The sequence below is a fragment of the Porphyromonas catoniae ATCC 51270 genome, from assembly GCF_000565015.1.
In the GTDB taxonomy this organism is placed as follows: domain Bacteria; phylum Bacteroidota; class Bacteroidia; order Bacteroidales; family Porphyromonadaceae; genus Porphyromonas; species Porphyromonas catoniae.
This window is the reverse complement of sequence record NZ_JDFF01000019.1, coordinates 1-57,671: the sequence shown is the minus strand read 5'-3', so window position 1 is coordinate 57,671 and position 57,671 is coordinate 1. Positions and strand designations below refer to the sequence as shown.

The 57,671-nt window shown below is 51.4% G+C and carries 39 protein-coding genes, 3 tRNA genes, 1 rRNA gene, 1 pseudogene and 1 riboswitch (1 of these 45 running past the window's edge); of the genes and pseudogenes, 28 read left to right on the top strand and 16 right to left on the bottom strand.

Annotation, left to right across the window (positions count from 1 at the left end; all coding sequences use genetic code 11):
• The 4 genes from HMPREF0636_RS05260 to hpf all read left to right on the top strand — a co-directional run.
• Positions 1-854, top strand: the final stretch of a protein-coding gene (locus HMPREF0636_RS05260; RefSeq protein WP_044168979.1) for a DUF4465 domain-containing protein. It extends 5,680 nt beyond the left edge of the window; 854 of the gene's 6,534 nt are visible here — the last part of the coding sequence; its start codon lies beyond the left edge, outside the window; it ends in the stop codon at positions 852-854.
• Between the two features lie 448 nt (positions 855-1,302).
• Entirely contained in the window at positions 1,303-2,097 is a 795-nt protein-coding gene (locus HMPREF0636_RS05255) for a patatin-like phospholipase family protein (protein WP_044168978.1), read from the top strand.
• On the top strand, positions 2,084-3,763 hold the full coding sequence (locus tag HMPREF0636_RS05250) for an alpha-amylase family glycosyl hydrolase (protein WP_044168977.1): 1,680 nt from the start codon (positions 2,084-2,086) through the stop codon (positions 3,761-3,763). Before HMPREF0636_RS05255 ends, HMPREF0636_RS05250 begins: the two co-directional genes overlap by 14 nt.
• A gap of 530 nt (positions 3,764-4,293) precedes the next feature.
• Complete coding sequence (gene hpf / locus HMPREF0636_RS05245) at positions 4,294-4,581, top strand: ribosome hibernation-promoting factor, HPF/YfiA family (RefSeq protein ID WP_005468321.1); 288 nt, start codon at positions 4,294-4,296, stop codon at positions 4,579-4,581.
• Positions 4,582-4,669: 88 nt separating this feature from the next.
• On the opposite strand, the gene HMPREF0636_RS05240 is transcribed toward hpf, so the two are convergent.
• Both HMPREF0636_RS05240 and HMPREF0636_RS05235 read right to left on the bottom strand, forming a co-directional pair.
• The gene (locus tag HMPREF0636_RS05240; protein WP_044168976.1) at positions 4,670-6,169 is read right to left on the bottom strand and encodes a glutamine synthetase family protein; all 1,500 of its coding nucleotides are present in this window, start codon (positions 6,167-6,169) and stop codon (positions 4,670-4,672) included.
• Positions 6,170-6,221: 52 nt separating this feature from the next.
• Positions 6,222-6,563, bottom strand: coding sequence for a DUF4298 domain-containing protein (locus HMPREF0636_RS05235; protein ID WP_248616881.1), 342 nt, complete (start codon positions 6,561-6,563; stop codon positions 6,222-6,224).
• Positions 6,564-6,954: 391 nt separating this feature from the next.
• On the opposite strand from HMPREF0636_RS05235, the gene HMPREF0636_RS05230 reads away from it, so the two are divergent.
• Both HMPREF0636_RS05230 and HMPREF0636_RS05225 read left to right on the top strand, forming a co-directional pair.
• Entirely contained in the window at positions 6,955-7,581 is a 627-nt protein-coding gene (locus HMPREF0636_RS05230; RefSeq protein ID WP_044168974.1) for a hypothetical protein, read from the top strand.
• Between the two features lie 202 nt (positions 7,582-7,783).
• Positions 7,784-9,604 carry an LTA synthase family protein gene (locus HMPREF0636_RS05225; RefSeq protein WP_044168973.1) on the top strand — a complete coding sequence of 607 codons (1,821 nt, stop codon included), beginning with the start codon at positions 7,784-7,786 and terminating at the stop codon, positions 9,602-9,604.
• A 133-nt stretch (positions 9,605-9,737) separates the two neighbouring features.
• Here HMPREF0636_RS05225 and HMPREF0636_RS05220 read toward each other — a convergent pair whose 3' ends face one another.
• The 3 genes from HMPREF0636_RS05220 to HMPREF0636_RS05210 form a co-directional block, all read right to left on the bottom strand.
• Positions 9,738-10,682 (bottom strand): phosphoribosylaminoimidazolesuccinocarboxamide synthase, encoded by a 945-nt coding sequence (locus HMPREF0636_RS05220; protein WP_044168971.1) that lies wholly within the window; start codon positions 10,680-10,682, stop codon positions 9,738-9,740.
• A gap of 170 nt (positions 10,683-10,852) precedes the next feature.
• Positions 10,853-11,824: a PhoH family protein gene (locus tag HMPREF0636_RS05215; protein WP_044168970.1), complete on the bottom strand. Its 972-nt coding sequence runs from the start codon at positions 11,822-11,824 to the stop codon at positions 10,853-10,855.
• Positions 11,821-14,544, bottom strand: coding sequence for a 4-alpha-glucanotransferase (locus HMPREF0636_RS05210; RefSeq protein WP_052328761.1), 2,724 nt, complete (start codon positions 14,542-14,544; stop codon positions 11,821-11,823). The genes HMPREF0636_RS05215 and HMPREF0636_RS05210 overlap by 4 nt, the downstream gene beginning before the upstream one ends.
• 489 nt (positions 14,545-15,033) lie before the next feature.
• Between HMPREF0636_RS05210 and mnmA the strand changes: the two genes are divergently transcribed.
• From mnmA to HMPREF0636_RS05125, 16 genes are all read left to right on the top strand, one after another.
• Entirely contained in the window at positions 15,034-16,215 is a 1,182-nt protein-coding gene (gene mnmA / locus HMPREF0636_RS05205; RefSeq protein WP_248616880.1) for a tRNA 2-thiouridine(34) synthase MnmA, read from the top strand.
• A 101-nt stretch (positions 16,216-16,316) separates the two neighbouring features.
• Positions 16,317-16,555: riboswitch (cobalamin riboswitch) on the top strand.
• Between the two features lie 96 nt (positions 16,556-16,651).
• Positions 16,652-16,888, top strand: a complete 237-nt coding sequence (locus HMPREF0636_RS05200) for a hypothetical protein (protein WP_155807299.1) — start codon at positions 16,652-16,654, stop codon at positions 16,886-16,888.
• Between the two features lie 415 nt (positions 16,889-17,303).
• Entirely contained in the window at positions 17,304-18,110 is an 807-nt protein-coding gene (locus HMPREF0636_RS05195) for an outer membrane protein assembly factor BamD (RefSeq protein WP_044168987.1), read from the top strand.
• Between the two features lie 42 nt (positions 18,111-18,152).
• Positions 18,153-18,479 carry a DNA-directed RNA polymerase subunit omega gene (locus tag HMPREF0636_RS05190; protein WP_005468305.1) on the top strand — a complete coding sequence of 109 codons (327 nt, stop codon included), beginning with the start codon at positions 18,153-18,155 and terminating at the stop codon, positions 18,477-18,479.
• 26 nt (positions 18,480-18,505) lie between these two features.
• A complete protein-coding gene (locus tag HMPREF0636_RS05185; RefSeq protein WP_044168967.1) occupies positions 18,506-18,964 on the top strand; it encodes a DUF4293 domain-containing protein in 459 nt (152 codons plus the stop codon).
• A gap of 122 nt (positions 18,965-19,086) precedes the next feature.
• Positions 19,087-20,427: an adenylosuccinate lyase gene (gene purB, locus HMPREF0636_RS05180; protein WP_044168966.1), complete on the top strand. Its 1,341-nt coding sequence runs from the start codon at positions 19,087-19,089 to the stop codon at positions 20,425-20,427.
• A gap of 1,559 nt (positions 20,428-21,986) precedes the next feature.
• Positions 21,987-22,607: a hypothetical protein gene (locus tag HMPREF0636_RS05175; RefSeq protein ID WP_155807297.1), complete on the top strand. Its 621-nt coding sequence runs from the start codon at positions 21,987-21,989 to the stop codon at positions 22,605-22,607.
• Between the two features lie 29 nt (positions 22,608-22,636).
• Positions 22,637-23,341, top strand: a complete 705-nt coding sequence (locus HMPREF0636_RS05170; protein ID WP_081748409.1) for a hypothetical protein — start codon at positions 22,637-22,639, stop codon at positions 23,339-23,341.
• Between the two features lie 340 nt (positions 23,342-23,681).
• Entirely contained in the window at positions 23,682-25,475 is a 1,794-nt protein-coding gene (rpsA, locus tag HMPREF0636_RS05165) for a 30S ribosomal protein S1 (RefSeq protein WP_044168961.1), read from the top strand.
• A 379-nt stretch (positions 25,476-25,854) separates the two neighbouring features.
• Positions 25,855-25,932 (top strand) — tRNA-Val (locus HMPREF0636_RS05160).
• Between the two features lie 534 nt (positions 25,933-26,466).
• Complete coding sequence (locus HMPREF0636_RS05150) at positions 26,467-28,869, top strand: anaerobic ribonucleoside triphosphate reductase (protein ID WP_044168959.1); 2,403 nt, start codon at positions 26,467-26,469, stop codon at positions 28,867-28,869.
• 86 nt (positions 28,870-28,955) lie between these two features.
• Positions 28,956-29,462: an anaerobic ribonucleoside-triphosphate reductase activating protein gene (gene nrdG, locus HMPREF0636_RS05145; RefSeq protein ID WP_044168958.1), complete on the top strand. Its 507-nt coding sequence runs from the start codon at positions 28,956-28,958 to the stop codon at positions 29,460-29,462.
• A 39-nt stretch (positions 29,463-29,501) separates the two neighbouring features.
• Positions 29,502-30,800 (top strand): DNA recombination protein RmuC, encoded by a 1,299-nt coding sequence (rmuC, locus tag HMPREF0636_RS05140; RefSeq protein WP_044168957.1) that lies wholly within the window; start codon positions 29,502-29,504, stop codon positions 30,798-30,800.
• Positions 30,801-31,085: 285 nt separating this feature from the next.
• Positions 31,086-31,805 carry a (d)CMP kinase gene (gene cmk / locus HMPREF0636_RS05135; RefSeq protein WP_044168956.1) on the top strand — a complete coding sequence of 240 codons (720 nt, stop codon included), beginning with the start codon at positions 31,086-31,088 and terminating at the stop codon, positions 31,803-31,805.
• 39 nt (positions 31,806-31,844) lie between these two features.
• Complete coding sequence (locus tag HMPREF0636_RS05130) at positions 31,845-32,741, top strand: 4-hydroxy-3-methylbut-2-enyl diphosphate reductase (protein WP_005468292.1); 897 nt, start codon at positions 31,845-31,847, stop codon at positions 32,739-32,741.
• Entirely contained in the window at positions 32,738-33,388 is a 651-nt protein-coding gene (locus HMPREF0636_RS05125) for an O-methyltransferase (RefSeq protein ID WP_044168954.1), read from the top strand. The genes HMPREF0636_RS05130 and HMPREF0636_RS05125 overlap by 4 nt, the downstream gene beginning before the upstream one ends.
• A 120-nt stretch (positions 33,389-33,508) precedes the next feature.
• Here HMPREF0636_RS05125 and HMPREF0636_RS05120 read toward each other — a convergent pair whose 3' ends face one another.
• The 6 genes from HMPREF0636_RS05120 to HMPREF0636_RS05095 form a co-directional block, all read right to left on the bottom strand.
• The gene (locus tag HMPREF0636_RS05120) at positions 33,509-36,217 is read right to left on the bottom strand and encodes a transglutaminase-like domain-containing protein (RefSeq protein ID WP_248616879.1); all 2,709 of its coding nucleotides are present in this window, start codon (positions 36,215-36,217) and stop codon (positions 33,509-33,511) included.
• Positions 36,218-36,245: 28 nt separating this feature from the next.
• Positions 36,246-36,998, bottom strand: a complete 753-nt coding sequence (locus HMPREF0636_RS05115) for a copper homeostasis protein CutC (RefSeq protein ID WP_005468289.1) — start codon at positions 36,996-36,998, stop codon at positions 36,246-36,248.
• A gap of 8 nt (positions 36,999-37,006) precedes the next feature.
• Complete coding sequence (locus tag HMPREF0636_RS05110) at positions 37,007-38,335, bottom strand: alpha-L-fucosidase (protein WP_044168951.1); 1,329 nt, start codon at positions 38,333-38,335, stop codon at positions 37,007-37,009.
• Between the two features lie 368 nt (positions 38,336-38,703).
• A complete protein-coding gene (tpx, locus tag HMPREF0636_RS05105; protein WP_044168986.1) occupies positions 38,704-39,207 on the bottom strand; it encodes a thiol peroxidase in 504 nt (167 codons plus the stop codon).
• A gap of 137 nt (positions 39,208-39,344) precedes the next feature.
• Complete coding sequence (gene mfd / locus HMPREF0636_RS05100) at positions 39,345-42,686, bottom strand: transcription-repair coupling factor (RefSeq protein WP_044168950.1); 3,342 nt, start codon at positions 42,684-42,686, stop codon at positions 39,345-39,347.
• A 298-nt stretch (positions 42,687-42,984) separates the two neighbouring features.
• Positions 42,985-43,058: transfer RNA gene (locus tag HMPREF0636_RS05095), tRNA-Asn, on the bottom strand.
• Positions 43,059-43,663: 605 nt separating this feature from the next.
• Between HMPREF0636_RS05095 and HMPREF0636_RS05090 the strand changes: the two genes are divergently transcribed.
• The 5 genes from HMPREF0636_RS05090 (at position 43,664) to HMPREF0636_RS05070 (ending at position 49,263) form a co-directional block, all read left to right on the top strand.
• Positions 43,664-43,736, top strand: a tRNA-Lys gene (locus tag HMPREF0636_RS05090).
• A 218-nt stretch (positions 43,737-43,954) separates the two neighbouring features.
• Positions 43,955-44,764 (top strand): DUF4294 domain-containing protein, encoded by an 810-nt coding sequence (locus tag HMPREF0636_RS05085; protein ID WP_081748408.1) that lies wholly within the window; start codon positions 43,955-43,957, stop codon positions 44,762-44,764.
• Between the two features lie 79 nt (positions 44,765-44,843).
• Positions 44,844-46,976 carry a GDSL-type esterase/lipase family protein gene (locus tag HMPREF0636_RS05080; RefSeq protein ID WP_044168949.1) on the top strand — a complete coding sequence of 711 codons (2,133 nt, stop codon included), beginning with the start codon at positions 44,844-44,846 and terminating at the stop codon, positions 46,974-46,976.
• Positions 46,977-46,983: 7 nt separating this feature from the next.
• Positions 46,984-47,685 carry a hypothetical protein gene (locus HMPREF0636_RS05075; RefSeq protein ID WP_155807296.1) on the top strand — a complete coding sequence of 234 codons (702 nt, stop codon included), beginning with the start codon at positions 46,984-46,986 and terminating at the stop codon, positions 47,683-47,685.
• Positions 47,686-47,721: 36 nt separating this feature from the next.
• Positions 47,722-49,263, top strand: coding sequence for a YifB family Mg chelatase-like AAA ATPase (locus HMPREF0636_RS05070; protein WP_044168947.1), 1,542 nt, complete (start codon positions 47,722-47,724; stop codon positions 49,261-49,263).
• 148 nt (positions 49,264-49,411) lie between these two features.
• Here the strand turns inward: HMPREF0636_RS05070 and HMPREF0636_RS05065 are convergent, their stop codons facing one another.
• Together HMPREF0636_RS05065 and HMPREF0636_RS05060 are read right to left on the bottom strand one after the other, a co-directional pair.
• Entirely contained in the window at positions 49,412-50,203 is a 792-nt protein-coding gene (locus HMPREF0636_RS05065; RefSeq protein ID WP_044168946.1) for a UDP-2,3-diacylglucosamine diphosphatase, read from the bottom strand.
• A 261-nt stretch (positions 50,204-50,464) separates the two neighbouring features.
• Positions 50,465-50,788: a metal-sulfur cluster assembly factor gene (locus tag HMPREF0636_RS05060; protein ID WP_005468277.1), complete on the bottom strand. Its 324-nt coding sequence runs from the start codon at positions 50,786-50,788 to the stop codon at positions 50,465-50,467.
• Positions 50,789-51,175: 387 nt separating this feature from the next.
• On the opposite strand from HMPREF0636_RS05060, the gene HMPREF0636_RS05055 reads away from it, so the two are divergent.
• Positions 51,176-52,069, top strand: coding sequence for an alpha-1,2-fucosyltransferase (locus tag HMPREF0636_RS05055; protein ID WP_044168945.1), 894 nt, complete (start codon positions 51,176-51,178; stop codon positions 52,067-52,069).
• A 1,100-nt stretch (positions 52,070-53,169) separates the two neighbouring features.
• Here the strand turns inward: HMPREF0636_RS05055 and HMPREF0636_RS08580 are convergent.
• The 3 genes and pseudogenes from HMPREF0636_RS08580 to HMPREF0636_RS05040 all read right to left on the bottom strand — a co-directional run.
• Positions 53,170-53,544 (bottom strand): annotated as a pseudogene (locus tag HMPREF0636_RS08580) (FRG domain-containing protein); the annotation flags it as partial.
• A gap of 201 nt (positions 53,545-53,745) precedes the next feature.
• A 16S ribosomal RNA gene (locus HMPREF0636_RS05045) occupies positions 53,746-55,275 on the bottom strand.
• A gap of 598 nt (positions 55,276-55,873) precedes the next feature.
• On the bottom strand, positions 55,874-57,175 hold the full coding sequence (locus HMPREF0636_RS05040) for an acetyl-CoA hydrolase/transferase family protein (protein WP_044168943.1): 1,302 nt from the start codon (positions 57,173-57,175) through the stop codon (positions 55,874-55,876).
• Between the last annotated feature and the right edge of the window lie 496 nt (positions 57,176-57,671).

Below are 57,671 nucleotides of genomic sequence, written 5' to 3'. Positions count from 1 at the left end.
TCTCAGGGATGTACGTGACGAACACCGCATGGGTCAAGCATGTCACCGAGCATGGTACGGGGATGGGACCAGATGCGAATACCCCGTTCAAGAAGGGAGATTACTATAAGATCACTGCAGTGTCTAACGATGATGAGACGAAGAAGATTGACTTCTACCTCGTGGACTTCCGCAGTGATAATCCTGCTGACCATTACGTGATCGACTCTTGGCAGTGGCTTGACCTCTCTGCTTTGGGTGAAGTGTCTTCTATTCGCTTCAATGCGGCAGGGACACGGGCGAATCAGTTCGGCTCAACGATCCCATTCTACTTCGCTCTCGACAATGTGGGGGGCAAGGTGATGGAGGAGAAGAGTAGCAGCATCACTGTCCGCCCAGGCTCCACAGAGTCCTTTGACCTAGCGAAACTCTTTGCCTCTACGTCTCTACCGAAGAAGGCTGGAGCTACCACTACCTACACCCTTGTGGAAGCTCCAGAGGCTACATTAGCCACAGCGAGTGTGGTGGATGGGAAGCTACAAGTCGTCGGGAAGGTGAAGGGAGAAACAAACCTCCTAGTGAAGGCGACAGCTCGTGGTGCTTCGGTCTACCTGAGAGTCCCCCTAGCACTCGGCGAACCCCGACCCGTAGATCCTACGCTAAGCATCACCGACCTACGTGTCCTCCCCAACCCAGCCACTGAGTACATCACCCTCACGGCAGAGGGCAAGGTTGAGATCTATGCCCTCTCGGGGGCACTCATCTACCGCACTACGAACTATACCCGTGGTAGTCGCATCTCCATCAGCGACTATGCCCCAGGTGTGTACCTTGTGCGTGCGGGAGGCTCTACACAACGCTTCATCAAGAAGTAAACTAAGCTAGTCCCTCGGGCTACAGACAGGATGACCCTGCCGAAGTCCCCCAGCTCTGGGGGCTCTTCGGTGGGGTCTGCTGTTTTTCTTTTCCTTATCTATCTTTGCAGGTGAGGATGTCTCGTTGGGGATAGTGCTTGGTAGGTATCGGGGGAAACCCTTCAGAGGTATCCCCGTAACCTACCATGAGGTATCCTCGGTACCTCCTCGGAGGTTACGGGGATACCTCCCGAGGGTTTACGGGTGTACCTCTCTGGGGCTACCGGTAGTGGCGCTGCTCTGGCATTTGCGGTAGGTCGCGCGTGTCCATTAGTTCTCTTCGGGAGAGTCAGTGCGTGGGTGCCTACCTAGCTACTCCAGTAACCCTTAGGGGGCTAGCTACTCTGGTACTCCACCCTTTTACCTCTTGGCTCTTTCCCCTCTACATTCTTCTCTTACTACTCATACTATGTCAAAATATAAGATTGGGCTCGCTCTAAGTGGTGGCAGTATTAAGGGGTTCGCCCACCTCGGTGTCCTCAAGTGGCTTGAGGAGAATAACCTCCACCCAGAGATACTTGCTGGGACAAGTGCAGGTGCCCTCGTGGGGGCATTCTATGCCTGTGGTTATAGCATCGATGAGGTGCTTGAGCTTCTCTCCTCCAATGGCTTCCTGAAGATGACCACGCTCACGATGCGAGGTGGAGGACTCTTCAGTGCTACCAACTTCCATCGACACCTTAAACGAAATCTCCGCTACAAGAAGCTCGAAGACCTCCCTCTACCTCTACGTATCGTGGCTACAGACCTTGACCGAGGCGAGCAGCATGTCTTCACCGAGGGGAGGCTGGCGGATATCGTGCTAGCCTCGTGCAGTATCCCTATCCTCTTCACCCCTGTTGTGATCGATGGTGAGACGTATGTAGATGGGGGACTCTTCCGCAACTTCCCTGCAACTATCATCCGAGAGGATTGTGAGACCCTCATCGGGATGAACCTTGGGCCAGTCTCCGAGGAGAAGGTGCAACACTCTATGACTGCTATTGCTAACCGTGCTTGGGAGCTGGTTTTTCGTCAGAATACCGTCCCCGACAGAGAGGCGTGCGATTACCTCTTGGAGACGATGGAGGTGACGAAGTATAGTATGTTTGAGGTCAGTGCTGCCTCTGCTCTGGTTACGATAGGATATGAGCTGGCGAGCAAGGAATTAGCCTCTCTTGCCACTGGTAGCACGACACAAGGAGAAGCGAATGAAATCGGATAAGATCGTTATTTATTCTGTCCTCACACGTCTGTGGGGAAATAAGAGTAAGCATCCTCGTCCCTCGGGGACACTTGCAGAGAATGGCTCGGGGAAGTTCTCCTCGTTCACCAAGGAGGCCCTCGCCTACATCAGTAGCTTAGGCACTACCCATGTCTGGTACATAGGAGTGCTGGAGCATGCCACGAAGACCAATTACAGCTCCATCGGCATCCAGCCCGACCATCCCGATACGGTGAAGGGGGAGGCTGGATCACCCTATGCTGTGAAGGACTACTACGATATTGACCCCGACCTGGCGGAGGATCCAACGAGGAGGCAGGAGGAGTTTGATGCGCTCCTTCGGCGGACGCATGAGGCAGGTCTCAAGGTGCTTATGGACTTTGTGCCGAACCACGTCGCTCGATGCTACCACTCTGATGCCAAGCCTGAGGGTACCGAGGATCTGGGGGAAGGAGATGACAAGCACCTGAGCTTCTCTCCTGCAAATAACTTCTATTACCTTCCCGACTCTTCGCTCCTCCTCCCCCATCATACCCCTGATACTTCGCTCTATGTGGAGGTACCAGCTCGGGCTACGGGCAATGATTGCTTCACCAGCACACCCAGCGTAAACGACTGGTATGAGACGGTGAAGCTGAACTATGGGATTGACTACCTGCACGGAGGGACTGCCTACACAGATCCGATCCCAGATACATGGCTGAAGATGCGTGACATCCTCCGCTATTGGGCGGCACGTGGTGTGGATGGCTTCCGCTGTGATATGGCGGAGCTGGTCCCTGAGAGCTTCTGGAGCTGGTGTATTACCTCACTCAGAGAGGAGGGGTATGATCTGTTGTTCCTAGCCGAAGTGTACCAGCCTTACCGCTATGAGGCATACCTAGAGGCAGGGTTTGATTATCTCTATGACAAGGTGGGGGTATACGATAGACTGATCCAGATTGGACAGGGGAAGGTCTCTGCTACACCTGAGTTCACTTGGGTAAGGGATGCCGTAGGAGCGAGCCAAGGGAAGATGTGTTACTTCATGGAGAATCACGATGAACAGCGATTGGCTTCTCCCTTTGCTCTCGGCGATGCAATGAAGGGTGCTGTGCTCTCGGCTGTGGGGGCACTGAGTGGGACGAATCCCTTCCTCCTCTACTTCGCTCAGGAGCTGGGTGAAGAGGGGATGGCAGAGGAAGGCTTCAGTGGATGTGATGGTCGTACCTCGATCTTTGACTATTGGTCGCTGGAGAAGTTACAACGGCTGGAGGAAGGAGGTTACAGCACGAAATACCTTACACTTCACGAGCAAACCCTGCTGAGCCTCTACCGAACCACCGGGGAGTTGTGCCATCTACCAGTAATCCAGCATGGGGGATACTTTGGACTAAGCCCCGAGGCGGAGGGTAGAGCTGATCAAGTGCTGAGCTATGTGCGCTACTGGGGGAAGGAGCTGTTCCTCGTTGTGGCTAACCTTGCTGATGATGTGAGGGAGGTTGCATTGCCTCTCCCTGATAGCTTCTTCTCTACCTCTGGCCTAAGATCGGGGGAGGATGTGTATAAAGCTGTGGATAAGCTCACGGGGCAAGAGTTGGTTGTCAGCCTCACTCCCTGGGCTCCACTTCGCCTAGAGGTCCCCTCGGATGGGCTTCGCCTCCTACACCTCGTCCCCTTAGACTAGTAGAGAGGGAGGCTCCTTATACCCCTCTTTATACACAATGGACAATCCCCCTCATGCTCGCTCGGAGCATGAGGGAGATTGATTTCTCTCCCGGCGTTTGCTTCCTTTGGCGTCCTGCGTTTGATTGCTATTTCTTCCAGTACTTGGTTGTGCTTGCTCCTTGTGCTTCATCTCTTTTTCTACCTCTGTTCGCTGGCACCAGCTCCCTGCGTTTGGTTTTCCTCGTAAACCCTCCAGTCACCTATGATAGGTGGAGGTGTCCATCTATGATAGGTGGCGACCTTCACCTATCATAGGTGATTGGCGAGGTAGGCTGGATAGCTAAGCGAGAGGTGCCTCAGTAGTTGGATAGACGTAGCTTGGATAGCTGGAGGGGAGATACTCAGTAAAGAGGGAGCTTGCTTTGAAGAATCTTTTTCTCTAACTTTGAGGTGAGGGAAGTTAGCCCCTCGGGGCAACCTTCCTCCGACTACATTCTATGTGTCTCACCGCTTCCCCCAGCAAAGGAGAAGCATAAATAACAAGGAACTATGGACATCAGAATTCAGGCCCTGCATTTCGAAGCCACAGTACAGCTCAAGGAGTTTATCCATAAGAAGCTGGAGAAGCTCAATCGGTTCGCTGACGACATCCAGGGAGCAGAGGTTATCCTCAAGGTGACGAAACCCGAAGTATCTAACAACAAGGAAGCATCGATCAAACTCAAGGTAAGTGGCCCCGACTTCTACGTAGAGAAGATAGGCAACTCCTTCGAGGAAGCGATCGACCTTTGTATCGATGTCCTCAAACGCAAGCTAGAGAAGCATAAGGAGGCTTAGCCCCCGAGTTTCGGTGAAGTAGCAACGGAAAATCCCCCTCAGGACGACTTGGTCCTGAGGGGGATTTCCTTTGGCTAGCCTCGTGGGCTTAGCAGTAGAAGAAGCGATCAACGAGCTCTTTGAGGAAGACAGGGTCTGCCTGTGCCTTGTCTCGGAGGTCTCCGTCCTGATAGCTGCGTAGATGACGGATCATGCCATCGATGGTCAGCGGGTCAAAGACGCCGAGGGCCTCGTAGATAGCGCGATCCTTCTCTAGGCGATCGGCTGAGGCGATACAAGAGGCTGGTAGGCTGTCGAGGTGCGCAAGCTTGTCGGCGAATTCACTCTTATGTATGTTCATTGATACATAGGTCTTCTTAGCAAGCTCTAGTGCATCGGGGAGCTCGAAGCCATGGCGAGCTGCGGTGGTGATACCAGCTAGAAGCAGGTAGATATTCGCTGATCCGTCTGGAGCACGGAACTCGATGGTCTGCTTGCCTGTATATCGCTTGTTCTCTGGCTTTTCTAGGGGATTGACGATGCTGCACATATCGACCTTTGCGCTCCATCCTAGGGGCACACGTACGAGGGCTGAGCGGTTACGGTCACCCCAGCATACGGTGGTAGGTGCCTCCTGGTGTGGCACTAGTCGGAGGTAGGATGTGGGGTTGGTGTTCCCGAAGGCAGTGAGGGAAGAGGCAAGACTCATCATGCCAGCCACAGCCTTGTGTGCGATGTCGGTTAGGGAGCCGTCTGCGTGTACGTAGCAGTTATTTCCTTCCTTATCTACGATCTTGGTATGCACGTGCATGCCGCTACCTGCCTTACCCACGATGATCTTAGGAGCAAAGGTGACGTTGAGTCCCATACGCCAGCCGAGCTCGAAGAGGATCCACTTACCGAGCTGTAGGTCTTGTGCTGCACGCTCTACGGGGACGGGCAGGAATTCGATCTCGTTCTGCTCGTAGTTGTACTCCTCAGTACTAAAGTTACCCACCTCACCATGAGCGTACTTAATATGTCCGCCACACTCGGCGATCAGTCGGATAGCTTGTGTGCGGAACTCGATCTGCTTGCTGAAGGGAGACATCTCATGGTAGCCACGCTGATCGACCGCAGCATAGTTCTCTTCCTTGGGGCTGATGACGTAGTATTCGAGTTCGCCCATAGCGTGGAACTCCAGTCCACCTGTTACTTCACGGAAGGCCTTGGCTGCACGGTGAAGTATCTGGTCTGGGGCGGAGGAAAGGGGCTGACCATCCTTGTCCATGTACGCACAGAAGAAGCTAATCGTAGGCTCAGCTGTGAAGGGGTCCATGAAGGCCGATGAGAACTGAGGTACGACGTACAAGTCGGAGGAGCCTGCCTCCATGACTCCGGGGAAGAGGCTCGAGCCATCTACGCGTTCTCCTGAGGAGAGTACCTCGTCAAGGTATTCAAGGTCTTGGATAATGAAGTTGAGTTCCTTGAGGTGACCATCACCACCGGTGTAGCGGAAGTTCACGGCATGGATATCTTGATCCACGATATACTTGATGATGTCGGCCTTGGTGAAGGCTTCGGGCTGCTTCCCTATGGCCCGTGTGATAGGGTTTAGGATGTACTCCATAGTTCGTTGTGAATAGTTTGATTTGTATGTAGAGTTTGCTTGCGTAGGTTGGTCAGTCGGGGATAGGGGGCAGGGTGTTCGTTCGTGGTACGTCTCGCATGTGAGCCTCTATCTCGCGGGTCATCTGTAGGAGTCCGTGCAGCTGGGTCAGTACATCGAAGACTGCGTCCTCGCTGAGCACCCCGCAGAGTAAATCCTCTGGGGACTCATTGCGGTCACTGCTTTCCTTGTCAATGAACCAGTCGGTAGAGCTATAATAGGTGATGAGATCCTCGAGCTGAGGAGTGGCTTCTTGCATGGCAAAGAGTAGCTTTTCGCCCTCGTTGCCGAGTTCGATCCAGCGGTTTAGAGCTGATTCCATTAGGCGTACACGCTCGATGCGTTTTGCTTCCATATTCCTAACTAATCTAACCTTATAGCAAAAGTACATATTTAATATAAAGTATCTACTACCTCAGCGGAAAATTCTCGGCAGATTGTCTGATACCCCCTCTTTGACGTCCCCTTTTCTCTCTGTGTATTAGTGGTCTAACCCCTTTGTGGGCGCACCTTTTGAGGGTGCCCAATGGGATCTTTTTCCCTTGTGCAGGTTGTATTGTTTCCTTTTTAATCACCTATCATAGGTGGTTGGTGTCACCTATGATAGGTGAAGGTTGCCACCTATGATAGGTGATTGAGGAGGTTCCCCCAGTACCTATACGCCCTCTGTTGTATACAGTCTGTAAGCCCAAGTTCGCTACTTTTGTGCATGTAAACCAATACGAACACGAAATAATCAGGAAGTAATGAAACGACGAAGTCTTGTAAGCATCCTATGCTTGCTCCTAGCCCTCGTGGGACTCGGCTCTTGTAGCGAATCCACACTTAGCAAGGATATCCTTGGGGAGTGGGTGGGCGACCCTAAGATCTTGAAGGACCTAGAATGGATGGGAGGAGGGCAAGCTAAGGTTTATGCCTTTGACTGGAAGTTTGATAACGGGAGTCGAGGATTGATCAAGGTTGGGAAAACGCTCACTATGCGGGAGGAGGAAGAGGAGGTGTACTTACGTGTAGCTATCGTAGTTCCGATTATCTACAACGTCTATGGTGATGGGCTTTCCTTCAAGTTCGATAAGGATTCTGTCCAAGTCGAGATCCTTGAATGCCTTATCAACGGCAAGAATTATAAAGATGTAGTTGCCCGGGATGTTGAGGGGGAAGGTGAAGCAGCCTTTCAAAGAGCCTACGATACAGTAACGGAGCAGCTAAAAGAGTTAGTTGAGGAAGACGTCCGCAGACAGATCGGGACTCCTTTGGAGATAAACTATAGTTATGACGCTAGCGTGAAGAACGATATCCTGACGCTCAAGCAAGGGGGGAAGATCCCCCTCACCTTCCACCGCAAAAAGTCCCAAGGTGCCACAGTACTGTAGAGATACATACTGATAGGGAATGGACCATACAGACCAGCCCCTTATCTTGGGAGATTTGAGGCGATGTCTCGGGTAGGAGTGTTGTAGCTTTCGCCACAAGGTCGAGAATCTTGCCTTAGGGGTACGAGGGGAGAGGGGATGTTCACAGAAGGGGTGGGAGCAGAGCATTTGCTGTACTTTTGTGGGAGAAATACAGGGAACAATGAAAGATCGGTTGGCGTATTTGGGGCGGTTCGTTGCCCTTATTATGGGGAGCTTCTTATTACAGAAGACCATCTTCATCCTTTATAACTATCAGCTGATAGGCAGCATGTCCTGCTCGGACTACTTGGCGGTGCTATGGCATGGGTTGAGCTTGGACTTTGCGGTCGTGGGTTACCTCATCGCCCTACCACTGGTGTTGGTGTTGGTGAGCTATGCCTTCAGCTCATTCCCTGCTCGTAGGGTCTTCCTTATCTACCATGCCCTGATTGCCGTTGTCTTGTCACTGGTATTTATAGGGGATACGGGGCTTTATCCCTTTTGGGGCTTTAAGCTTGATGCTACGATCTTCCAGTACCTAGACTCGCCACAGAATGCCTTTGCTAGTGTGTCGCTCCTCTTTCTTTGTATTGGTATCCTCATGGCTGTACTCTGGGCAGGTGGACTCTTCTTCCTCCTGCAAAGAGCGGTAGGGAAGAGTTGGGAGCGAGGGCAAAGACCTCTGGTTGGGTTGGGACTGACTCTGGTGATGTTTCCTCTCACGTTCCTCGTAATCCGTGGGGGCGTTGGACGGTCTACGACGAATGTAGGGCAGGTGTATTTTAGCCAAAGCCAGTTCTTGAATCATGCTGCGGTTAATCCGCTCTTCAGCCTCGTCTCTTCGATGGATAAGGCCGAGGACTTTGATGCTGAATATAACTTCTTTAGCGAGGAGGAACGGGCGAAGCTGGTCGAAGGATTGTATCCTCAGGAGGCCCCAGCCGCAGAGGAGCTCCTCAGGAGCAAACGCCCCAATGTCCTCGTCATCATCCTCGAGAGCTTTGGCGCAAAATATATAGCGAGCTTCGGGGGCATGCCCGGTATTACACCTAACCTAGACCGTCTGGCACGTGAGGGGGTAGTCTTCTCGGAGTGCTATGCCAATAGCTACCGCACCGACCGTGGTGTCCTGTCTACCCTGAGCGGTTATCCTAGTTTCCCTCAGCACTCGGTCATGAAGATGCCTGCCAAGAGTCGTTCGCTCTCGGGGATAGCACAAGCTCTGCAGGGGGTAGGGTATAAGACCGATTTCCTCTACGGGGGAGATGCGAACTTCACGAACATGAAGGGTTATCTCCTCTCGACGGGCTACCAGCGTGTGACCGACGACGCTACCCTCGCTCGAGATCTACCGAGACAGAGCTGGGGGGTACAGGATCATGCTACGTTTGATTACCTCTACAATGAGATCATGAAGCGGGGGGAGGGAGAGCCTTGGCACACAGCTTTCCTCACCCTCAGTAGCCATGAGCCATTCATCGTACCTTACCAGAAGTTTAAGGAGGAGGTACCCAATGCCTTTGCCTACGTAGATGACTGTATCGGTCAGCTGGCAGATAGGCTACGTAAGACGAAGGCATGGGACAACCTACTTGTGATTTGTGTGGCGGATCATGGCTACTTTACGGGAGAAGGTAAGGGGCGGCATACCTCGTACATCCACCACATCCCCATGCTTTGGTTCGGTGGGGCTGTGAAGGAGCATCGGGTGATTGACCGTCTGATGACCCAGAGTGATTTGGCTGCAACCCTCCTGGCTCAGCTGGGCTTGTCTTACCGAGCTTTCCCCTTTAGTCGGAATATCTTAGCGGGGAACTATACCTATCCCTTCGCCTACTATACGTTTAATGATGGCTTTGGCTTCATTGATTCGACAGGCGTTACAGTGATGGAGAACGTAGGGGCGAACATCCTCGAGGAGCACCCTGCCCCCTCTGAGGAGCGAGTGCGGAGAGGTCGAGCCCTTTTACAGACCACTCATGATGACCTCTCTAGGCGTTAGTCGGGGGAAGTAACGGAGGGGGCTCCCCTTACATCTGCTCTGAAAGTATATTAGCCCTATGGGTCTTGCTCCTCCCCACACTCTGGGGGAAGCAAGACCCATAGGGCTAATGACATGTAGGGAACTTCAGTGCTTAGCGCAGTGCAGCGAGCAGGTTATGCTCAATGCGAGAGGTGAGGTCGTCAGTGGGCTCCTTGACGAAGGGACGCCCCGTGACCAGCTCGTAAAGCTCGATGTAGCGATCTGAGACCTCTCTGCAGTACTCTGGGGTCATCGTAGGGATGACTTCGCCTGCACGCCCCTGGAAGCCATGCTTGATGAGCCACTGGCGGACAAACTCCTTCGAGAGTTGCTTTTGTTCCTCTCCCTTCTGGAAGCGCTCTTCGTAGCCCTCGGCATAGAAGTAGCGAGAGGAGTCTGGGGTATGTATCTCATCGATGAGATAGATTGTGCCGTCCTCACCCTTGCCGAACTCATACTTCGTGTCTACAAGAATGAGGCCTCGCTCACGTGCCATCTCCTGCCCACGTCTGAAGAGGGCATAGGTATAAGCCTCTAGTTGCTCATAGTCTTCTTTACTGACGAGACCCGTACGGATGATCTCCTCTTTAGAGATGTTCTCATCATGACCTTCATCCTCCTTCGTTGTAGGGGTAATGATGGGGCTTGCGAAGGCTTCGTTCTCCTTCATCCCCTCAGGTAGCTCTACTCCGCAGAGGATACGCTCCCCAGCACGATAGGCACGCCATGCCGAGCCCGTTAGGTAACCTCGTATCACCATCTCTACACGGAAAGGCTTGCAACGTCTCCCGAGGGATACCATAGGATCGGGGGAGGAGATTAACCAGTTCGGGACAATATCTTTCGTCGCTTCTAGGAAGTAGGTAGCGATTTGGTTAAGTACCTGCCCCTTGTAGGGAATACCCTCAGGGAGTACGACATCAAAGGCGGAGATACGGTCGGTAGCGACCATTACGATACGTCCATCCTTGAGGAAATATACATCGCGTACCTTGCCATGATATACATGGTCTTGTCCGGGTAGGTGTAGGTCAGTTTGCGTCAGAGTCTGTGCCATAATCAAGCTTATGTATTTGAGTGAAATTGGAGTTAATCTTCTTGTAAAGCTAAGGAGAGCCACCCTTTGTCTCTAGAATTGGCTTCCCTCTAGAGCTGGGATTAAATAGCTCTTGAAACTAGAATTAGATACCGCTTAAAACAGGGATTAAATACCTCTTGGAATGGGGGCTAACTATCCTTGCTTTCATTGGTCTCTTTACGATCATACACCTCTACAATCTCTGAGACTAAGGGGTGGCGGACGATGTCACAACGATCGAAATGGATGAAGCTAATGCTCGAGAGACTATGTAGCTTATCCAGTGCATCACTTAGCCCAGAGCGTATGCCACGGGGCAGGTCTATCTGGGTGAAGTCTCCCGTGATAATCATCTTGGAGTTTGCCCCAAGGCGAGTCAGGAACATCTTCATTTGCTGAGGGGTGGTGTTCTGTGCTTCGTCGAGGATGATGACAGCATCATTCAGCGTACGTCCACGCATGAAGGCCAGTGGGGCAATCTGTATGACACCTGTGTCGATGAAGTCCTTGAGCTTCGGAGCAGGTATCAGTTCCCCGAGAGCATCGTACAGGGGTTGTAGATAGGGGTCGAGCTTATCCTTCATCTCACCTGGTAGGAAGCCCAGCTTCTCACCAGCCTCGACAGCTGGACGGGAGAGGATGATGCGCCTCACCTGCTTTGCCTTCAGTGCCTTTACGGCAAGACAAATAGCAACGAAGGTCTTACCACTACCTGCAGGCCCAGTGGCGAAGCAGAGGTCCTTTGAGGTAAATTCCCTCACCATGCGCCGTTGGTTTTCCCCTCGAGGTTGGATGGCCTTGCCGTGTACCCCATAGATCAGTACATCGCTGGTCTCAGCTGGGGTCTTAGGGGAGGCTTTGGGGGAGCGGTAGGCTTGAACAACCTCGATGATCTGGCTCTCTGTAAGCTGGTTATACCGAGTGCATACGGCCTCGAGCTGGGCAAGGATCTGGAGTAAATCCTCGGCAGCCTGAGGCTCACCAAGCACTTTAATTACGTTTTGGTGTATGCGTAGCTTCGTCTTAGGGAAGAGGTTTGCCAGCGTCACGAGATTGGCGTGATTGACACCGACGAACTCCTGTATGTCGGCCTCCTCTAAGACGTAAAGTCGCTCCATCATAGGCGGTGTGATCTATTTGAGTGATGCATGTATTGTTGGATGAATTGTACCCAGTGAGGGTAATCCCTTAGTAGAGTCTCTGCACTGAAGGGGAGGCGGTAAGCCCAGTAATGGTCTGCCTGCTCGGGGTGATTGATTTGCTCCTCTTCGGGACTTTGCTTGGCAAGGTTGCCCTCGATGGACATCCAGTCGGAGAGAGGGAGAAGCACCCCCAGCGCAGGAGACGTAAGATAGTGCTGAAGGATGAGGCGGTAGACCAGTGTCTCTTGGGCAAGGAGTGCGGGTACCTCTTCCCTGCTTCGCCCAAGCTCCTCGATGAGGTAGGCTTGCCTCTTATCCTTGGGTAGGCTGTGCCACCAGCCCCTAAGCGAAGGCATATCGTGGGTGGAGGTTGTGGCGATGCTGTGGTAGGGGAAGAGCTGAGGACTTGCCCATCCGTGTGGGGTGAAGTCCTTCGGCATACGCTCGAGCTCGAGGGAGAGGATCTGGAGCTGGTGGAGCACCTCGGGTACGGTCGAGGGAATCATGCCTAAGTCTTCGGCACAGAGGAGCATCCCTGTTTGCTCGACAAGGGCCGAAAGGCGTGAGTACCCTGTGTCTCTGAAGAGGGCATTATGACGGACGTAGTAGAAGTCTTGGCTTACCTTGAGCCAAGCCTCTTGGAGGGAAGGCTCCCAATGCTGGAAAAGGAGGCTTCGCTCCCAAGAGATACGTGGATGGTATCGCTCGCTGTAGGGATCACGGATGAGAGCCGTCTCGGTGCAGAGCTGACTGAGTAGCCTTGCTGTGGCTTCTCCCCCTACGGCCTCAATGATGGTCTTATCCTCGTAGGCTTGCTGACTTGTATGACGTAGCGTGTAGAGCTTGTCCTCGGATGTCGGGTAAATGATCCCCTGGCTTACGAGGTCATCTAGGGTCTCCCTTCCCAGGAGGCTTTGTAGGTCTTCTTGGTGGATAAGGGGGTGGGTAAGTAGGGGGATAAGTGGTGTTTCTCCGAGGAAATCTTGCCACTGCTCTAGGGTGTAGGGTAAGGTAGGATGAAAGTGTCCCAGCAGACCCGATACCTCACTACGGGGTACCTCCCATATACGGAAAAAGCCCAGCACATGATCTATACGTAGCGCATCGAAGTAACGGGAGAGTCGCTCCAGACGTCTCCGCCACCAGAGGAATCGATCCCCTGCCATTGCCTCCCAGTTGTAGGTGGGGAAGCCCCAGTTTTGCCCGTCTACGGCGAAGTCATCAGGTGGCGCACCCGCACTCTGCTCTAGGTGAAAAAGCTCGGGAGCTATCCATACCTCTACGCCATGAGGAGCGACGCCAATGGGCAAGTCTCCCTTGAGGAAGATCCCCCGGCTGCGTGCGTAGTCCCGCACCTCGGTGAGCTGGGTATGTAGGAGGTACTGCACCCATTTATGGTAGAGCAGAGTCTTAGTATCCGCCACGCTACTGTAGGTGGTACGTAATCGCCGTAGGTCGTAGTGCCGATCATCACCCCATGCCGTAGGGGGGAGTCCCTCATGCTTGTCTCTGAGGAGACAATAATAGGCATAAGGCTCCAGCCAGCGTTCCTCTTCTCTGAGGAAGGTAGCAAAGCTGTCGTCGAGTTGTTGCCCTGGCTCCTCCTGATCGAAGAGCGCACGAAGATACTCTTCTTTCAGGCGGATCACCTGTGGATAGTCTATGGTCTCCTTCCCTCGGAGTGTCTTGCCTACTTCTTCGAGCTTTGCTCTTAGCTCTACATTATGTAGCGGGGAGAGCTGAGTGAGGTTGATATAAATCGGGTGAAGAGCATCTACGGAAATCGCATTGTAGGGATAGGAGTCTCGCTCCCCACGGGTGAAGGTGGTGTCATTGATTGGGAGTAGTTGTAGGGCATTCATCCCTGCCTCATGAGCCAGATCAATCATCCCTCGAAGTGTCCCAAAGTCTCCAATGCCGAAGTCCTGCTCCCCTCTGAGAGCAAATAGGGGGACGACACAGCCCGAGAGACGAAGAGGCTCTGAGGAGAAGTGTGCCAGACCATCGGTAATCGTGATGTCTTGTCCCTGTGCTTCCTCGGTGAAGGTAACGACTCTATTCTCCCCCTCTTCCCATTGGAGTGTCTCTTCGCTTATACCTTGGATGACGAACTTATATTCCCAGTATCTTTCCTCTCCTTGCTCTATATGGTAAGGTAGGGTGACCGCCCAGCGTCCTCCGCCGAGGTGGTGCATCCTCTGCATACGCTCCCTACTCCATGCCCCTAGCGTATCACTGCTCCCCGAGAGGAGGAGCTGCGCACCCCTCGGGACGGCTGCGGTGAAGACTTGGAAGGTTATTTGAGGCGTGTCGGGGGAAAGGAGGATTGGAGCCTCGGGGGAATGCCCCTTGAGTACGTCGAGCAAGGCAACGCTGAAGCTCGGGGCATCTGGAGGTGTATCCAGCCAGCTATCGAAGGCATAGGTGCGATCTACGTCCCTTCGTAGGGTGATGTGATGATGTAGTAGGCCTTCGCGGCGACTTATCCTGTCCTCCGCATCTCGGACAAGGTACTGATAGGAAAGAGCATTGGGGGAAGGCTCGGGGAGCTCCAGCTCAATGAGCCATTGATCATCGGGGGTGTACGTGAGTGGGCGTGCCTTTGCTTCATCCCAAGAGCCTAAGGTAGGGCTGTCCCCAGAGATGTAGAGCGTCTCGCCCCAGAGGGTGCGGTAATGGACTATGCAGGTAAGTTTCATTCTGTCAAGCTACCTTCGCCTGCAAAGGTACGTAATTTTAGGTGTGGGGAGAGGGTAGCGCCCAAAGGGTCGGGAAGCGGGCTTCTGCTCCTACCTTAATTGGCCTCTCTACAAGGAGTAGATCGAGACGGCTCTGTTTCCTTAGACAGGCTATCTCCAGCCTCCTGATACCATAGGTTTTGTTATCCCCAAATAGGTGCCGAGGGAAACCCTGAGGAGGTATCCCCGTAACGTCTCGTGAGGTATCCTCGGTACCTCCTCATAGGTTACGAGGATACCTATTGTAGGGTGGTGGGGTAGAGGAGGAGAGTATGCAGAGAGAGGGGCGTCTTGGGTCGCTAGGCTATCTCGGTCTACTAGGCGGGGTGAAATCCTGTGTGAAGCAGGTACCACCACGTTATACTTTACCCCGTTTGCCGTCCACTCCCTACTGCTTCACTATCTTTGCGGTGGAAATCCTTCCTCGTGGAGGGATTGTTGGATGAGTGTATGGATATTGCTTCGCTTACTGCTCCGCTGAAGGAGCGCATCGCCCGTAGTGGCATCTCCTCACCCCGGATTGCTGTGCTGGTGTCGGGTGGGGTGGATAGCTCTGTGGTCGTTCATCTGATTTGCTCGGCAGGCTATAGGCCGACACTCTTCTATATCCAAATTGGGATGGAGGAGAAGGGCTTCACGGATTGCTCATGGGAGGATGATCTAGAGGTAGTGCGTCATCTAAGCCGGCAGTACGATTGTCCGCTACAGGTGGTCTCGCTACATGAGGAGTATTGGGCGAGTGTCGTACAGTACACGATCGATACAGTCCGAGCAGGGCTGACCCCGAATCCAGATATGATGTGCAATAAGCTCATTAAGTTCGGCTGCTTTGAAGAGAAGTGGGGGAAGGACTTTGATTTTATTGCTACGGGACACTATGCCACGACAACGTTTGTGGGGGATCATCTTTTCCTCTCTACCGCACCAGATCCGATAAAAGACCAGACAGACTTCCTGGCGCAAATTAATTTTGCTCAGGTGAGGAAGCTCCTCTTTCCCACAGGGCATTTGCTCAAGAGCGAGGTCAGGGCAGTGGCGGAGGAGGCACACTTGGTCAGTGCTAAACGCAGGGATAGCCAAGGGATATGCTTCCTAGGGAAGGTGAATTATAATGAGTTCATTGAGCGGGCGTTGGGGCAGAAGGAAGGCCTCATCATCGAGCGTGAGACAGGCAAGGTACTGGGTCGGCACAAAGGGTACTGGTTCCATACCATTGGCCAGAGGAAGGGGCTTGGGCTTAGTGGTGGGCCGTGGTTCGTGGTGAAGAAGAATATTCGCCGAAACATCATCCTCGTCTCCCAGGGCTATGACCCCAGAGACCAGTATGGGAGACACATAGCCATGGATCGGTGTGACTTCATTAGCCTCGACCCATGGAGCTACGATGCCCTCGTGCGAGAAGGCGAGGATCGCCCCGTCGGGGAGGCGGAGCGTCAGCCCCTACCGATTACTTTTAAGATCCGACATACACCAGAGTTTGCTCGAGGGTCGCTTTATTACGACCCGAAAGAGGGCTACCGCATAGATAGCGAGGAGGATATTCAGGGCATTGCCCCAGGGCAGTACGCTGTCCTCTACGATGAAAACCACCATATCTGCTTCGGCAGTGGCATGATAACTAAAGGCTGGTAAGAGCAGAGGGGCTGAGCCCTTTCATTCTTATACCTCCCAGCTCCTTCTTTTATTTGTATTTTTTGTCGTACCTTTGTGGTGTCTTACAAGTATGGCTCTTTCGTAAGAGGGGAGTAAGGAGTACTTCGCTAAGGAAGGAGAGCCAGCAAGGGAAGTCGGTGTGAGTCCGACGCAGTGCCCGCTACTGTAAGTCATCCCCTACAATCGTAATACGATCTGTGGGCTTCTTTCTCCGCTAGGGGCTACGGCTCTGCCACTGAGACCAGATCTTGGGAAGGTCAGCAAGGAAGAAGATGTCAGGATGATAAGCCAGGAGACCTGCTTATAAGATCCAAGTGTAACAATCTCGGGAATAAGATTGGGAAGACTATCCATGAGACAAGTAGGGTAACACTACAGACTGTCTCCTCGATGAGTGCACCTTCTGATGCAAGATGTGATACAGAAGGACGTCTTTCCGCCACAGAACCTCGGGTGTGCATTGGCTTCCAAGATGATGACATCATGCTGTGCATCTCCCTTCGGGTTTCCCGGAGGGCTTAGTAGCTTCCTCGAGGAGAATCCTATATTACTTACGGTAACAGAGATTTCTCGGCTACGCCTAGGGCATTGCTATGCCTTCAGGCGTGCTTGCTTGGGACAAGTAGGACATGAGTTCCTACGCCAAGGCTAGGACTAGGAGGCGCTAAGAAGGGGTATTCTTCATGTTCCTCCAACCTATCCAAAGCCGCCCCTTCGCGCTTCGTCCTTGAGCCTCCTCGGTATGACTTGTGTAGCCAGAGGGAGGAAAAGCGTACAGCATGTCAGAGGTGCATGGATCGGTCTAAAGCTCACTCCCTCATGGGGGGGAGAGTCTTTAGCCGCCGTGCCACCTATGCTCTTTGTCTCGTCGGGTTTGCCTTAGCTACTGACCCCTTGTTTCTCTGGCTGTGATGGCTTCACTCACCGCTTCGCTACACCCTTGTAGCACACCTACCTCGTACCATGATCGCAGGGAGCATATAAAGCATCATCACTACGTTATATAGGAAAGTAGTATCTTTGCGAGGCTCAGCGCTCTGCTCTGAGCTGTGATGAGACAATATAGTATGATTAAGAGACTTTGTTTGGCTTACCTTGGGATCGTGCTCCTCACTTCGTGCGGAGAGTACTATCGTGTGCAGAAGTCTACAGATGTGGCTGAGCGGTATTCGTTTGCCAAGAAGAGCTATAACGAGAAGAAATATGGTCGTGTGATCAGCTTGCTGGAGGATGTCGTCCCCTCTTTAGTTGGGACGACAGAGGGGCCTCAGAGTACCTACCTTCTAGCTGACTCCTATTTCAATGAGGGACAAGAGTCAGATGCCTCACGCTATTTCCAGAACTATTATACCAGCTATCCCAAGGCTCCCATGGCTGAGGAAGCACATTATAAGGCAGGCTATTGCCTCTACAAGGCTTCTCCCGATGCTCGGCTTGACCAGTCGGCGACGTTGGGGGCAATAAAGGAGCTTCAGACTTACCTCGACCTCTATCCCAAGGGGGTACATGTCAATGATGTACAGCTGATGCTCTTTGACCTTCAGGATAAGCTTGCCTACAAGGAGTACCTCGCAGCCAAGCTCTATTATGACCTTGGGCTTTACCTTGGGAATAACTATGAGTCGTGTGTCATCACTGCTCAAAACGCACTCAAGGATTACCCCTACACAAAGCATAAGGAAGATATTTACTTCCTCATCCTCAAGGCTAAGCAAGATCAAGCAGATCTGAGTGTACCTGAGAGGCTCCAAGAGCGTCTCCGTGATGCCATTGATGCCTATTATGCCTATGTGAATGACTTTCCCGAGGGGAAGTATTTAAAGCAGGCACAGCGCATCTATCAGCGTATGAATAGTCGTAAGGTGAACGACTAACCATCTCTCCTCCCCCTCCTGAATATATAGACAGTAACAGATATGCCCAAGTACAAAAAGAACGTACCAACCAATACGATTAGCCGAGACATGGTTCGTCTCAGCCAAGATACGGAGAACATCTACGAAACGGTGATGATTATCGCGAAACGTGCTAATCAGATTGCTGCTGAGACCAAGCAAGAGCTGGAGACACGCTTGCAGGAGTTCGCTGTATTTAGTGACGATGCTCAGGAGATCTTTGAGAACCAAGAGCAGATCGAGCTATCCCGTCAGTATGAGCGCATGCCTAAGCCAACCCTCATCGCAGCGAAAGAATATGAGGATGGCGACTTGTACTACAACATCGCAGGTAGCACTAAGAAATAATCCATTTCCTTTCGTTTTAAGCTACTATGTGGCAACGAATACAGACTGTCTGGCTCGTCTTAGTAGCCCTTCTGATGGCCGTCTTTGCTTTTCAGGATATCGCCGTCTTTACACTGCCAGGTGGGACTTTCTGCTTCCTGGATAATTGGCATATATATAATGGCACCGATGGTGTAGGGCAACATAATGTCTGGGGTATAGGTGCGCTGAGTATCGTCTCGGCCGTACTTGCTCTAAGGCTGGTCTTCTTATATAAGAGGCGGATGGTTCAGATGCGCTTCACGGTTCTACTGCTCTTCCTCATAGTGGGAGAGCTGATGTATATTGCCTTCGTTAGCTGGAGATTCTGCTCCGCCAACGATGCAAGTTTTGGGATACGCTTCCCACTGGCACTGCCGATCATCTGCCTGCCCTTGCTCTATCTAGCTGCTCGCAGGATGATCTACGATGAGATGCTCATCCGCACCTCCAATCGCCTTAGGTAGCCTCGACAGATGCCGATGCCTCTTTAGACCCATTAGCGAAGTCTAGCTCAGCTCCCTCACGGGGAGGTTAGCTAGGCTTCGCTTCTTTGTTTCCCTCGCTCTTACTTAATCTTTCTCTAGTCATGCAGTTCGATTCGCTTCAAGCTATTTCTCCTGTTGATGGCCGTTATCGTGCCCAAGTCGAGGCGTTGGCCTCCTATTTCTCTGAAGAGGCTCTTATCCGCTATCGTGTGCGGATAGAGGTGTTGTACTTCATTGCGCTCTCGGAGGAACTCCCATCGCTTCGCCACGTATTGGGTGAAGAGCGTCGTGAGCGACTGCACGACCTCTACCTCAGCTTCTCTAGCCAAGACGCTCTACGCATTAAGGAGATTGAGCGTACGACAAACCATGACGTGAAGGCGGTGGAATACTTCCTCAAAGAGCGGTTTGACGAACTGGGGCTTTCGGATGAGAAGGAGTTCATTCACTTTGGCTTGACCTCTCAGGACATTAACAATACCTCGTTCCCACTGATGATACGTGAGGCGGTGGAGCATGTGTATCTACCCGAGCTCGGTGGCCTAGTAGACCAATTGAAGTTCTACGCTGACCAGTGGGTGCATGTGCCTATGCTTGCCCGCACACATGGACAGCCTGCCTCACCCACACGTTTGGGGAAAGAGCTGGAGGTCTATGTCTATCGTTTGGAGGAACAGATTAAGGTGCTTGAGGCGATACCACATACGGCGAAGTTCGGTGGCGCAACGGGGAATTTTAATGCCCATGCAGTGGCTTATCCTGATCATGACTGGAAGCACTTCGCCACGGAGTTTGTCTATAGTCTGGGGCTAAAGCGTGAGGCATTCACTACCCAGATTTCCAATTATGATCAGCTCGCAGCGCTCTTCGATGTCTTGACCCGCATCAACGTTATCTTGATCGACCTAGCACGAGACTTTTGGATGTATATCTCCATGGAGTACTTCAAGCAACAGATACGACCAGGTGAGGTGGGTTCCTCTGCAATGCCTCATAAGGTAAACCCAATTGACTTTGAGAATGCGGAGGGAAACCTTGGTTTGGCCAATGCAATCTTTGGCTTCCTCGCTCGCAAGCTCCCGATTTCCCGTTTGCAGCGAGATCTTACTGACTCCACGGTGCTACGTAACGTTGGAGTTCCTCTAGCGCATAGTATGATTGCACTCAAGAGCCTGCGCAAGGGGCTGGGTAAAATCCTCCTTAACGAAGAGGCTCTGCATGCAGATCTAGATAGTAACTGGGCTGTGGTCGCTGAGGCACTTCAGACCATTCTTCGTCGGGAAGGGTATCCTAAGCCCTACGAGGCACTCAAGGCCCTGACTCGCACGAATGAGCATATTACTGAGCAGTCGATTCATGACTTCATCGAAACGCTCTCCGTTAGCCAAGAGGTGAAGGACGAAATGCGTCGCATCACTCCACATAATTATACAGGGCTCTAGCCACGCATTTTACCCCTGTTTTTCAACGAGAGACCATGCACCCTTGCTTCTGCCGATGGGGTACATGGTCTCTTGTTGTTTCCGCTTCCTCTAGTTTCTTATTACCTTCTCCCTCGTACTCTCCCCTTCTTCTATTTTTAAGGGAGAAACACTTTTGAGCAGAGGGTGTGTAATGGTATGTAATCAAAGGGCGAAGACTTACTATAAGTCTCCCTCCTGCGAGTTGTGGTAACTCGCTCTTACGAGTTACCATAACTTTTCTTGATGAGTTACCATAACTCAATTTGCCGAGTTGCGGTAACTCGCCTCAGCGAGTTATGGTAACTCATCGTTCCCCCTCCTCGAATGCCCTAGATACGCACATTTGTGAAGGTAGAGTATCCGCCCTTGCTCCTATCAAAATTTAACAGTGTTGTCCCTAGTGCTAATGAGTCGTATATCTCTCGGGGAGGATAAGGTGGGTGTGCTTCGGCAAGTCGCTAAGCAGATAGATTAAAGTGTATTTGTTTCCGTAAGGAATATTTCTATCTTTGCTCTGGGATAGCAGTGACAGTCCCTTGTGATATAGTAACGGGCTAAATAAAGACTAAATGAAAATGAGATGACTACAATTCAATGGAAGAATGTTTCTCTTACTCTTTTAGGGTTGCTGACTCTAATAGTAGTAGGTTGTAAACAAGAAGAGCTGACAGATAGGACGCCTCTGTCTGGTGGAAAGAGTTCTCAACTTGGAAGTGAGGAGTTATTCTTTCAGTATGGAGGAACGGATTCTCTTGTGCACTCCGTAATCAGTCAAGTACGTGTAATTCAAGACTCAGCAGATATTGTTAGTCGATTCGTAGAGCGTGGTGCTACTCCTAAATGGAATGACGCTATACGAGTCGGTGTCCCAGGTGATGTTGAAACTTTATATGTGCCTGTCGTTTACGCGGGTCTAAAGGAAATCTTATGGGTTTGGCGCATTAGTACTCACCCAAGGATAGGGACTTGGTCAGAATTCTTAACTCCAGAATCAGTACCTAAAGAGGATCGTTGGATATTTGACTACTTCACACAGTTTACCCTAAAGGAAAAACCCAAAAGTGGTCTATCTTTTACTAGAACTCCAGAGAACGAGCTACGGGGATTCTATAAAAGGGAAGATGACGGCCTCTATTATTGTGTAAATACTTATGCTGGGGCAGAAATACCTAGGAGAGAAAGAAGTGCAAGTATCTCTACGCCGAGATTGCTTGACTATAAGGGTACAAAGTGCTTTTTAGTCCCAGGACCACCTTCTCTGGGGCCAGGACCCCGTCGCCCAGATGCACCCCCTCCAGGTCCAGGGGTGACAGGTCCTCCACCTTTCTGTAGATTCCCTACTTTCCCTCCACTTCCCCCCGTCCCTCCTACCTCCCCCCCTGCACCTATAGATCCTCCTGTCCCTCCTTGTGATCAGATGACCTTAAAGATGGGGGGTGACCTAGGTGATAAGGTACAAGACCTAACTAACTATCTCAATGCAGATCCAACCGATAATCGTAGGGAGCGAGGCTATGCAGAGATGACAGATGGTAGCTTTGAAGCTAGAAAAGGATGGTGTTGGGAAGCAAGGTCAGAATAACCTAGATTTTGGAGAGGTTGATCAAAGGAATGTGCGTGGAATTATACATACCCATGGGGATCCTGATGGGGTAACAGCCGAGTATATAACCAGGGGATTCTCTCCTCAGGATATACAGCAGTTCGTTGTCCTTATGCGGAATGCTCTGATTCGTGCAAGTCGACTTCCTGAGTCCTCTACTTATGATCTCTCACAGTGTTATCTAGGTGTTGTGACGAGATCTGGGGTTTATTACCTCCAAGGTAAAGGACGGATTACACCTTCTGAAGCATTTAAACTTCTTGGGAAGCTAAATGCCTCTCCTAAAAATCCTTCTCCTTCAGATTTGAGTAGAGAATACAATAGATATGTAGGGCTTCTGGTGAAAGCAAAGTCTGAGGGTCAGGACCTTGTTGACTTTGAGCGGCAGTATATGTTAAACCGTATGAAAGATACCTATCCCGGCTTGGATTCTAATTTCAGTCTGTTCCTGTTTGCTCAATCACAGAATGAAAAATGGTTTGGGCGGATGATTATACTCAATCCCTTGGCACATCTAGGAAGTTCTTTACCTAGGACTACGGCCAAAGATTGCTAACACATGCAATTCATTATAAGCTTACCGCAATGAATAGATACGTATTATGCCTACTGCTGGTATTGGGACTAGCAGTGCAAGAAAGAGTCTTTGCACAGAAGGTTATTTCTCTCGAGAATATGACCCTTTATCATGTACTTGACCGACCTGATGTTTCGCAGGGTATTTACATGGAGGATACCGGCTGTCGCCTTGATAAGTACACAGGTACATGGGAGGGGACCTTTAAGGAGTATAAGATTAAGGCGAAAATCTCCCAACAGAAGAAGTATCAAGTGCAGGAAAATCCCCCAGTTTTTCAAGATAGGCTACTGATGCAGGTTCGGATCTTCGATCGATCGGGAAAAGCTGTACCTTTCATCTCTAAGGTAATCGAGGGTGAAGGAGGTGGAGATGATTTGCAAGTGAAGAGGCTGGCTCCAAACCCTATGGGGGCGATTGTCGAAGAGTCTTATAAGTTTCAATTTACGTACGGCTATACCGGATACTTCCTTCAGGGCACACTTAGCAATGATTTGGGGACTCTCTCGCTTGCCTATTATAGTGCAATTGTTTTGGATGGTTCTGGTTGGGCTCCTGAGTTTATGCCCAGAGCGAAGGAGCATTGGGTTCTCCATCGGACAAGTCGAGTTCCACCGAGGCCTGCGGACTGGAACCCGCCATACCGAGGCGAGTACAATAACCCAGGTGGAGGTCCCCCTCCTAAACCTGGGCGCCCATCCCAACGCCCTTAGGTTAAGGTAGCCAGAGTTTCTCTCTAAGGTGAAACGAATCAGGGAGGCATCTCGTTAGGGATGCTTAGGGTGTCTTTTTATCCCTGTCACAGCGATCTAAGTCCTCTATCCTAAGGCTGTGCTTGGGCTTTGTCGGGAGACGATGATGCGTATCATGAGCGTTTGCATCGGGATGGGGTGGTAAAGTCGCTGAGAGTGGGTAGGATATAGGTCTTTTTCTTATCTTTGTACCCGACTTTTGTAGGAGAGCATCGCTTGATGTCCGCTTATTTAGGTCAGCAAGTCATGCGTACCTCTCCTACGAGAGACGCTCGTGTGTAATTCATAGTAAGTTTAACAAATGGAAAATTTAAAAGAGATCAAGCCCATCGCAGACTTCAACTGGGATGAGTTTGAGCAGGGAGAAGCCGCTAGCACCGCTTCCCACAAGGAACAAGAAGCTGCCTACGACAAGACCATGACTAACGTCAAGGATCAGGAAGTCGTCGTGGGGACTGTGACAGAGATCAACAAGCGAGATGTACTCGTAGACATCGGCTTCAAGAGCTCTGGTCGCATCAATGCTGCAGAGTTTCGCTACAATCCTGACCTTAAGGTTGGGGACAAGGTAGAGGTATTCATCGAGTCACAAGAAGATAAGCGTGGACAGCTCGTCCTTTCACATCGTCAGGCACGTGTGGCACGCTCTTGGGATCGTATCAACGAAGCCCTCGAGAAGGACGAAGTGGTACGTGGTTACGTGAAGTGCCGTACAAAGGGCGGTATGATCGTGGATATCTTCGGTATCGAAGCCTTCCTCCCTGGATCTCAGATTGACGTACGTCCTATCCGCGACTACGATGCGTATGTGGATAAGACTATGGAGTTCAAGATCGTCAAGATCAATCAGGACTTCAAGAACGTCGTTGTATCACATAAGGTACTCATCGAAGCCGAACTTGAAGCCCAGAAGGCTGAAATCATCGGCAAGCTCGAGAAGGGTCAGGTACTCGAAGGTGTGGTTAAGAACATCACTTCCTATGGTGCCTTTATCGACCTCGGTGGTATTGATGGTCTTGTACACATCACCGACCTCTCATGGGGACGTGTCTCACATCCTAGTGAAGTTGTCGCTCTTGATCAGACGCTCAACGTCGTTATCCTTGAGTTCGACGAAGCTAAGAAGCGTATCGCCCTTGGCCTCAAGCAGCTCCAGCCACATCCATGGGATAGCCTAGACGCTAACCTCAAGGTTGGTGACAAGGTGAAGGGTAAGGTTGTCGTCCTTGCTGACTATGGCGCATTCATCGAAGTCGCTCCGGGCGTAGAGGGTCTTGTACATATCTCCGAAATGAGCTGGACACAGCACATTCGCTCTGCACAAGATATCCTGAAGGTAGGAGATGAGGTAGAAGCTGTCATCCTCTCGCTAGACCGCGAAGAGCGCAAGATGAGCCTCGGTCTCAAGCAGCTCAAGGAAGATCCATGGGAAAACATCGACAAGCGTTTCCCCATCGGCTCTCGTCATACAGCTAAGGTGCGTAACTTTACGAACTTCGGTGTCTTCGTAGAGATCGAAGAGGGTATTGATGGCCTCGTGCACATCTCTGACCTCTCTTGGACGAAGAAGATCAAGCATCCAAATGAGTTTACCGAAGTAGGAGCTCCTCTGGATATCGTAGTGCTAGAGATTGACAAGGAGAATCGTCGCCTTAGCCTCGGCCACAAGCAGATCGAAGAAAATCCTTGGGATGCTCTGGAAACAGACTTCCGTGTAGGTACGATTCACGAAGGTACAATCAGCGAATTCATCGATAAGGGAGCTATCGTTTCTCTCCCCGAAGGCATTGAGGCTTTCGCTACACCAAAGCACCTTGTGAAGGCTGATGGTACGCAGGCTGCGAAGGGCGAGACGCTCCCCTTCAAGGTTATTGAGTTCAATAAGGATACTCGTCGTATCATTGTCTCTCACAGCCGTACGTTCGAGGACGAAGCAAGAGCAGAAGCTCGTGCAAGCGAACGTGCAGAGCGCGCCGATCGCCAGGCTCGTCAGCAGGATGCAGCCGCTGCCGTAGCAGCTGCGAATGCTGCCACGGAGAAGGCTACCCTCGGTGACCTTGATGCTCTGGCTGCCCTCAAGGAAAAGCTCTCCTAAGCGTTCCCAATCCTCAATCATAAACGACGAGTATCCCTCGGAGACTTGTTCTCCGAGGGGTACTCGCTTTTGTCTCTGATGATGTTGAACTTCTGGTGCTAGTTGAATAAAAGCTATCTCACTCCGATTTCTGCACTTATTTTATTTGTCCCGTGATTCAGATTTGTTTCTTGTAAATAAGTTTCTTACCTTTGCAGTACTGATTTGAAGCTAATCACAATAAGGATTATTCCGTTGTGAAAACATCCAAGGCGGGGATACTTTGGTATCCTCGTCTTTTTTTGAACGAAGGGATAGAGGAGATTGAGCCCTATTCGACTGCGTCACAAGACTCGATGGTATTTGTACATTCGAAACTTTTATCTACCTTTGCAGTGCTGAATCTTTAGCTCAGTTGGTTTAGAGCACTACCTTGACAGGGTAGGGGTCGGCGGTTCGAGTCCGCCAAGGTTCACCAAGCACTGTCTCATGGTGTAATGGTAGCACAACAGATTCTGGTCCTGTTTGTTAAGGTTCGAGTCCTTATGAGACAACTAAAGGGAGGCAATTGCCTCCCTTTTTTGTTTTTGACCAAACCCTAGAGCGATGAGTGTGGAGAAGTCTTCTAGATATATACAATAGACCTCCTATGGGAATAGAGGTAAATGCGTGTGTTGTGTGTATGCTCTTAGTATATAGGAGGTTTTATTGAGTTTCCCCATCTTATTCCTTGGGCATGAGGGGGGCAGCATGCAGAGGTTTTTGGGGAGCGGAGCAGATGAAAGAGGGAAATTTGTGCTTAAGAAGGACGGGAATTATTTCTGTGAAATAAGGTGGATAGGCTAGGTCTATCGTGATGTGGATAACTTTTTTACTCAGCTACGGATAAAGATATATATATTTGTGCAAAACCTACGTCTCCCTCTGGGGGGAACACCCTCCTCTGGAAAGAGATAAGTGTCTCATGACGGGGTGAAACCGTGTGTATAACTATGTGTAAAATCCAGTAGATATGGTAGCAGTACCCCTGTTTATCACCAAGCGTGATGGTAGCCAGCAACCCTATGATGGTGAGAAGATACGCCAGGCAATTCTCAAAGCTTATCGGGCTGTTGGATTAAATGATGAGGCTCAAAACGCCATCAAGATTGAGGCATCTATCCACCAAGAGTTAGCTCAAGAGGGAGCATGCATTGCTGTCGAAGCTATCCAAGACCTTGTCGAGCGTGAGCTCATGAATCTTGACCCTCAGGTAGCTAAGAAGTACATCATCTATCGTGAATGGCGTACTGTCGAGCGTGAGAAACGTACGTCGTTAAAGAAGACGATGGATGGCATCGTAAGCATTGAGAAGAACGATGTGAACCTTGGAAATGCGAACATGAGTGCCTACACACCCTCAGGGCAGATGATGACCTTTGCATCTGAGGTTACTAAGGACTATGCGATGAAGTACCTCATGGCACCACAATATGCTCGTGCCCATGCCTCAGGTGACATCCATATTCACGACCTTGACTACTATCCTACGAAGACGGCGACATGTGTACAGTATGACCTTGCTGACCTCTTTGAACGTGGCTTCCACACGAAGAATGGAAGCATCCGTACCCCACAGAACATCCAAAGCTATGCTACGCTAGCCACTATTGTCTTCCAGACCAACCAGAATGAGCAGCACGGAGGGCAAGCGATCCCAGCCTTTGACTTCTTCATGGCTCCTGGTGTGCGTAAGTCCTTTATCCGTCATCTGTCGGACCGTCTTCTCTATACCCTAGAGCTGAGCGAAGGGCGCGTGCTAACGGATGAGGAACGTAAGTCTTTCACGGAGGAGCTACGTGGTCTAGCACCTCGCCTAGGTAAGGGCGATGAGGAAGTAAAGGAGTTGTACACAAAGCTCGTAGCCTCGGGAAGGAGCTTCACCGAGCAGGCTGTACGCCTCGCATTAAGTAGTGCCTACGATCGCACCGCTCGGGATACACACCAGGCGATGGAGGGCTTCATTCATAATCTGAATACGATGCACTCCAGAGGGGGGAATCAGGTTGTCTTTAGCTCCATTAACTACGGCACGGATACCTCTGCTGAGGGACGTATGGTTATACGTGAGCTTCTCTCTGCCACGGTTGAGGGACTTGGTCAGGGAGAGGTGCCCATCTTCCCTATACAGATCTTCAAGGTCAAGGAGGGTGTGAACTATACAGAAGAGGACTATGCTGTGGCGAGTGAGGACTTCAAGGGAGCACTCGAAGGAAAGTACACCTTTGTAGCACCGAACTTCGACCTCTTGCTGGAGTCATGTCGCACCACTTCGCATGCACTCTTCCCGAACTTTGTCTTCCTGGATACACCATTCAATAAGCATGAGCTATGGAAGGAAGATGATCCCAAGCGATACCACTATGAGATTGCTACAATGGGCTGTCGTACACGTGTCTTTGAAAATATCAATGGACTGAAGACCTCGATAGGTCGTGGAAATCTGTCCTTCACGACCATGAACCTCCCACGTCTAGCCATAGAGGCGATGCATCTAGCGGAGAGTGAGTGTCCAGCAGGGGAGAAGGCTGAGGTGCGTCAGCTGGCTCGTAAGCACTTCCTCGATTCGGTACGTCGTGAGGCTACGTTCATTGCCGAGCAGCTCTACGAGCGTTACCTGTACCAGCGTTCGGCATTAGCCCGACAGTTCCCCTTCATGATGGGTAATGATGTATGGAAGGGCGGAAGCAAGCTAGCACCTACGGATCAAGTTGGGGATGTCTTCAGTAGTGGGACACTTGCCATCGGTTTCATCGGTGGTCATAATGCTATGGTGGCTATGTATGGTCAGGGTCATGGCAGGAGTGATGAGGCTTGGCATACGCTCTATGATGCCATCCAGGTGATGAACGAAGTGGCACAGGAGTACAAGGCTAAGCACCATCTGAACTATTCTGTCTTGGCCACACCAGCCGAAGGGCTCTCAGGGCGTTTCACCCGTATGGATAGAAAGAGATACGGTGTTATCCCAGGGGTGAATGACCTCGACTACTATGTGAACTCCTTCCACGTGGATGTGAAGGAGGAGATCGGTATGTTTGAGAAGATCCGTCGTGAAGCCCCCTTCCATGCCATTACACTTGGTGGACACATCAGCTATATAGAGCTAGATGGAGAGGCCAAGAAGAATGTGTCGGTTATCCTCAAGCTCGTGAAAACGATGAAGGATGAGGGGATTGGTTATGGTTCGATCAATCACCCCGTGGATACCTGCCAGAGCTGTGGCTACCGAGGAATCATCTATGACCGATGCCCCGTCTGTAAGAGCGATCATATCGCTCGCCTCAGGCGTATTACGGGCTACCTCACAGGTAGTCTGGAGAGCTGGAACTCAGCCAAGCAAGCCGAGGAGCGTGACCGAGTGAAGCATCACTAGTCTACCCTACGAAGCGGTTCAGCCCAAGCCTACAGTGAGAGGAGAGGCTTCTCACTGTGGGCTTGGGCTTTTCTCTTCCATGGCTCATGCGTCTACTCAACGTATATAAGGAGAACATCAGTGATGGCCCAGGCCTGAGATACTCTATCTATCTGGCTGGTTGTCGTCATGCATGCCCAGGCTGTCATAACCCTGAGAGCTGGTCGCCTGATGGTGGTATCCTCCTTACCGAACGAGTATTGGAGGACATCATCGAGGAGATACGTAGTAATCCGCTCCTTGATGGCATTACTGTCTCTGGCGGTGATCCGTTCTTTGACCCGGAGGCTCTTGTGGGGCTCCTCTGCCGACTCAAGGAGGAGACGGGGATGAATATCTGGTGCTATACGGGCTTCACCATAGAGTACCTCTTGCGCTCGCCTCTACATCGCCCTGCGCTGGAGTATATAGATGTGCTGGTCGATGGACCCTTTGTGGAGTCCCTGCTGGATCCTCGACTCTCCTTTCGTGGAAGCAGTAATCAGCGTCTTATTGAGATTGACCATACACAGCCCCTCTCACTCGAGGCAATCCGCATGATTGAGGGACTATAATCCTATTGCCTCTCATTATCTAATTCTTTCATTCCATCCATGACGTACGTTCTTATAGCTGCACTTGTCCTTTCCCTCATCGTTCTTTTTCTCCTTTACCAGCGTTACCAAGCGACCCTTCGCCTCTTGACCGAAGCAGAGACGAGGGGCAAGCAGTCCGAGGATCGCTTGAGTGAGGTCATGTCACAGCTCATCGAAGCACAGCGTGGGCGTGAGGAGGCTTTGCTACATGGGGCGGGTATGAAGGCTCAGCTCTCTTCGCTGGAGACCCAACTCAAGGAGCTACGAGAGCAGAAGGCGGAGCTCACCCAAGAGCTACGAGAGAGCTTCCAGTCGGTGGCCACTGAGATTATCCGTGAGCGCACGAAGGATCTCAACGAGCGTGCAGAGGAGACTCTGAAGCCTCTGCGTGATGACCTACAACGCTTCGGGAAGCAGGTCTCTGAGACCTACCAAGAGGAGTCTCGCGAGCGTTTCTCCCTAAAGAATGAAATCAAGAGCCTCGTGGAGCGTAGCCAAGCGATTAGTGAAGAGACGACGAACCTCACTAAAGCCCTCCGAGGCGATAGCAAGGTACAGGGTGATTGGGGAGAGATGATCCTCGAGCGCATCCTTGAGCGTAGCGGTCTGAGGAAGGGCGAAGAATACTTCGTCCAAGAGACCCTTCGTGATGAGGCGGGCAAGCTGATTACGACCGAGGATAATCGTGGTGGGCTACGTCCAGATGTGATCGTACGTTATCCCAATAGCGGAGCCATGGTGATTGATAGTAAGGTCTCCCTCACGGCGTACAGTCGCTACCTGTCTGCTGATACTGAAGAAGTGCGTGCTATGGCTCTTAGGGAGCATTTACAGAGCATCCGCAAGCATATCGACGAGCTCTCGAGGAAGAAGTATGAGGAGCATGTATCGGGAGCTGCTAATTTCGTCATGCTCTTTATCCCTAATGAGCCTGCCTACAGCCTTGCCTTGAGCCATGAGCCGAACCTATGGGAAGAGGCTTATGCTAAGAATGTAGTCCTCATCAATGGTACGAACCTTATCGCTGCGCTTAGGATGGCGCAGGATATGTGGCAGAGAGAGCGACAGGAGCGGAACATACAGCTTATCTTGGAGAAGGCCACAGGGCTATATGATAAGTTTGCCACCTTTACAGAGACATTCCTAGAGGTGGGTAAGAAGCTCCAATCGGCTAGCTCGGCCTTTGACCAAGCACGGGGACAACTCTCTGAAGGGAGGGGTAATCTAGTGCGCCGAGTGGAGCAGCTCAAGGAATTGGGCGTCAAAACAAATAAGACACTCCCTGCTACCCTAGTATCTGACGAGACTGAGGAGTAAAAGGGATTCTTTTGAAACCCATGCTAGGGTACCAAGGAGACCCTTGCATGGGTTGCTTTATGACCCCTTGCATGCATCTTGCTCTGATCCCTTGCATGCACTTCCGTAGAGACCCACTCGTGGGTTTCTGCTTTATCCCCAGTAGCACCTGACGATCTATCTCTCTAGGTATCCCTACCCTTGTCCTAGCCCGAACGCAACCTTCACCAAGTACGGCTTGTTGGGATAATTGGTAGGTATTACCTTTGTCCTCCATTTCACCTTCAAACGGACATCTACAGAACAATGACAGACAAAATCGTCGTCGCTATTGACGGCTATAGCTCCTGCGGTAAGAGCTCTATGGCTCGTACTCTGGCTCGGAACATCGGCTACATCTATGTCGACACGGGGGCCATGTATCGTGGGGTGACCCTCTTCGCCCTCAGAGAAGGGCTAATCCATGGCGATGGTACGATTGATGAGGCGGGGCTTCGGGCTCGTCTCTCGGGGCTTTCCCTGACCTTCCAACGTAGTGGTGAAGGGGAGGAGCCTGTGCTGTACCTCAATGGTGCTTGCGTGGCGGAGGAAATTCGCTCTATGGCGGTCGCCTCGCAGGTGAGTCCTATTGCTGCCCTGCCATTCGTGAGGGACTTCCTGACGAAAGAGCAACAGGCTATGGGGCAGGAGAAAGGGATCGTCATGGACGGAAGGGATATTGGTACAGCGGTCTTCCCCAAGGCAGAGATGAAGGTTTTCCTTACCGCAGATCCCAAGATAAGGGCAGAGCGACGACTCAAGGAGCTCCGTGCAAAGGGGGATGAGGTGACCACTCTAGAGGAGGTACTAACGAACCTAGAGGAGCGTGACTACATCGATACACACCGTGCCGTGGCTCCGCTCAAGCAGGCTCCCGATGCTGTGGTACTAGATAACTCCTTCCTATCCATACGAGAGCAAGACCTGATGCTCCGCTTTGCCTTTGAGGCAGTCCTTGCACACCTTCGCACGGAGAAGTGTGTATAGCTGGGGCTTCTCACTATTATATTCCTTGACCTTTATACAATGTTTCCAACGATCGAAATAGACCAACAGTCGGGCTTCTGCTTTGGGGTAATCAACGCCGTTAAGCATGCAGAGCGAGAGCTAGAGAAGAGCAGCGAGGAGCTGTATTGCCTTGGGGACATCGTCCACAATAACCAAGAGGTAGAGCGGCTCGAGGCCAAGGGTATGCAGACCATCGACTATGAGGCGTTTAAGAAGCTCGAGGGTAAGCGTGTCCTCTTCCGAGCCCATGGCGAGGCTCCCGTAATCTACCAACTGGCTCGGGAGCGAAATATTGAGCTTGTTGATGCGACATGCCCTGTGGTATTGGCTCTACAGAAAAAGGTGCGACGGAAGTTTGCCGAGCTAGAGCCTCTGGGCGGACAGATCGTGATCTATGGCAAGAAGGGACATGCCGAGGTAAATGGACTGGTTGGGCAAACGGATGGTAAGGCCATCGTAGTACAAAGCCCCGAGGACATAGAGCAAATAGACTTCACCCGACCCATAGCCCTTTTCTCTCAGACGACACAGTCTCTGACGGGGTTCCATGAACTCATCCAAACCTTGAGTAGCCGTATGATCGGAGGGGCATCCTTCGACTATCAGGACTCGATCTGTAGGCAGGTGTCTAACCGCATGCCTCACATACAGGAGTTCTCCTCCCAGCACGAGCTGACACTCTTTGTCGCAGGGTCAAAGAGCTCGAATGGTAAGGTACTCTTCGGCTATTGCCAAAAGGGGAATGAGCGAAGCCACTTTGTCTCCTCTCCCGATGATGTGCTTCTCGAGATGCTCACACCCCTACCTAAATCGATAGGCATATGTGGAGCAACCTCCACCCCAATGTGGCAGATGGAGGAGGTCGCAACTCGTGTACGTCAGCTCCTCGGGATGCCCGAGCCTACAGAGGAATGACCACAGATCACACCGACCGACTAGAGGCTTACATCCTCGAGCATACCACTCCAGAGAGTGAGCTGCGAGCGCACCTCAGCCGTGAAGCTCATGTGCGCCTATTGCGAGCTCGTATGCTCTCGGGGCATCTGCAGGGCAACCTGCTACAGATGATTTGCCGAATGACCCATGCACATCAGGTGCTGGAGATAGGTACCTACACGGGCTATGCCGCACATTGCTTAGCGGAGGCACTCCCAGAGGATGGTGAGGTACACACCCTAGAGTCCGATGACGAGATGGAGGACTTCATCCGAGAGTTCGTGGCACAGGCTCCATACCGAGACCGCATACATCTGCACCTTGGTGATGCTCTAGAGCTCCTCCCGAAGCTCCTAGAGAAGTACTCCTTCGACCTCGTGTATATCGATGCGAATAAGCGTCAGTACATCGATTACTACGAGCTAATACTCCCCCATCTACCATCAGGTGCAATCATCCTTGCAGACAATACACTCTGGGATGGGAAGGTGGTAGCAGAGCCTCTGCCGACAGACGCCCAGACACAAGCCATCCTAGCCTTCAATGACTGGGTGCAACAAGACCCTCGTGTAGAGAACTTGATCCTACCCATGCGTGATGGACTCTCCCTCATCCGTAAGCTCTGATGCATATCATGCCTTAGCACGACCTCTGTGCTAGGATGAATAAAGACACCTCCCCTAGAGTAGACGACTACTCTAGGGGAGGTGTTTCAGTTAATCTAGTTTCGCTCTTGTGCTGGTGCTCTAAGGCTGGGTGCAGGTACGTGTAGGCTCGGTGCACTGCTCCTGCTCGAGGGCGGTGATTACACTGCGTAGCTGACGACCGAGACCGATCGTGTAGCCTTGTGAGACGAAGACGACACGATTGAAGGTATCTGCGATGATAAAGATGGGCAGGTCGCCACTGCGTAGCTTCATCGAGGTACGTAGCTCATCTAGTATCTTGCCCGTGGCATCGATGCCGAAGACAGTTCCCTTCGGTAGACCCTGGAAGTCCTCACTACGGTAGCGTGAGCGGCTGGTCTCGTCCTTGAAGAGGAGCACAAGGCTACGCCCCCAGTGCTCGAAGACTTCACGCTCGGCGATGATGTCCTTTAGGGCATGGTTCGTAGGCTCTTCGCCAGCTCCGAGGATACCGAGGATGTAGTAGCCTCGGCCTGTGGTAGAGAGGAGCGAGCGCTCCTGAGGCTGTGCTGCCGTGATGTCGGAGGTCTTAGTCAGGGACTGAGCCTCTCCGAGGTAGCCGTAGAGGTTCTCCGAGTTGAAGCTCCCGAGGACAGCTACAGCGGTGGTGTCTCTACGCATCACGAGAGCTTCGTCTGTGGTCTTGCCCGCAGAGATCGATAGAGTCTTGACATTGACGAGTACGCTACCACTAGCAAGCCTGGAGCCAGAGACGAGGAGGTAGTGTCCAGCATCCATGGGGGCGCCATCCTTGAAGGTCTTTGCCCACGAAGTGCCTTGCTCTAGACCATTGTCTCCTTCGTCATAGCTCAGTAGGTCGAGTGAGCCATCCTTACCGAACTTAGATAGGGTGAACTGATAGTAGTACTTCGGATTGTCGATGATACCATTGTCCTTGTAGCTTAGGCGTAGTGTCCCCTGCTGGGCAGTAGCCTTGTGAGCACTAGCCTCGAAGGTCACATCGTGCCAAGCCTTCCCCTCGTAGTACTGTACCTTACCCGTGACTCCATCAATGCGGGCAGGCCAGCCCATTGTACGGGCGAGTGATACGAAGAAGATGCCCAGTGAGTGGCGGTCAGCTCGTCTCGTGCGCCATACACCTAGTGGCTCGATGGGATAGGAGAGCGGGTTGTTCGCCTCATCTATAGTGATGGAGCGGATGCACCACTGACGTAGCGCCTCGGGGCTACTGCGGAAGGCCTTCTGTAGCTCCTGAGGTACGGTAGAGAGGAATAGGCTCTTGTAGCTGGTCAGGGGCTCGGTTGATACTCTAGGGTTGTAGATATAGTTCATCACGAGCGCAGCATCGGAGGCGAAGGCTTCGAGGGGCTTGGTATTCGTGAGGTGATCCCTCAGTACCTCTAGCTCTACGTCCCTTAGGTCCTTGACGGAGATGACACGTAGGAGCGCTAGAGCCTGCTCCTTATCCTTAGCCGTGTCTACGAAGGTGCGTATCGTCTGCCAGTTGCCCCGTGCATCGAGGCCATCAAGCTGCTTCGTGAGGAAGGTTGATACATAGCGCACTCGTATGGAGTCCTCCTCAGCCATACGGCGATCGTTCTCGGCACGCTGCTCCTTGGAAACCTCGGGATAGCGAGCATCTTCTCTAGGAGGGGTGATAGTGAAGTCTAGGTCAAGCTTCTCCTCGGGGCTATGGTTAAGGGTGAGGCGCACGAGGCTATCCTTGCCAAAGGTCACCTGCTTCAGCCCATAGCGGAAGCTATTGCCTACTGCTCGACTAGCATACAGGATCATGTCCCCTCTACCGGCTATGAAGGTCGTACGTCCCTTGGCATCTGTCTTCTGGCGAGCTACGGTGTGGAATTCTCCGTAGTTGTACACCTTGAAGTCTACCGAGGTATGGGGCTGTACTTGTCCCTTAGCGTCTACGACCTCTACGATGATCTTACCCGTGTGGGCATAGTTATCTATGACATTGATCTCCGTATAGGTGGGGGTACGACTGATGACAGCCTCGGGGCCATCATAGCGTCCGAAGGCCTTAGTATGTACGAGCATAGCACGAGAGACGGGTGCGTTGAACCAAGCTAGGTTGAGCACAGGCTCGGGCTCACATGCCCCGAGGAAGTACCACTGCCCATCTACCCAAGCCTCTACCCAAGCATGGTTATCATCCGTATGTGCCCAGCGTGGGGTATAGACCTGACGGGCTGGGATACCCACGGTACGTAGGGCTGCGACGAGGAGCGTGGACTCCTCACCACAACGCCCGTAGGCAGTACGGATGGTCGCTAGGGGGGAGGAGGTGCGGGAGTCACTTGGGGTATAGACTACGTGCTCGTGACACCAGTGGTTGACCTCCAGTACAGCCTCCTTCAGGGATAGCCCCTTCACCCGATCCTTCAGCTCATCGTACAGGACGAGGCGAGCAGAGTCAAGGGCTTCGTTATTGACTCGTGGCGGGAGCACGAAGTGTAGCCACTCACGCTGGGGTACACTCTTACCCCAGGGTAGCTCCTGTCGAGCTCTGAGGGAGCTACGTACGTGGTCGAGGAAGAACTGACCCGAGCGGTTGATGAGGTCGTTGCTCGGCATGTAGGCGTAGAGGAAGGTGAGGGCATCACGCTCCTCTGGAGTCATTTTGCTCTGGAAGATGTCGAAGACCTTGCCTTCCTTGAAGGCTGCCCTTCGCTTCGCTAGGTCACTCTGGACCTGTGTGGTCTGCCGACTGGGCTTCTTTACCACCTTCGCCTGCCCTAAGGTCGGTAGGAGGGCAAGGGCGAGGGTAAATATCATCCGTGTGCGCATATTGTCTGTATGAAGGTACTTTATGTTGCTATGAGTGTAGTTGCTTGAGTGCAGAGAGTGCAGAGCGTATCAGCTCGGGATCGGTCTCTAGGAGGCTGTACTCGTCTATGGTGACTGTCCCACCCATGGAGACCCCTGCATGTCGGTAGAGCATACCACTAGGAGTAGGGCGACGAGCCGAGAAGTGGAACTCGCTAGCTCCCGTACGCTCAGCTAGCTGAGCTATGTTCGTCGGGTTCACACCACTACCTGGCATGATGACGATACGGCCTGCAGCCTGCCGGACCATACGAGCGAGCTCATCGGCTCCCTCTAGGGCGGTATTGTGTCCGCCTGAGGTCAGTACGTGCGAGCAGCCGAGGTCTATGATGGTCTCCAGCGCAGCCTCCCTATCCCGGCACATATCGATCGCTCTATGGAAGGTCACGCTCATCCCACCAGCTGCCTCGATAAGCCGAGCCATGAGCGGTCTATCGACCTCCCCCTCAGGGGTAAGGCAGCCAATGACCACTCCATCTACGCCGATGCGTCTAGCCTGCTCGATGTCGTGGAGCATGATCTCCTGCTCGATCGGAGTGTATAGGAAGTCCCCACCTCGGGGGCGAATGATGACGTTGAGCTTGATGTCTAGGAGGCGACGGGCGGTACAGATCTCGCCATAGCTCGGGGTAGTGCCTCCCTCAGGTAGGGCTGCACAGAGCTCTACTCGGTAGGCTCCTCCCTGCTGTGCCCTGAGGGCACTAGTGGCAGAGGAAGCACAGTTCTCTATACGATAGTCCATGTGCACCCTTACTTGAGTGTAACCTCGACGATATAGTCGATGGCATTGAGCTCGTGAGGAGCCTTGTCAAAGGTCAGGGTCAGCCCCGCCTTGGTCTGGGTGTAGGGGATGGGACGCTGAGTGTCGAAGGAGACGACACGCTGTACTCGATCCGTCAGAGGAAGCGAGAGCATACGGCTCTTCCAGTCGAGGATGTGTAGGTAGAGCGTCTTGCCTCGCTGGGTGGTCACTCCCCATTCCTGTGGGGGAAGGAGTCCCTCACGTACACCATCCTTGACGGTCTTGCCATAGACCTTCATCCAGGAGCCGATCTTGGCTAGGCGATCCAGTGCTAGGGCAGGGAGGGCACCTGAGGGTTCTGGGCCGATATTTAGGAGGAGGTTAGCATTGCGTCCTGCTGTCTGTACAAGTAGGCGGATGAGGGTGGTGTCGGACTTGTAGTTCTGGTCGATGATCTTGTAGCCCCACATACCATTCATCGTCTGACAAGTCTCTAGGGGGAGCTTACTGATGTCTTGACCTGATAGTCCTGCGGTGTTAGCTCCGGGGACGTCTCGCTCAAACATCTGGAAATCCTCGCCCCGATGCGGTGTGCTGTGGTGGTTATTCCCGATGAGGCAGGCGGGGTTGATCTTATGAATATTGGCGTACATCTTGTCATATCGCCAGTCGAAGCCTGGGTTCTCGTCCTGATCCCACTCTCCGTCTAGCCAGATAGCCTCTGCTCCGTAGTCTCGTACGAGTTCGGCGAGCTGCGCGTTCATGAAGGCATCGTAGGTATCCCAGCTACCGTGGCTCTTACGCCCCGTACCTCGTCCTGTACGTCCGATGGGGTAGTAATCCTCACGGTGCCAGTCTAGGATGGAGTAGTAGATATGGAAGCCTAAGCCCTGCTTGCGACACTCATCCCTCAGCTCTGCGAGGATGTCTCGACGGAAGGGGCTAGCCTTGACGATGTTGTAGTCACTCTGCTTGGTGTCCCACATAGAGAAGCTATCGTGGTGGCGTGAGGTGATGGTCAGGTAGCCTGCTCCCGAGGCCTTGATGGCACTCACCCAAGCTGCGGCATCGAAGCGAGAGGGATAGAAGCCCGCTGCGGCCTTGGCATACTCGGCATGGTCGATGTTGGCATTGGTCATATACCACTCGCCCTGAGCGAAGGTGCTGTAGAGTCCCCAGTGGAGGAAGATCCCAAAGCCCTTGTCACGGAAGGCCTCACGTGCCTGAAGGTTCTCCTTCGTAGGCTTGTAGTCCTGCTGGGCGAAGGCATGCGAAGAGGAGGCAAGGAGGGCAAGAGCAATCCCTGCTGCATAGATTGTAGTACGTACGCTTTTCATATTACGAAGCAAAATGTTTGTAGTAGCTTGGGAAAAATCACCATGTCAAAGGTAGCCAATTCCCAAGACTATTCCACGTTTTTCCTTGTAATTGCTACGTGCCTATCTCTCTAGGCATCCTCATGTGATCTATACAGGGGGTACTTCATACCCACAGTGGGGTGCGTAAGGAATGCATGTATGGGTTTGGGGTGATACCCATGCATGGGTTCCAGTCGAGACCCTTGCAAGGGTCTCTCTCGAAGTGCTATAAGGGTAATTTAGAGAAGGGATATGGGGAAAAGAGAAGCCCCATCGGACAGTACTGTCGGATGGGGCTAAGGGGTGAGGGATGATTCCCCTATTGAGGGGTGAGGTATCCCTTGGTACTACTTCAGTGCAGCGAGTGCAGCTTCGTAGTTGGGTTCGTTTGTGATCTCGGGGACGAGCTCTGTGTAGAGGATCTTCCCAGCCTCGTCAATGACTACGACAGCACGGGCTAGTAGTCCGTAGAGAGGGCCATCAGTCTGTAGTAGACCATAGCCATCGGTGAAGCAGTTGCAGCGGAAGGTAGAGAGAGGGATGACCTTGTCAAGACCCTCAGCACCACAGAAGCGTGCTTGAGCGAAGGGGAGGTCCTTGGAGATGCAGAGCACCACGGTATTCTCTAGCTTGGAAGCCTCTGCATTGAAGCGACGGACACTTGCGGCACATACGCCTGTGTCTACACTAGGGAAGATGTTCAGCACGACACGCTTGCCTCGGTAGTCCTCGAGATGTACATCGCTGAGGTCGGTCTTCGTGCCCTTGAAGTTAGGAGCTTGTGAGCCTACGGCTGGGAGGACACCATTGAGCTTGATGGTAAGATCCTTCTTGAATGTTACTGTTGCCATTGTCTTATTACGATTAAGAGCCTTCTGTGAGGTTTGGCTCGAATGAATGGATTGTTTCTGCTGTGCTGCTACATGCCCAGAGAGCAGAGGTAGACACAGTGAGAGAACAAGCCCGTTGAGGCATAGGTTCTTGGAAATCATTTGTTTGTTAGATTAGTCCCTTCGTCCTTCCCCCGAGAGGAGAGTATGTACTCTAGGGTGGAGATGGCCATCGGGACGGTGGGAATGTTATTGATACGGATGATATGGCGTCCTGTACGTTGAACGAACTCACAGCTACGGTTATTGCGAGCTACGTAGTCGAGCAGTCGGCCAAAAGCGTCTGATGCGTAGTAGGAACTACTTGTGTCAGCGATGAGGTGCAGGCTCATAGAGCCAGCTTTCAAGACGACCTTCTCGATACCGAGCAGCTGCCCCAGGCGTCTGAGATGAGGAATGAGGGTGAGTGCATGGGCAGAGGCGGGGAGCTTACCGAAGCGGTCCTCCATGCGTGTGCGGAAGGCCTCTAGAGCCTTGTCATCTGTCAGGCTATCTAGCTCTCGGTAGAGGAGGATACGCTCACTATCCAGCGGTACATAGGTGCTGGGGAAGGAAAGCTCTAGGTCACTCTCTACCTGTGTCTCTACAACGAAATGCCCCGAGGTGCCTGCTCCCTCTCCTTCGCTATCCCCAGTATAGATATGGGCAAACTCCCCTGTCTTCAGCTCCTCGACAGCCTCAGTGAATACCTTCTGGTAGGTTTCATAGCCCATGTCTGCGATGAACCCACTCTGTTCGACGCCCAGCACATTACCTGCCCCTCGCTGATCAAGGTCTTGTAGGGCGATGCGGATACCACTGCCCAGATCACTGAAGCTCTCGATGGCTGTCAGACGCCTACGTGACTCTTCGCTCAGGCTGTCTAAAGGAGGGGATAGGAGATAACAGAAGGCCTTGCGGTCACTTCGCCCTACACGTCCACGCAACTGGTGTAGCTCACTCAGCCCGTAGTGATGGGCATCGTGGATCATGATGGTATTAGCGTTCGGTACGTCGATCCCATTCTCGATGATCTTAGTCGCTACAAGCACATCGTACTCGTGGTTACCAAAGTCGATGAGGATTTGCTCCATCTCCTTTGGTGCAAGTCTACCATGAGCTACGGCGATACGTGCATCAGGGACTTCACGCTGGATGAGAGCAGCAAGGTTCTCGATGTTGTTGATGCGGCTATTCACACAATACACCTGTCCGTTTCGGCTGAGCTCAAAGCCTATCGCTTCCCTCAGTACAGAGGGAATGGCCTCTGTGAGTATAGTCTCTACGGGACGACGGTTAGCAGGTGGGGTGTTTAGGTTAGATAGGTCTCGGGCACCCATGAGTGAGAATTGCAGGGTACGAGGTATGGGCGTGGCACTCATGGCTAGTGTATCGACGTTGACCTGGAGCTGACGAAGTTTCTCCTTCGTCGCTACCCCAAACTTCTGCTCCTCATCTATAATGAGTAGTCCTAGATCATGAAATACGACATCCTTGCTCGTCAGCCGGTGAGTCCCGATGATGATGTCTATCTTCCCCTCCTTGAGGTCTTGTAGTAAGGCTCGTAGCTCCTTTGCTGTGCGTGCGCGAGATATATAATCTACACGTACGGGGAAGTCTCTAAGGCGTTTCGTGAACGTGCGATAATGCTGGTAGGCCAAAACCGTTGTAGGGACAAGTACCGCTACCTGCTTGCTATCCGTCACAGCCTTGAAGGCAGCTCTGATCGCAATCTCTGTCTTACCAAACCCTACATCCCCGCAGAGGAGTCGATCCATCGGGTAGGGACGCTCCATATCCATCTTGACAGCCACTGTCGCTGCAGCCTGGTCAGGAGTATCCTCGAAAGCAAACGAAGCCTCTAGCTCATGCTGTAGGTAGCTGTCGGGACTGAAGGCAAAGCCCTCGCTCTCCCGACGCTTGGCATAGAGGCGTATGAGGTCACGAGCGATGTCCTTGATGCGCTTCTTTGTCTTGTCCTTGATGCGCTGCCATGCACCTGAGCCGACAGCACTAAGCGTGACCTCCGTTTGCTCCCCACCGGTTCGGTAGTGAGATAGCTTATGCAGGCTATGGAGATTGACATAGATCGAGTCGTTGTTGCGGTAGATGAGCTTGACGAACTCTTGGGTGCGTCCCTGCTGCTCCATCGTTACCAGTCCATCGAAACGCCCGATACCATGGTCGGCATGTACAACTAGGTCTCCACGATTGAAGCTCTGTAGCTCCTTCAGCGAGAGTGTTACCTTCCCTGCGCTGGCCTTATCACTACGTAGGCTGTACTTGTGATAACGATCAAAGAGTTCGTGCTCGGTAAGGAGTACCCAGCGGTGGTCAAGGTCTACAAAGCCCTCATGCAGAGTGAGTCGCGTGCGCTGTGGCATCAACTCGACTGGCAAGCGATCATGCAGTATATCTGTTACCCGCTCATAGGCTGTGTCGGAGCTTGCTGATAGATGGAGGGCAAAGCCTTCACGCTGCCAAGTGCGGATCTGCTCAGCGAGGGCATCGTAATCCTTATGAAATAAGGGCTGTCGTTCGGTGTGGAAGGTTATGCCCCCCTGGGTAGCATCTGCTACCAGCTCATATTGAGCAAGAGAACCAAGTTCAAGTAGTAGATTGCTGGGAGAGACGAGGGCTTTACGCAGAGCCTCTAGGTCAGCGAAGCCCTCTCCATCTTGTAGGATTGGGGCTTCATTCCACGTAGCTTCTAGTCGTGCCTTTAGGCTATTTCGCCCCTCAATGACGAGCTGTGTTCCCTGAGGAAGGAGTGAGAGAAGTGAGACCCGTACTCCTTCGGTTGTGGCTAGATTAGGGCTAAGTATGAGTTCGTTGAGTGTCTCGATGGAGAGCTGACTATCCACCTCGAAGCGGCGTAAGCTCTCTACTTCGTCATCGAAGAAGTCTAGGCGATAAGGTAGCTCCGATGTGAAGGAGTAGATGTCGAAGATACTACCACGTAGAGCAAACTGCCCCGGCTCATAGACGTAGTCCACACGCTCGAAGCCCCAAGAGAGGAGCTTGTCTCTCAGCTCATCTCGGCTCAGTAGATCGCCTTTCTGTATGATGAAGGTGTCGGCTGCCTGCTCTTCGTCTCTCGGTACGCTCTCCAGCAGAGCCTCGGGGTAGGTGACGATGATGGGTAGACGAGAGGTGCTACGCTTCTCTTCGCTGTAGAGCTGGCTTAGTACCATGGAGCGAAGGAGCGTACTTGCTTCGTCTCGATGCCCATAGCGGATCGCTCGGCGGTAAGCCGAAGGGAAGAAGAGTACAGCGTCAGTACCCAACAGCCCCTCTAGGTCAGAGTAGAGATAGCCTGCTCTCTCTTCGTCTCGAAGGAGTACAATGAGTGGTGCTGCCCTCCGGATGCGGGGGAGTATAAACGCCACCGAGGAGCCTTGCAGGCCAGCTATTGTCGTATGTGCCTTGGGGGGCAATACCTGCTCGAGGCGAGCAAGCATATCATCTGATCCGTAGAGTAGGGGAGGAAGGAATGTCCCATCCTTCAGCGGGGAATCAACTTGTTTCACACTACGAAGATACGCTATATGCGATAATCTGTCCCCTACCTCTCGTGGTGTGCTTGTGTGCTTTGCCTGTCCCTTTAACTATTCCCCGCATCATCACGGATGCAGATAGGTCTGGAGCAGGCTGATAAGTAGCATGATTAGATGGGGACTAAAACGATGAATGCCCTATAGCGATATGCTGCTATGGGGCATCCAAGTGTACTAAAACTCAAAAACCTTACTGAGTAAGCTCTTCCTCTTGGGCTTGAACCAAGGACCCTCTGATTAACAGTCAGATGCTCTAACCAACTGAGCTAAGGAAGAGTGTTTGCCTCTCAAGTCTTGCGGTGCAAAGGTAATATAAGTTCTTCATTCCTGCAACTGCACTGCGCTCCTGCCAGGTGGGAAAGCTGTGATTTTACATGGATGAAAGAGGCGTGAGTTATGGTAACTAATCGCCCTCTGACGACTTACCATAACTCGTTGCAGAGAGTTGTGGTAAGTCGTCCTAAAAAGTTGTGGTAACTCGCTGAGACGAGTTATGGTAACTCGTGATGACGACTTATGGTAACTCGTGGAAGAGGGATGTAAGGGCGGTCGATTTGTTAATGCTAAGGTGTTGTATCAAAGCTGGTTGTTTCTGTATTTTTGTTTCCCTTGTTTGAGGGGGATAAAGTTCGTGATATGATGAGATTCATTACACCGTTACCGCTGGTTGATAGATTGAGAAAGCACAGGGTGAAGAGGTGGAAGAGAGGAGATGTGAGGCTATGGGAGAGGGGATAAGAGAGAGGCATAAGGACGTCGTTGCTTTTGTCGAGAGAAATCACTAATTTTGCACCGCACTTTGCCTCATGTTGTGATTGCTTTTCATCAAGGGGAGAGACATTGTAGGAGTGGATTTATGTGAGGTCAAGTGCTTTTAGGTCGAATCGCTAGCTCAGCTGGCAGAGCACATCCCTTTTAAGGATGGGGTCCTGGGTTCGAACCCCAGGCGATTCACTAGATGAGTTAAGGCTAGCTCCAAGTAAGGGAGTTAGCCTAACTCTTTTATTGGGGCTAGGGGTGTCTGTCTCCCTTGATGAGGAAAGTGCTTGGCGTCTTAGAGTATTACCTGTGGAGTATGTATATGGCGTCGAGCTTTTTCGTACTTTTGAGAGGAGTATGAGGGGTGGAGTTGTACCCAATAAATAGGGGAGATAAGCGTTCAAAATATGTAGATGGATACCATACGACATATATTCGGAGTAGGCCGAGGATCAGGTGATAGCTATGCGCTGGAGCTTGGTGGAGTCTGTGGTCAGCCTGCTGGGTGCTGTGTCTCAGCGACGGGCCATGGGATCTCGCTGTATGGTGATTTCGCTATACCAGAGGATGGACGTATATCTGATATAGACCATGTTTCCCCTGATTCTCTTTCAGCCCCAAGACTCCGCACCACACTCGTCTTTCGGCTCATTAGTGTCCTTCTCTTCCTCACTTGTGGGGGGATATCTCTATTTGCTCAAGAGCCTCAGGTGGCAGAGCCACAGGTCGTCGCCGATACGCTGGTCGAGGTAGAGCTCCCAGATATCAATGTATATGCTCGGCGGAATTTGCGACCACTGACTCCTGAGGAGCGACAACAGCTCTGGCGACTTATTCGGGATGTAAAGAAGACCTATCCCTATGCGAAGTATGTGGCAGCCACCATCATCGAGACCTACGAGTATATGGAGACCCTGCCCGAGAAGGAGCGAGAGCGACACCTGAAACAGGTGGAGAAAGACCTAAAACGAGATATGACACCGAAGATGAAGGATCTGACGCTCCGGCAAGGGAAGGTTCTCATCAAACTCATCCATCGACAGTGTGGGATGACGGGCTACGAATTGGTTCAGGCGTTCCTCGGGAGCTTTAAGGCGTGGACTTGGCAGATCTTTGCTCGGATCACAGGGGCAAACCTCAAGTCTCCTTATGACCCACTACACAATCAGGAGGACGCAGTGATTGAACGTATTATCCAGCTCACCGAGCATCATCTGTTGTGATTTATCACGCTTACCCCATCCTGCTACTCTTATCGCTTACCTCTTGCTTTGTCCAGTATTAACTCTCTATTCCTCACTCATGAAAAGACTCTTTACTGTCCTTCTCTCTCTTATCCTCTTTAGCTTTTTCCCCGCAGTTTCCCACGCCAAAGGGAAGGCTCCCATACGCGTGGCGTGTATCGGTAATAGTATTACCTACGGCTATCTACTGAAGGATCGTGAGCGAGTGGCATACCCAGCGGTCCTGCAGACTCTACTGGGTACGAAGTACGAAGTTGCGAACTTTGGGAAGTCTGGTGCAACGCTCCTTTTCAGAGGACATCGCCCGTACATCGAGCAGGAGGAGTATCGGCAGGCCCTGGCATACAAGGCGGATATTGCTGTCATTCACCTAGGGGTGAACGATACCGATCCTCGTAATTGGCCGAATTATAGAGATGAGTTCATACCCAATTACCGCCAGCTGATTGACTCACTACGCCGTACAAACCCACGTATGCGCATCTTCATTGCTCGTACGACACCGATTGGCGTAGAGCATCCACGCTTTGAGTCGGGTACTCGGGATTGGCAGAGACAGATACAAAGGGCGATTGAATGTGTTGCTCGTGGGGCGGGTGTTCAGTTAATTGACCTGCACGCACCACTCTATCCCTACCCTCATTACTTGCCCGATGCCGTGCATCCTACAGCCGAAGGAGCAAGAATCCTAGCTGAGGTAGTTTATGGAGCCATTACTGGGGACTATGGAGGACTACGCTTGCCTAGTGTGTATTCGAGTGGTATGGTACTGCAGCGAGGAGCTCCACTGCAACTGAATGGTACGGCGAACGCTGGGGAGCGTGTCAAGGTTACCCTGCGAGGTCAGAAGATAAACCCTAAGCGAGGACTGACATCTCTCACTACGGCAAAAGACGATGGTTCGTGGGGTGTTTCCCTGCCTTCCCCTGAAGCAGGAGGGCCTTATACGCTGACCTTTCAAGCAAAGTCTCGGACTATCCAACTTGACTCCGTCTACATCGGGGAGGTCTGGCTTTGCTCAGGTCAGTCCAATATGGCTATGCAACTGCGAGAGACGAAGGATCAAGACTTAGCACAGCAGGCTAACGACCCAGAGCTGAGAATCTACGACATGAAGCCTGCACACGTGACCGATGCTGTCCCTTGGCCAGTGTCGTTCCTTGACTCTCTGAATAGGCTAGATTATTACTTACCCGCACAGTGGCAGGCTGCGACACCTCATAGTGTAGCCTCTACCTCTGCCATTGCCTATCACTTTGCTAAGGAGCTACGAGATAGCCTGAAGGTCCCAGTGGGAATCATCGTCAATGCTGTAGGGGGAGCTCCCACAGAGGCATGGATTGATCGAGAGACTCTTGAACGAAATCTCCCTGCTATCCTACGGCATTGGCGTACGAACGACTATATCATGTCTTGGGTCAGAGAGCGAGCAACGCAAAACCTGAAGCTACAGGATACGCCTCTAGCTCGGCACCCATATGCGCCCACCTATCTTTTTGATACAGGTATCCGCCCCTTAGCACACTATGGTCTACGTGGTGTACTATGGTATCAAGGTGAGTCCAATGCGCATAACGTTGAGGCACACGAACAGCTCTTCCCGCTACTTACCTCAAGCTGGAAAAATTACTTTGGGTCAAACCTCTCCTTTTACTACGTACAGCTCTCCTCGATTAATCGCCCAACATGGCCACACTTCCGTGATAGCCAGAGGAGGATGCAACAGCCTAAGAATGGAGTGGAAATGGTGGTATCCTCTGACCTTGGCCACCCCAATGATGTTCACCCGAAGAACAAGAAACCTATTGGGCATCGCTTGGCATTGCTCGCCCTACATAACGACTATGGCTTCGATACCCTTACGGCAAGGAGTCCATCGATCAGCAGGGTAGGCCGTGTTAAGACAGATGAGGGAGAGGTGCTGAGGCTTTCCTTTAAGGATGTGCGTACACTTACCACCTCCGACCATCAGCCCATTCGAGGCTTTGAGCTAGTCGATGCTGATGGGTTAATCTACCCAGTTATAGCAGAAGCATTCGGTGATGTGGTACGTATTCCAATTCCGAAGTCAATAAGGTCGCAGCGACTTACTATTCGCTATGGATGGAAGCCGTTTACGGATGCCAATCTGGTAGGAGATACTGGGCTTCCTGTCTCTACCTTTATGACTCGTGAGGACGAACTCTTATAAAATGATTATGCATAAACTCACAGCTCTCTTTGGGCTTTTCTCTCTTTTCTCTTTTACCTTGTTCGGTAGCTCTTGTCGCTCAGATCAGCGAGGCTCTCATCTTGTGATTCAGCTGGATGCAAAGACGAGTCATGATACGGTTGCTTTCATCACTTGTATAGGTCCTGAGGGGCAGATGACCGACACGCTCACACATTTTGATACGAAGCTAGAGCTGTATCTTGACACAGCTCGTTTTCACTCGGTGCTTGTCTCGCATGATGCGGGTCAGCGTGTTCGCCTTTTCGAACTCATAGGGGAGGAATGGAAGGAGCAAACGAACTTCCCAGAGCAAAAGATGAAGCTACCCGCCGAAGCACCCTACCTTGTCGGAAAAGATGCCTCGGGTAAGGAACGAAATCTTGTTGACTTATATCGTAAGCACCCCTTACTCGTGGTCTTTGCCTCTCCTGAGGGGCTAAACACAATGCCTTCGCACGAGATACGAGAGCTACGTGCGAAGGCAAAGCCCGATAGCCTCATTGCTGTCTTCTTCATGCCAACGACCTCAGACAGTACAGCACGTCTAAGGGTAAAGAGGGATAGCCTAGATGGGATTGTCTTCTCCGACAGTTTGGGCGTGGTGAGCGAAGCTCGTCGGCTTTTTGGAGTAGAGGGTCAGGCCAAGTCAGTCCACTTTCGTATCGATACACTGGGGAGGATCAAGTAGCATCCTTCCCTTTTTTATTACCATAGACACACAACCATGCTTATAAAGACCTATGCTGCAGCTCTGCAGAGTATTCAGGCACGTACAGTCACAATAGAGGTGAATTGTACTCCGGGATCATACTTCCAGCTTGTTGGGCTTCCTGACACAGCGATTAAGGAGAGTCAAGATCGAATTATATCGGCCATTGAGAGTAGTGGATATAAGTTCCCAGGCAAGCGCATTGTCATCAATATGAGTCCCGCTGATTTGAGGAAGGAGGGGGCAGCTTATGATTTGCCTCTAGCGATCGGTATATTAGCGGCCGATGGACAAATTCCTAATGACCTGCTGGAGCGGTATATGATCATGGGCGAACTCTCCTTGGATGGTACGGTGCGCTCCATTCGTGGGGCTTTACCCATTGCTATACAAGCCAGAGAAGAAGGCTTTGAGGGCTTTATCTTGCCCGAGGAGAATGCACGTGAGGCTGCCGTGGTGAATGAGCTCCACGTCCATGCTGCGCACAGCCTGCGAGGGGTCATTGACATGCTCTCAGGTCAAGCGTCTCTACCCCTCGTGGAGGTGGATACTCGCGAGGAGTTTTATCAAGCACAGGGGGCATCAGTCTTTGATTTCTCAGAGGTGAAGGGGCAGGAGTCTGTGAAGCGTGCGCTGGAGGTTGCTGCAGCAGGTGGGCATAACCTCCTAATGATTGGTGCTCCCGGTAGTGGGAAGTCTATGATGGCCAAGCGCCTCCCTTCGATCTTACCTCCCTTCACACTTCGTGAATCGTTGGAGACTACAAAGATTTATTCTGTAGCTGGTAAGCTCTCTCGGGATGTTACGCTACTTGCGACACGCCCTTTTCGAGCGCCTCATCATTCTATTTCGCCTGTGGCTCTTGTTGGTGGTGGTAGCAATCCTCAGCCTGGGGAGATTAGTCTAGCGCACAATGGGGTGCTGTTTCTTGACGAACTCCCAGAGTTCAGTCGTAATGTACTTGAAGTCATGCGTCAGCCCCTCGAGGAGCGGATGGTTACGGTGGCGAGGGCTCGCTTCACGGTGGACTATCCTGCAGGCTTCATGCTTGTGGCGGCTATGAACCCTTGCCCCTGTGGTTACTATAATCATCCGACTCGTCCCTGTGAATGTACGCCTCAGCAGGTGCAACGTTATCTGGGGAAGGTCTCGGGACCGTTGCTTGATCGCATCGATATTCAGGTAGAGATCACCCCTGTACCCTTCGACAAGCTCTCTGAAATGAGACCCTCCGAGGGGAGTGAGGCTATTCGTCGGCGTGTCATGGCGGCTCGTGAGGTGCAGAATGCCCGCTTCACTTCCTTCCCCGATGTACACTGCAATGCACAGATGACCCCAGCCTTGATGCAGCGTTTTGCTCGACCTGATGCCGAGGGTCTAGCACGACTCAAGGCTGCGATGGAGCGTTTAGATCTCTCCGCACGTGCCTATGACCGTATTCTGAAGGTTGCCCGAACGATTGCTGACCTTGCCGGGGAAGAAGCGATCCGCAAGGAGCATATAGCCGAAGCCATCCATTACAGAAGTCTAGATAGAAGTAGCTGGGGACAAAAATAATAGTCCCTCCATACAACCCTAATTCCCGTATCAGGAAAATGATAAATACGTATCAAGTGGGAGAATTGTAGTGACCTGTACTGACATAAATGCTAAGCGGCACAAGGGGTAGATGCTCCTTGTGCCACTTTGCTTTTATGGGTTGCTGTTATTCGGCCTCGAACTGATCGATGTAAAGGCATTTGCCATCCCATACAGCGAAGGAGTTGTATTGCAGCCAATCGCCGAGTACGATGACCCTTTTGCCTCCCTTCAGTGCAAGGTCAATCAAAAGATGCCGATGCCCGAATAGGTAATAGTCGATCTCGGGATGCTCTGCGCTATGCTTCTTGGCAAAGCGCACGAGTAGCTCCTGCTCTACATTAAAATAATCGTTGTGGTAGGCGTGAGGGATATTCCCAAGTGTCCTTCGTGCCATCCCTCGTTTGCGGCTACGAAGCGAGCAACTGAGTGCGAAGCCCACCGTCCAGCGAGGATGCACTGCGGCATAAAGTACCTGGGCAATACGGTTGCGAAAGAGCTTGTAGAGGAATTTGTTGGAGAACTTCTGCATGCAGTACTCTTCATCCCCATGGGCTAACCGAAAGGTCTTACCCATCAGCTCCACGACCTCGGCATGGTGATGAATAATGGCTCCCACCTCTTCCTCCAGGTAATCCCTAAACCACACATCATGGTTCCCTGCAAAGAAATGAATCTCCACTCCCTGATCATGCATCATCGCCACCTGTCCGAGGAAGCGCACATAGCCCCTTGGGACGACTGCCCGATACTCAAACCAGTAGTCGAACATATCACCGAGGAAGTACACCGCACGGGCCTCACTCTGGATTGTCTGTAGCCAGCGCACAAGACGCTGCTCCACAGCTCGTGGATCCTTGTGGTAGGCTGACCCAAGGTGGGCATCACTTGTGAAGAAGACCTTAGTCCGTTGCTCCATTGTTGATTGGGGATGATATACACATGCGCTTGTCCGCATGTATATCTAAAACGCTTTGTATATAGATACAAAGATAGTCTACATGCCGATGTGAAGCTATCGAAGCCTTATGAGCTATGAGAAGAGGTGATGCTTGTACTACGCTCTGAGCAGGTGATGGTAGGGTAAAACGCCCATTATCTTTGCTACTTGTATGGGCGAGGGTATCGCACAGCTATCCTCTGCTCACAGAGAGTTTGTGCTACCTTTTACTTGTAAGCCCTACAAGAAGCCAAGCTCCAGCATGGCCTCTTCGCTCATCATATCCTTGTTCCACTCGGGGTCAAAGGTGAGCTGGATCTCCACGCCTGTTACGCCCTCGACATCTTCGACCTTCAGGCGAACATCCTCGAGGATGAAGTCTGCCGCAGGGCAGTTGGGCGCCGTAAGGGTCATCGTGATGGTCACGAACTTGTCATCGGTGAGCTCCACGCAGTAGATAAGCCCGAGGTCATAGACATTGACGGGGATCTCGGGGTCATACACGGTGCGCAGTGCAGCGACTATATCTTCCTCGATGCGGAGGTATTCGTTTTCGTCTGACATATCTTCTTGATTATGCTAATACACAATGAAAACCGACTAGCCCCCAATATAGTTGAATGCCGAGAGAGAAAGTCCTTTTCTATGACTTACTATAACTCGTTATAACGACTTACCATAAGTCTCTTTCGCGAGTTACCATAACTCTTTCAGACGAGTTACCATAACTCGTTACAACGACTTACTATAACTCGTTTCCCCTCTCTTTGTCCCCCTTGTGTATGTTGCTGATAGTTAATGTGTTTTGATGCCTTCTTTTCCCCTCTTCTAGAGAGGAGGTATCAATGACGATAAGTTGGAATGGGCGAACCAAATCTATTTAGCTGTATTCCTCGATAAGCCATATATTTGTACAGCAGTGATCTATTATGACATCTCTCCGCTCTCCCAATGAAGCGCATCTACCTCTCCATCTACGGTGGGCTTGGTAACCAGCTATATATCCTAGCCTATGCAGACTATCTCCAGCGTATGCTGGGTACACGGCCTTATCTTCTCAATGAACTTCAGAGAACGAAGGCTGACACTTCGTCCCTTGATCGGACTCGGCGTGATCTCTTCAGCGAACTGATTGCGTACCTTGGCTTTCAGTTCGTAGATACTGATAGCCGAGAGTTTCGTCTGCTCAAGAAATGGGAGCGACACATCAAGCACTATCAAGAGGAGCCAAACAAGCATGGAATTTACCTCCAAAATATCCTCCCTCCTCTGCAGGAGAACCATCGCTGGACACTGCCCCTCGTTTGCAGGGTGAGTGGCTACTTTCAGTCCTGCCACTATGTAGGCACGGACTTCCGAATGCGTGTCAGTAAATTTCTTGAGCGCCATGCTACGTCTGCTGACCTTGTGAGGGAATACACCTCGATGATTCAGCCAGAGGATGTTGCTATCCATTTGAGGCGAGGGGATTTCGTAGCGTTACAACATACGGGCATACAGCTCTTTGGAGCAGAACACTATACTAAGGGGCTAGCCCTCCAAGCTCAGCAACAGCCCATTGGGCGGGTATTCGTCTTCTCTGATGACTTCGAAGCGATAGGGGAGGAGCTTAGTTTACTGGCCAATAACTACCAGCTCGTTCTCGTCAAGGGATTGACACCCCTACAAGATTTGTTTCTCCTGACTTGCTTTAGGCGCTATGTCCTAGCCAATAGCACATTCTCTTGGTGGGGTGCTCTGTGTTCTAAATATGGTGATGCAGTCAAGGTCGTTGTCCCCAAGAAGCCTCTCCTTATCTCCTATCCCGAGGACAGCTACTTCCCACCTTCTTGGGAGCAGATCTAGTAACCGAAAAGAACCTAAAGCCCAACGCTCCCTTAATACACAAACACAAGCGAGGAGGGAAGATTTCCCTAGAGGCAGTGTTTGCCTCTGGGGGGATCTTCCCTCCTCGTTCATGTCTGTTGGTATTATTCGCCCTTTATATCTCTATCTTTTTGATTCTCCACTGTGGTATAGCTAGTCCCGAAGGGAAAAGGTAGAGGGGAATGTCCAACTTACAGATTATACCGCTTCTTCAGCTCCTTAGCATACTGCTCTATCCCTGGGTAGATATAAGACTCAGTTATTCCTAGGTGTGCCAACTCCTCAAGTATCTTGGTTTTCTTCTCCTTCGGGACAATGAACTTATGCCTAATCCAATCCGAAGGGATCTCCACATGCCCTCCTTTTGCTAAAGATTGCTCCTCTAGATCGAGTGGATCATCTTGATCAATTCCTAGGCCAAATAGGAAAAATGCTCCTGCTTGATTGGTTATCCTTGGGTTGCCATACTTCGCCTTTACGAGGAAGACGCTACCCAAATCATGAGGATCAATTAACGGGCTAAAGTAAGGCTTTTCCTCCTCAACTTGGTGGAGTAAAATCTGAATACTAGGTTGCTCATTGAACTCCTCCAGCCTATTATGCTCTTCCTCATCACTAGATTGCTTAGTACTGAAATCTATATCGCTATCGTCACACTTTGCGAGGTTAGATAATATAGAGACCGTTTCACTATCATAATGCTTCACTCTATTCTCGGGGACAGAAAATAAATAAACAGCTCCATCTTTGGGGCCAGCCTCTATCGCAGCCTTTTTCCCTGCATCCACTCCTGCCTGTATCTCAGCTGCTAAATCTGGGAACTCTTTAATAAGAGAAGCAACTATACAGCTAACCATTCTAGCTCCAATAGGATTCTCTTCATGCTTAGTGTTAGCTGCAGTTAGAACTCCTGCCAAAACCCCTACAGAAGAAAGAATCGCCTCTAAACGGTCACTATTACTACTAATAGAAGAGCCATCTGGATAATTTTCTGCATAGGCTTCAGCATCAAACGCAATACCATAAGCAGCATCAAACGCAGCATTTACTATGCCAGAGACAGTAGTATCACCAGCTGGCTGACAGGCAAAGTAAAGGGCAACCAGAGGATTGGTTGTCACATCTAGAAGGCGGGTAGGCAGGCCATAATGCTGCATCTGGACAAGGTAATCTAATGCAGACTTGCATTCAGAAAAGTCCTGTGGCACATGTGCCACCATATCACGAAACAACAAATGCTCGTTCTTTATCCCCTTATCTGACCTAACGATTGAAGGCTTCAAATCCCAAGATTCATCAGCATGCCCCCTGTAGAAGACTTCAGTCCCTCTATTTTCAGAGAACGGATCATCTATATCCTCTTTAATTGCGTTAATAAAAGCAACGACAGAGGTAATCTCATTGTCGTGGTGAGAAGAGATAGAGGAGGTATCAGGAATGGTATCTTGGTTCATTGGGATATGTATTCTAGTGAAGATGGAGAGAGATAATATCTTATGTGAAAAGGGCGGTAGTAGCACAGCTACTACCGCCCTATGGGAGAGATAAGATTGATATGACATCAGAAGGTAGCACAATCGCAAGAGAGAAAGCCTAACTCATCGCATACGTACATACTACACTAACTATACTAAAGCCCATTTTCAGAACTCCAGAAAGGAGGTGTTCCAGCCGCACCTTCCGGTACGGCTACCTTGTTACGACTTAGCCCCAGTCACCTGTATTACCCTAGGCCGACCCTCGCAGGTACGGACTTTAGGTACTCCAGACTCCCATGGCTTGACGGGCGGTGTGTACAAGGCCCGGGAACGTATTCACCGCGCCATGGCTGATGCGCGATTACTAGCGAATCCAGCTTCACGGAGTCGAGTTGCAGACTCCGATCCGAACTGTGATGGGGTTTGGAGATTCGCATCCTGTCGCCAGGTAGCTGCCCTTTGTCCCCACCATTGTAACACGTGTGTCGCCCCGGATGTAAGGGCCGTGCTGATTTGACGTCATCCCCACCTTCCTCACGCCTTACGACGGCAGTCTCTACGGAGTTCCCAGCATTACCTGATGGCAACCGTAGACAGGGGTTGCGCTCGTTATGGCACTTAAGCCGACACCTCACGGCACGAGCTGACGACAACCATGCAGCACCTACATAGAAGCCCCGAAGGGAAAGCGACTTTCACCGCTCGTCGTCTACATTTCAATCCCGGGTAAGGTTCCTCGCGTATCATCGAATTAAACCACATGTTCCTCCGCTTGTGCGGGCCCCCGTCAATTCCTTTGAGTTTCACCGTTGCCGGCGTACTCCCCAGGTGGATAACTTAACGCTTTCGCTTAGGAGCATACTGTATATCGCATACGCCCAGTTATCATCGTTTACTGCGTGGACTACCAGGGTATCTAATCCTGTTTGATACCCACGCTTTCGTGCTTCAGCGTCAGTTGTACCTTAGTAAGCTGCCTTCGCAATTGGAGTTCTGCGTGATATCTATGCATTCCACCGCTACACCACGCATTCCGCCTACCTCATCTACACTCAAGCCCACCAGTATCAATGGCAATTTAGGAGTTAAGCCCCTAGATTTCACCGCTGACTTAACAGGCCGCCTACGCACCCTTTAAACCCAATAAATCCGGATAACGCTCGCATCCTCCGTATTACCGCGGCTGCTGGCACGGAGTTAGCCGATGCTTATTCGTAGGGTACATTCACTATGGTACACGTACCATTCTTTATTCCCCTACAAAAGAAGTTTACAATCCATAAGACAGTCATCCTTCACGCGACTTGGCTGGTTCAGGCTCTCGCCCATTGACCAATATTCCTCACTGCTGCCTCCCGTAGGAGTCTGGTCCGTGTCTCAGTACCAGTGTGGGGGTTCAACCTCTCAGTTCCCCTACCCATCGTCGCCTTGGTGAGCCGTTACCTCACCAACTAGCTAATGGGACGCATGCCTATCTCACAGCGAATTTCATTTCCTCTAGCCTGGATGCCCAGACTGGAGTGTACGCGGTATTAGTCCGTCTTTCGACGGGTTATCCCCCTCTGTGAGGCAAGTTGCATACGCGTTACGCACCCGTGCGCCGGTCGCCATCAGTCTTAGCAAGCTAAGACCATGCTGCCCCTCGACTTGCATGTGTTAAGCCTATCGCTAGCGTTCATCCTGAGCCAGGATCAAACTCTTCCTTGTCAATATTTTATTATACTTGATTCTGTTTGTCTTGCTCTGAAATGTTTCTTGCTTCAGATCTATTAGTGTATCTCTACCTAAGTAAAGGTCCGTAATTGACGGTTAGGTCTTTTATTCCCTAAACGTTTGTTACTACACTTCTGTTTGTCAATATCAATTATCTCAAAGATCGCTTATACGTCAAAGTGGCACTGTCTCCAGCTTTCCACCCCTAGAACTCCTGACTAAACAGGCTTCCTCGCTTTTGCGGTTGCAAAGGTAATGCTTTTTTCTAAACTACCAAAACAATCCGCAAATTGTCTATTGCTCCTGCTCCCGAATACAACCCAGATTGCCTCTCAAAACAACCAGATCTCTCCACGTAAAGCACTATCGCAGACCACAAAACCACACCGCTAGTTTCGTGACCGCAAAGGTAGTGCTTTTACAACAACATCTCCAACATAGAAGAAGGGCGTAAGTGGGGATAAACACTAGATTATTAAGAGAGGTGAGGTAGGGGAGGTGCTAAAAAGACCAAGGCTCGACATTAGGGTGTGTCGAGCCTTGGGATGTTACGACTTGTGTGTTTGCTGTTGTGTTGGGTATCAGCTGCCGTCTAGGAGAAACGTTCCTTGATGGCAGAAAGGAGCTCTGGACGGAAATCAGGGTGGGCAATACTCGCTAGTGCTAGAGCACGCTCACGAAGGGTTAGCCCTTTGAGGCGCACTGCACCATATTCAGTAGCGATGTAGTCTACATCGTTACGACTTGTTGTTACGGTGGCTCCCGCTGAGAGGGTGGGGACAATGCGCGATTTCGTTCCCTCCTTGGCTGTCGATGTAAAGGCAAGGATTGACCGCCCGTTCTTCGAGCGTTTTACTCCACGTAGGTAGTCTACTTGTCCGCCCGTCCCACTGAATTGTTCTAGACCGATTGCTTCGGAGGCAACCTGACCACATAGGTCGATTTCCAAGCATGAGTTGATGGAGACCATGTTGTCATTTTGCCCTACGATGTAGGGATCGTTCATGTGATCAACGGGGTACATTTCGATCATCTCGTTGTTGTCAACGAACTCATATAGCTCCCGAGACCCCATGATGATGGAGCTTGCGACCTTATAGGGGTGAAGTGTCTTCCTTGCCCCAGTGATGTTACCTGAGCGCATCATGTGCATGACGCCATCGGTGAACATCTCCGTGTGTAAGCCTAGGTCTTTCCTATCTCCCAGGCACTGTAGGACAGCATCAGGGATAGCTCCAATCCCGATTTGTAGGGTGTCGCCATCGTTGATCAGCTCAGCGCAGATTTCGCCGATGCGCTTCTCAGTAGGACCTATCTTGGCTGTCGGGATTTCGGTGAGTGGTTCATCTGTAGGGATGATGTAGTCTAGCTTCGAGACGTGGATTAGATTATCGCCACCGATGAAGGGCATCTGTTTGTTTACCTCGGCAATGACGATCGGAGCGACCTCGGCTGCACACTTCGTATAGTCACACGAGACACCGAAAGAGCAGTATCCCTCTTCGTTGGGTCGGCTCACTTGTACGATGGCTACATCTATTGGGAAGCCTCCTGTGCGTAGGAGATCGGGTACCTCGTGGAAGTAGCAGGGGAGGAAGTCCACGCGTCGCTCAGTGTAGGCTGGGCGACTATTCTTGTCAAGGAAGTTAAGGATGGGGTGTACATGTCCTTTCATCTCGGGGCGAAGGTGCCACGGTTCGCCGAAGTAGAGCATGTGAAAGACCTTTAGGTTCGAGAAGTGGTCCCGTTCGTCATACAATGCTTTCGCGATCTGGACAGGGGCAGCTACGGCATGTCCGAAAACGAGGTAATCGCCACTCTTGATAGCGGTGCGTACGGCCTCGTGGGCTGTGGTGGTGTGGCTGGTATAATGCTCTTTCCAGTCGGTACTCATAAGTGTCAATGTAGTAATCTAGTCCGAGGACGTGAAGGGGGCAAGAGATTTATGTCTCTAGGCCTCATCACTGGTGCCCTCCCGTGCTCTTCTCCTACAAAAATAATAAGGATTTTGCACAAGTGATATAGGGTTTCATTTCGTCTACTTTTGGGGAAAGAGAAGGAAAGAAGTGGGGGGAGAAGAAACGGAGCTACTACCTTTTTTTGTGAAGAGAAGGATGTGACTATATGTACAGAGTTAATATCCGTCGTAATAGCCTTCGTTTTAGGCTCTTGTGAGGGGCGTATGACAAGTTACCATAAGTCGTCTTGACGAGTTACCATAACTCTCTGTAACGACTTACCGTAACTCGTTTTAACGAGTTGCTGTAACTCGTAGAGGCGAGTTACCATAACTCGTAGAGGGTACTTTGCTTGTGGTCTGTAATTAACTGTTTGTTAGTATGTTGTACTGTATCCGGTGGAGAGGTAGATTAGGCTGTATGCGGGGGGGG

Bases quoted from the DNA above. Each gene is read 5' to 3' on its own strand.
- HMPREF0636_RS05255 (WP_044168978.1), top strand. From the start codon at position 1,303: ATGTCAAAATATAAGATTGGGCTCGCTCTAAGTGGTGGCAGTATTAAG.
- HMPREF0636_RS05250 (WP_044168977.1), top strand. From the start codon at position 2,084: ATGAAATCGGATAAGATCGTTATTTATTCTGTCCTCACACGTCTGTGG.
- hpf (WP_005468321.1), top strand. From the start codon at position 4,294: ATGGACATCAGAATTCAGGCCCTGCATTTCGAAGCCACAGTACAGCTC.
- HMPREF0636_RS05240 (WP_044168976.1), bottom strand. From the start codon at position 6,169: ATGGAGTACATCCTAAACCCTATCACACGGGCCATAGGGAAGCAGCCC.
- HMPREF0636_RS05235 (WP_248616881.1), bottom strand. From the start codon at position 6,563: ATGGAAGCAAAACGCATCGAGCGTGTACGCCTAATGGAATCAGCTCTA.
- HMPREF0636_RS05230 (WP_044168974.1), top strand. From the start codon at position 6,955: ATGAAACGACGAAGTCTTGTAAGCATCCTATGCTTGCTCCTAGCCCTC.
- HMPREF0636_RS05225 (WP_044168973.1), top strand. From the start codon at position 7,784: ATGAAAGATCGGTTGGCGTATTTGGGGCGGTTCGTTGCCCTTATTATG.
- HMPREF0636_RS05220 (WP_044168971.1), bottom strand. From the start codon at position 10,682: ATGGCACAGACTCTGACGCAAACTGACCTACACCTACCCGGACAAGAC.
- HMPREF0636_RS05215 (WP_044168970.1), bottom strand. From the start codon at position 11,824: ATGATGGAGCGACTTTACGTCTTAGAGGAGGCCGACATACAGGAGTTC.
- HMPREF0636_RS05210 (WP_052328761.1), bottom strand. From the start codon at position 14,544: ATGAAACTTACCTGCATAGTCCATTACCGCACCCTCTGGGGCGAGACG.
- mnmA (WP_248616880.1), top strand. From the start codon at position 15,034: ATGGATATTGCTTCGCTTACTGCTCCGCTGAAGGAGCGCATCGCCCGT.
- HMPREF0636_RS05195 (WP_044168987.1), top strand. From the start codon at position 17,304: ATGATTAAGAGACTTTGTTTGGCTTACCTTGGGATCGTGCTCCTCACT.
- HMPREF0636_RS05190 (WP_005468305.1), top strand. From the start codon at position 18,153: ATGCCCAAGTACAAAAAGAACGTACCAACCAATACGATTAGCCGAGAC.
- HMPREF0636_RS05185 (WP_044168967.1), top strand. From the start codon at position 18,506: ATGTGGCAACGAATACAGACTGTCTGGCTCGTCTTAGTAGCCCTTCTG.
- purB (WP_044168966.1), top strand. From the start codon at position 19,087: ATGCAGTTCGATTCGCTTCAAGCTATTTCTCCTGTTGATGGCCGTTAT.
- HMPREF0636_RS05170 (WP_081748409.1), top strand. From the start codon at position 22,637: ATGAATAGATACGTATTATGCCTACTGCTGGTATTGGGACTAGCAGTG.
- rpsA (WP_044168961.1), top strand. From the start codon at position 23,682: ATGGAAAATTTAAAAGAGATCAAGCCCATCGCAGACTTCAACTGGGAT.
- HMPREF0636_RS05150 (WP_044168959.1), top strand. From the start codon at position 26,467: ATGGTAGCAGTACCCCTGTTTATCACCAAGCGTGATGGTAGCCAGCAA.
- nrdG (WP_044168958.1), top strand. From the start codon at position 28,956: ATGCGTCTACTCAACGTATATAAGGAGAACATCAGTGATGGCCCAGGC.
- rmuC (WP_044168957.1), top strand. From the start codon at position 29,502: ATGACGTACGTTCTTATAGCTGCACTTGTCCTTTCCCTCATCGTTCTT.
- cmk (WP_044168956.1), top strand. From the start codon at position 31,086: ATGACAGACAAAATCGTCGTCGCTATTGACGGCTATAGCTCCTGCGGT.
- HMPREF0636_RS05130 (WP_005468292.1), top strand. From the start codon at position 31,845: ATGTTTCCAACGATCGAAATAGACCAACAGTCGGGCTTCTGCTTTGGG.
- HMPREF0636_RS05125 (WP_044168954.1), top strand. From the start codon at position 32,738: ATGACCACAGATCACACCGACCGACTAGAGGCTTACATCCTCGAGCAT.
- HMPREF0636_RS05120 (WP_248616879.1), bottom strand. From the start codon at position 36,217: ATGCGCACACGGATGATATTTACCCTCGCCCTTGCCCTCCTACCGACC.
- HMPREF0636_RS05115 (WP_005468289.1), bottom strand. From the start codon at position 36,998: ATGGACTATCGTATAGAGAACTGTGCTTCCTCTGCCACTAGTGCCCTC.
- HMPREF0636_RS05110 (WP_044168951.1), bottom strand. From the start codon at position 38,335: ATGAAAAGCGTACGTACTACAATCTATGCAGCAGGGATTGCTCTTGCC.
- tpx (WP_044168986.1), bottom strand. From the start codon at position 39,207: ATGGCAACAGTAACATTCAAGAAGGATCTTACCATCAAGCTCAATGGT.
- mfd (WP_044168950.1), bottom strand. From the start codon at position 42,686: ATGCTTGCTCGCCTCGAGCAGGTATTGCCCCCCAAGGCACATACGACA.
- HMPREF0636_RS05085 (WP_081748408.1), top strand. From the start codon at position 43,955: ATGGATACCATACGACATATATTCGGAGTAGGCCGAGGATCAGGTGAT.
- HMPREF0636_RS05080 (WP_044168949.1), top strand. From the start codon at position 44,844: ATGAAAAGACTCTTTACTGTCCTTCTCTCTCTTATCCTCTTTAGCTTT.
- HMPREF0636_RS05075 (WP_155807296.1), top strand. From the start codon at position 46,984: ATGCATAAACTCACAGCTCTCTTTGGGCTTTTCTCTCTTTTCTCTTTT.
- HMPREF0636_RS05070 (WP_044168947.1), top strand. From the start codon at position 47,722: ATGCTTATAAAGACCTATGCTGCAGCTCTGCAGAGTATTCAGGCACGT.
- HMPREF0636_RS05065 (WP_044168946.1), bottom strand. From the start codon at position 50,203: ATGGAGCAACGGACTAAGGTCTTCTTCACAAGTGATGCCCACCTTGGG.
- HMPREF0636_RS05060 (WP_005468277.1), bottom strand. From the start codon at position 50,788: ATGTCAGACGAAAACGAATACCTCCGCATCGAGGAAGATATAGTCGCT.
- HMPREF0636_RS05055 (WP_044168945.1), top strand. From the start codon at position 51,176: ATGAAGCGCATCTACCTCTCCATCTACGGTGGGCTTGGTAACCAGCTA.
- HMPREF0636_RS05040 (WP_044168943.1), bottom strand. From the start codon at position 57,175: ATGAGTACCGACTGGAAAGAGCATTATACCAGCCACACCACCACAGCC.